The following is a 56,539-nucleotide window of genomic DNA, read 5'->3' on the forward strand; positions in this document are numbered from 1 at the left end:
GACCGGGCGGCAGTCGTTCGTGGGCTCGCCCGCGACTGTGGCCGCGCAGATCGAGGAGTTCGTGCGCACGGACGCCGCCGACGGGTTCATCCTCGTCCCGCACCTCACGCCGGGCGGGCTGGACGACTTCGTGGACAGGGTGGTGCCGCTGCTGCAGGAACGCGGCGTGTTCCGTACCGACTACGCGGGCGCCACGCTCCGCGACCACCTCGGGCTGGGAGGCGCGGCATGACGCGGGCACCCCTGCACCTGGCCGTCGCGCTCGACGGCGCCGGCTGGCATCCCGCCGCCTGGCGGGACCCGGCCGTCAACGCGCGGGAGCTGTTCACCGCCCGCCACTGGGCCGGGCTCGTCGCCGAGGCCGAGCGCGGGCTGCTCGACTTCGTCACCATCGAGGACGCCCTGGGCCTGCAGACCTCGCGCCTCGACGGGCCCGACGAGCGCACCGGCGAGGTGCGCGGCCGGTTCGACGCGGTGCTGCTCGCGGCGGCGCTCGCGCCGCTCACCACGCGCATCGGGCTGGTGCCCACGGCCACGACGACGCACACCGAGCCGTTCCACGTGGCCATCGGCATCGCCAGCCTGGACCACGTCAGCCTGGGGCGGGCGGGCTGGCGGGTCCAGGTCTCGGCCCGCGCCTGGGAGGCCGCCCACTTCGGCCGCAGGCAGATCCCGGCGCTCATCCCCAAACGGGACACGGCGGGTCAGTGGGTGCCCGACGAGCAGGCCCGCGAGCTCATCGCGGACCTCTTCGAGGAGGCGGCCGACGCCGTTGAGGTGGCCAGGCGGCTGTGGGACAGCTGGGAGGACGACGCCGAGATCCGCGACGTGGCCACCGGCCGGTTCGTCGACCGGGACAAGCTCCACTACATCGACTTCGCCGGATCTCGGTTCTCGGTCAAGGGGCCGTCGATCACGCCCCGGCCGCCGCAGGGGCAGCCGGTCGTGACCGTGCTCGACCACGGCGGGTCGCCGGTGCCGTACGAGCTGCCCGCCCGCGCCGCCGACGTCGTCCTCGTCACCCCGCACAGCCGTGACCACGCGCGGGACATCGTCGAGCAGGTCAGGAGCCGTCCCCGGGACGGGCACCCGCTCAAGGTCCTGGCCGACCTGCTCGTCCACGTCGGCGACGATGCGGCCGGGCGCAAGGCCCGGCTCGACGAGCTGGCCGCGCCGCCCGAATCGGACGCGTACACCTTCGCCGGCACCGCCGCCGAGCTGGCCGACCTGCTGCTGGACTGGCGGGAGGCCGGGATCGAGGGCTACCGGCTGCGGCCCGCCGCCGTGCCGTCCGACCTGGCGGCTATCACCCGCGAGCTGGCCCCCGAGCTGCGGCGGCGCGGCGCCTTCAGGAGCCGGTACGAGGCCGCCACCCTGCGCGGGCACCTCGGCCTGCCGCACGCGATCAACCGTTACGCCTCCCAGAAAGCGGATATTGCGTGAAATTTCTGGCCATCACCTTGATCGTTCATGACGGCCGCAAGTCCACCAACGAGCGATTCCGCGAGGTCGTCTCCAACGCGGTCCTGGCCGAGGAGCTCGGGTTCGACGGGTTCGGGGTGGGGGAGCGGCACGAGCGGCCGTTCATCTCCTCCTCGCCGCCCGTGGTGCTCAGCCACATCGCCGCCCGGACCTCCCACATCCGGCTGTTCACCGCCGTCACCACGCTCAGCCTGCTGGACCCGGTCCGGGCGTACGAGGACTACGCCACCCTCGACCACCTGTCCGGCGGGCGGCTCGAACTGATCATCGGCAAGGGGAACGGCGCCGCCCAGGCCCAGCTCTTCCACGTCACCGCCGAGGACCAGTGGGAGCGCAACCGCGAGTCGTACGAGCTGTTCCGCAGGCTGTGGCGGGAGGACAAGGTCACGTGGGAGGGGCGGTTCAGGCCGTCGCTGACCGAGGCCGAGACCTGGCCGCGCCCGCTCCAGCGGCCGGTGCGCGTCTGGCACGGCAGCGCCACCAGCAAGGAGTCGGTGGACCTGGCCGCGCGCTTCGGCGACCCCCTCTTCTCCGCGAACGTCACCAACCCCATCGAGCCCTACGCCGAGCTGATCGACCACTACCGGGAACGGTGGGCGCACTACGGGCACGACCCGGCCGAAGCCCTGGTCGGGGCGGGCACCGCGGGCTACTACGCCGCGAAGACCTCGCAGGAGGCCATCGAGACGTACCGGCCGATCTTCGAGGCCCGCCAGGAGACCTTCAGGCGGTACGGGGCGCCGCTCGTCTTCCACTCGCTGGAGGACGCCATCGAGCGCGGCTCCATCCTGGTCGGGAGCCCGCAGCAGATCATCGACAAGGTGCACCGCTACCACGACCGGTTCGGGCACGAGGTGATGCACCTGCACGCGGACGCCGACGGGCTGACGGACGCGCAGCACCGCTCGGCGCTGGAGCTGTTCCAGTCGGACATCGCTCCGGTGCTGCGCAAGGAGATACCCAGCAGGCCGTTCCCGTTCCCCGGAGGCTCCTCATGACGGTCCCCCTGTCCATCCTCGACCTCGCGCCGATCCCCTCCGGCGGGACCGCCCGGGACGCGATCCGCAACACCGTCGACCTGGCGCGGCAGGCCGAGTCCTTCGGCTACCACCGGTACTGGCTGGCCGAGCACCACTTCGCGGCGGGGGTGGCCAGCTCGGCGCCCGCCGTGCTCATCGGGCTGGTGGCCGCGGCGACCAGCCGGATCCGCGTCGGCTCGGGGGCGGTGCAGCTCGGCCACCAGACGCCGCTGGCGGTGGTGGAGCAGTTCGGCCTCCTGGACGCGGCCCATCCGGGGCGCATCGACCTGGGCCTCGGCCGCTCCGGCCAGCGCCGCGCCGAGCTCGCCCGCTCCTCGGAACGCCCGCCGGATCCTCCTCCTTCCGAGGGGCGGGTGGTGGACGGGCTGCTCATCCCGCCCCCGTTCGACTTCTCCGCGCTCATCAAGGCGGCGCCGCACCTCGCCTTCCAGGCCTCCCTGCTCCAGCAGCCCGGCGCCGAGACGCCGGACTTCGCCGACCAGCTCGACGACGTCCAGGCGTTCCTGGCCGGCACCTATGCCTCGCCCGACGGGCAGAGCGCCCATGCGGTCCCGGGCGAGGGCGCGGACGTCGAGGTGTGGATCCTGGGCAGCAGCGGCGGCCAGAGCGCGCAGGTGGCGGGGGAGCGGGGCCTGCCGTTCGCCGCCAACTACCACGTCAGCCCGGCCAGTGTCCTGGAGGCGGTGGAGGCGTACCGGGAGGCGTTCAAGCCGTCCGACGTCCTGGAGGAGCCGTACGTGATCGTGTCCGCCGACGTCGTGGTGGGGGAGGACGCGGCCACGGCGCGGGAGCTGGCCAAGCCCTACGGCCTGTGGGTGCGCAGCATCCGCACGGGGCAGGGCGCGATGCCGTACCCGACTCCGGAGGAGGCCGACGCCCACGTGTGGAGCGAGGAGGACAGGAAGCTCGTGGCCGACCGCCTCGACACCCAGTTCGTCGGGGACCCGGAGACGGTGGTGGACGGGCTGCGGGTGCTCCAGCGGGTCACGGGGGCCGACGAGCTGCTGATCACCACCATCACGCACGGCCACGCCGACCGCGTCCGCTCGTACGAGCTGCTCGCGGACGCCTGGCGGTAATTCATGTATGTCCAGTAGGAAAAGTTGACTTTAGGGGTCGGGGAACGTAGTTTCGTGGGCATGGGCCTTTACCTGACCCGGCGCCCGCACGTGGACTTCGGCCACGTCGCCAGCGCGCAGTGTCGCTGATCACGTACCGCTGAACCCCCTCTCTCCCTCCTCAGAGGACACATCGTGATCAAGACCAGACATGCCCTCCTGGCCGCCTTGATGCCCGCCGTCCTGGCGGCCTGCGGCACGGCCCAGGCGAACCCCCAACAAGAGGTGAAGGTGCTGCGCTACCAGGGCAGCGCCGGCAACGTCACCTACCCCGAGCTGGCCGAGGAGCTCGGCTATCTCGGCGACGTCAAGCTGAAGTGGATCGGCAACACCACCTCCGGCCCCCAGGACATCCAGTCGGCCGCGACCGGGCAGACCGACTTCGGCGGCGCCTTCAACGGCGCCATCGTCAAGCTCAAGGCCGCCAAGGCGCCGATCAAGGCCGTGATCGGTTACTACGGCTCCGACCAGGCCACCTACAGCGGCTACTACGTCAAGGACGACAGCCCGATCAGGTCCGCCCGGGACCTGATCGGCAAGAAGATCGGCGTCAACACCCTCGGCGCCCACCACGAGGCCGTCATCAAGGAGTACCTCAAGCGCGCAGGGCTGACGCCCGAGGAGATCAAGCAGGTCCAGCTCGTGGTGATCCCGCCGGTCAACACCGAGCAGGCCCTGCGCCAGGGGCAGCTCGACGCCGGCACCCTCGGCGGCGTGCTCAGGGACAAGGCGCTGGAGCGCGGCGGCCTGCGCCCCCTGTTCAAGGACGTGGACCTCTTCGGCCCGTTCACCGCCGGGTCCGTCGTGCTCCGCGAGGACTTCATCGCCGCCAACCCCGACACCGTCAAGACGTTCGTGACCGGCTTCGCGAAGGCCATCGAGTGGGCGCGCACCCACCCGCGCGAGGAGGTCGTCACCAAGTTCCAGCAGATCATCGCCAAGCGCGGCCGCAACGAGAGCGCCGACGCCGTGCGGTTCTGGAAGAGCACCGGCATCGCCGCCAAGGGCGGCGTCATCGCCGACCAGGAGTTCAAGACCTGGACCGACTGGCTGGAGCGCGAGGGCGAGATCAAGCCCGGCCAGGTCAAGCTCTCCGACCTCTACACCAACCAGTTCAACCCCTATGCCGGCGGGAGCGGGTCATGACCAAGATCAGCATCCGGAACGTGACCAAGACGTTCCAGGTCAGGGACGCCGGCCAGCCGTTCACCGCGCTGTCCGGGATCGACCTCGACGTGCGCGAGGGCGAGTTCCTCACGCTCGTCGGCCCCAGCGGTTGCGGCAAGTCCACCCTGCTCGACCTCATCGCCGGGCTGACCACGCCGACGTCCGGCGAGATCCTCATCGACGGCGCGCGGGTGACCGGGCCCGGGCTCGACCGGGGCATCGTCTTCCAGCAGTACGCGCTGTTCCCCTGGCGCACGGCCCAGTCCAACGTCGAGTTCGGGCTGGAGGCCAAGGGCGTGCCCAGGAAGGAGCGGGCGCGGCGGGCCCGCGAGCACCTCGCGCTCGTGGGGCTGGCCGGGTTCGAGGAGCGCTATCCGCACGAGCTGTCCGGCGGCATGCGCCAGCGGGTGGCCATCGCGCGCAGCCTCGCGTTCGACCCTGACGTGCTGCTGATGGACGAGCCGTTCGCCGCCCTGGACGCGCAGACGCGCGAGTCCCTCCAGGAGGAGCTCGTCCACGTGTGGGAGCAGACCGGCAAGACCGTCGTGTTCATCACGCACGGCATCGACGAGGCCGTCTACCTCGGGCAGCGGGTCGCCGTGATGACCTCCCGGCCGGGCCGGATCAAGGAGGTCATCGACGTGCGCTTCTCCTCGCGCGAGGGAGATCTGCGGGCGGATCCGGCGTTCGGGGAATACCGGCACCGGGTGTGGGGGCTGCTGCGGGAAGAGGTCGCGGCGGCGCAGGTGCAGGAGCGGAAGGTGGCGACGACCCGTGGCTGACCAGAAACTGCTCCCCGGCGACGTCCACCGGCACGATCCCCCGGACGCCGAGGCTGTCCCGGCACCGACCCCGGCCCCGACCCCGGCTTCGGTTTTGGCTCCCGCCGCCGAGGCACCCGCACCCGCACTGGCGTCCGCACCCGCACTGGCGTCCGCACCCGCACCGGCGTCCGCACCCGCACCGGGGCCCGCTTCGGCGGGGTCGCCGGCTCGCCGACGGCTTTTCGGCGGGCGGGTGCTCAGGCGGGCGGTCACGAACTCCACCGCCATCCTGCTCCTCCTCGCCGCCTGGGAGGTGCTGCCCAGGCTCGGCGTCGTCGACCCCGTCTTCGTCCCGCCGCTCTCGGAGAACCTCGTCGCCTGGTACGACCTCCTCGTCGGCGGCCAGCTCCCCGAGCACCTCGAGGCGTCCCTGGCCCGCTCGCTGTCCGGCTTCGGCCTGGCCATCGTGCTGGCGATCCCGCTCGGCCTGCTGATCGGCTGGTACAAGCCGGTCGCCGACTTCCTCACCCCGCTGCTGGAGCTGTTCCGCAACACCTCCGCGGTGGCGCTGCTGCCGGTGTTCACGCTGATCCTGGGCATCGGGGAGACGACGAAGGTCACCTTCGTGCTGTACGCCTGCGCGTGGCCGATCCTGCTCAACACGATCAGCGGCGTGAAGACCGTCGAGCCGCTGCTCATCAAGTCGGCCAGGTCGATGGGCCTCGGCCCGGTCCGCCTGTTCCAGAAGGTGATCCTGCCCGCCGCCGTGCCCACCATCTTCACCGGAGTGCGGCTGGCGGGCGCGTACTCGATCCTCGTCCTGCTCTTCGCCGAGATGGTGGGCGCCAAGGCCGGGCTCGGGTATCTCATCCTCGACACCCAGTCCAGCTTCCGCATCCCCGACATGTACGCGGGAATCATCACGATCTCCGTACTCGGCCTGCTGTTCAACCTGCTCCTGGTCGGCGTCGAGCGCCGCTTCTCCACCTGGAGGACCACTTGACGAGAAAGCTCCACCTGAACGCCTTCCTCATGGGCGTCGGCCACCACGAGGCGGCCTGGAGACATCCCCGAACCGAACCCGCCCGCCTCACCGACGTCCGCCACTACCAGGAGCTCGCCAGGATCGCCGAACGCGGCAAGCTCGACTCCGTCTTCCTCGCCGACGGCGTGGCCCTGCACGGCAACGTCCGGCACAACGCGCTCGGCGGCCTCGAACCCCTGACCCTGCTGTCGGCCCTGGCCGCCGTCACCGATCACATCGGCCTCATCGCCACCGTGTCGACGACGTACAACGAGCCCTTCCACGTGGCCCGCAAGTTCGCCTCGCTCGACCACATCAGCGGCGGCCGGGCCGGCTGGAACATCGTCACCTCCGCCGGCGAGGCCGAAGCCCGCAACTTCGGCATCGTGCGTCCCTCCCACGCCGACCGCTACGCCAGGGCTGGCGAGTTCCTGGAGGTCACGCGGAAGCTGTGGGACAGCTGGGAGGACGACGCGATCCTGGGCGACCGCGTCGCCGGCGACTACGCCGACACCGGCAAGATCCACCCGATCGAGCACGCGGGGGAGTACTTCTCGGTCAGCGGCCCCTTGAACACCTCCCGCCCGCCCCAGGGCCACCCGCTCCTGGTCCAGGCCGGGTCATCGGAGGACGGCAAGGACTTCGCCGCCCGCTACGCGGAGGCCGTCTTCACCGCCCAGCAGACCCTGCGGGAGGGGCAGGAGTTCTACGCCGACCTGAAGCGGCGGCTGGCCGCCTACGGGCGGCGGCACGACGACGTGCTCATCCTGCCGGGCATCTCGCCGATCATCGGCTCGACCGAGCGCGAGGCGCTGCGGCTGGAGAAGGAACTGGAGGACCTGATCATTCCCGCGTACGGGCTGGCGCAGCTCTCCCACATGACCGGCATCGACCTGACCGAGGACGCGCTGGACGGGCCCCTGCCCGACGTACCCGTGGAGACGGAGGGCGCGCAGAGCCGCCGCAAGCTCGTCGTGGACCTGGCCAGGCGCGAGAACCTCACGGTCAGGCAGCTCCTCAACCGCCTGGCGGGCGGCCGGGGCCACCGCGTGGTCGCGGGGACGCCGGATCAGATCGCCGACCAGCTCCAGGAATGGTTCCTGGCCGGCGCCGCCGACGGGTTCAACATCATGCCGCCGATCCTGCCCGTCGGCCTGAGCGACTTCGTCGACCACGTGGTGCCGGAGCTGCAGATCAGGGGCCTGTTCCGGTACGAGTACGAGGGGCGCACGCTCCGCGCGAACTACGGCCTGCCCAGACCCCCGTCCCGTTACGCCTCCTCCGCCTCCTCCTCCGCCGCCGCCGGGCGGCGCGAAGTGGCGGTGGCGCGATGAGCATCGTGACCCTGGTGGGCAACCCCCGGCCCGGCTCCCGCACGCTCTCGGTGGCCACCTCCGCCGCCCAGGCCGTCGGCGACCGCCTGGGCGCCGCCCCGGAGGCGTACGAGGTCGTGGACCTGTCGGACCTCGCCCCCCACCTGCTCTCGCCCGTCAAGCACCCCGAGGTGGGCGCGGCGCTGGAACTGGTGACCGGGGCGAGCATCCTCGTCGTGGCGAGCCCCACCTACAAGGGCACCTACACGGGGCTGCTGAAGTCGTTCCTCGACCGCCTGCCACCGGACGCGCTGGCGGGCACGGCGGCACTGCCGCTCCTGGTCATGGGGGACCCCAAGCATTCGCTGGCGGTGGAGGTGCACCTGCGCCCGCTGCTGGTGGAACTGGGCGCCTTCGTGCCGACACCGGGGCTGGCGGTGCTGGAGTCGCAGATTCCGGAGCTGGGAGAGGTGGTGGCGGGGTGGGCCGATCGTGTGGCGCCACAGGTGACCGCTGTACTCAAGGAAGGGGCACTTTCGTGACGGAGACGGTGGCCGCCCGGGAGGCCCGCCGAGCCAGAGAGGCCCGCCAGGCCCGGGACGCACGACGCACCTCAGACCCCCGCCCTGTTCCCGGCTCCCGCAATGGGCACGCGTCCGAGGCGCCGACGGTGCCTGTGGCGCGCCCGGCCCCGGAAGCGCCGTCGAGCGAGGAGGAGCCGGCGACGGGTGCGGTCGACGCCGACGGGTTCCGCCGGGCGCTCGCCGTACACGCCGCCGGGGTCGTCATCATCACCGCCCAGTCCGACGGCATCCCCGTCGGGCTGACGGCCACGTCCTTCTCCTCCGTCAGCCTCGACCCACCCCTGGTCTCGTTCTACGTCGACCAGTCCTCCACCACCTGGCCCTGGCTGCGCGACGCGGACCACTTCGCGGTCAACGTCCTGGCCAGCGACCAGGCCGACCTGGCCGCCAGGTTCGCGCGCAAGGACATCGACCGGTTCGCCGAGCCCACCCGCTGGCGTCCGGGCCCCCTGGGCGCGCCCCTGCTCCAGGACGTCTCCGCCCACCTCGTCTGCCTCCCGCACGAGACGGTGGACGTGGGCGACCACATCCTGGTCGTCGGCCTGGTCGCCGAGGCCAGGGTGCACAGCCCGGGCCGTCCCCTCATCTACCACCAGGGCCGCTTCGGCCGCTTCATCGCCCACCCATAGAGATTCCCGACCGGCAAGCATGTGGAGGTGGCGACCTGCGCCGAACCCGAGGAGCGGTGGGGCCGGCGCACCTGTTCCTGCGAGCCCTGGTCACAGCGTCGTTCGCGCCAGCTCCTCAAGCTGCTGGACCACCTCGTCGATCGGCGCGGAAGCGTCGATCTCGACAGTGGAGGTGGCCCTCAGCAACGGCTCCACGTTGGCCAGGTCGCGCAGGATGGCCTCACGCTCCTCGGGGCTCTTGCCGAAGGGGTTGTTGGTTCGCGTCGCGATGCGGGCAAGCATGATCTCAGCGGGAGCGCTGAGCAGGACAACGTGGTCGAATTGAGGGTAGAACCGACCCTGATTGGATTTGCAGCCGGCCACGAAGAGGGCGCCCTCACGGTGGTCGGCGAGCAGGTCGCTGATGGCCGGCTCCCGCCATGCCCAATCGGTGGATCCGTCCGGCAGGGTGACCCAGTGGCTCCATTGGTCGGTGTCGGTGTCGGTGTCGGTGTCGACGGCGCGATGGCCTCGGCTCGCCAGCCTCTCCATCGCCGTGGACTTGCCGGTGCCCGACATCCCCGTGACCAAGATCTTCGCCATCGGCCGAGACTACCGGACCATGCCGGTATCAGGTGCGTGGCCAGTGCCGGAGGGCCATGTCGGCCACCAGGTGGAGGTCGTCGCGGGTGGCGCCGCCGGCGGCCTGAACGGCGATGCCGTTGGCCACGGTCATGAGGTATCGGGCGAGCAGGCCGGGATCGGTCCCTGCGGGAAGGTCGCCCTCGTCGACGGCCCGCCGGAACCGCTCCCGCAGGAGCGAGATGCCGTTGTCGCGCCAGGCCGCCAACGTGTCCCGGGCGCTGAGGCCGGCCTCGCCCGCCGCCAGGGAACCCTGGACGCCGAGGCATCCGGCGGGACAGCCGGGAGTGGTGGTGGCCCGGACGGAACCGTTGAGGAACGCGGTGGCCACCTGCCATGCCGTCGGCTGCTCCAGGGCCCGCGGGACGTACGAGGCGGGGCCGTCGGTGTAACGCTGCAGCGCCTTGGACGAGATCTTCGGAGTCAACGTCCGGGGCACCCTGTTCACGGTGAAGAAGGCGCTGCCGCTGCTCAACGACGGCGCATCGGTGATCCTGAACAGCTCGGTGCGCGCCGGTGACGGTGTCGTGGCGTTCGGCGCGTACGCGGCCTCCAAGGCGGCGATCCGGTCCTTCGCCCGGACCTGGGCCAACGAGCTCAAGGGCCGGAACATCCGGGTCAACGCGATCTCCCCGGGCACCATCGACACCCCTGGACTCGACGGCGTGGTGGTGACGGGGGACGCGTCCGTCACCAAGTCGGATTTCGCCGCGGCGGTCCCGCTCGGCCGGATCGGACGCCCGGACGAGATCGCGAATGTGGTGGCTTTCCTCGCTTCCGACCAGGGCAGCTTCTTCCTCGGCGCGAACTTGGTCGTTGACGGGGGCGAAATGCACATCTGACGGGTGTCGTCGTACGACTCGGCCTTGGACGGGCCCGGACACGCGTACGGCCCTGGCCACGTCATCGGGGCCAGGGCCATACGCGAGGAGCAGGGGTCAGGCGGCGATCGGGGAGTAGGCGGCCGCGTCGCCCTTCAGCACGACGCTGGGACGGCCGTCCACGCCCACCGGCACGTCACCCGCGATCGTGACCCGGTGCAGCCGTCTCGGGCGGTCGCCGAAGTCGTGCACCACCCGGTGCTGAGTCGCCCGGTTGTCCCAGATGGCGACGTCGCCGGGTGCCCAGCGCCAGCGCACGGTGTTCTCGACCTCGGTGACGTGCTCCTGGATCAGCCGGATGAGCGAGGCGGACGTGTGCGCCGACAGCCCCACCAGCCGCTTGGCGAAGTCCCCGAGCAGGATCGAGCGCTCGCCGGTCTCCGGGTGCACCCGCACCACCGGGTGCTCGGTCTCGAACACCGTGGAGGCGAACACCTCGGCGCGCTCCCGCGCCAGCTCGGGATCGTCGGCGGTGGCGATGCGGACGTAGTCGTGCTGGTTGGTGTGTACGGCCCGCAGCCGATCGAGCAGGTCCCGCAGCTCGGCGGGCAGGTGCTCGTACGCGGCCACGGTGTTGGTCCACAGCGTGTCGCCGCCGGCATCCGGAACGGTGACGGCGCGCAGCACCGACGCCAGCGGCGGCCGGTCCACGAACGTCACGTCCGTGTGCCAGCGATCCACCTTCTGGCCGCCGCTGTAGTCGAGGTCGAGGACGTGGTCGTTCCCGTCGAGCGAGGGGACGGTCGGGTGGGCGGCGGTCGGTTCGCCGAGCAGCCGGGCGAAGGCCACCTGGCTGCGCTCGTCGAGATGGTCCTGTCCGCGGAAGAAGACCACCTTGTGGCTGAGCAGCGCCAGGCGGATCTCCGCGACGACGCCGGCGGGCAGGTCGCCGCCGAGCCGTACGCCGGAGATCTCGGCGCCTATCCGGCCGGCGACAGGGACGATGGAAAGGGATGACATGGGATTTGTCCTTCCGTTGGAGGATTGGCCTGCGGTCGGAAGGAAGGACAGAGCGCGCTGGCCACGCGGCAGAAGTCCACGTGACCCCGGATGGTCAGAGCCGTCGTCGTCACACCGTCAAACGTAGATCGCCCCGTCTCTAAAGTCAATTGAGTTGGTAGGGAATTAGGGTTTTATCTTGCCCGGCGCAGCCGATCGAGCATCGACTCGGCCGGCCTGCCCAGCACGTGAGCCAGGTCCGGACTCTGGAACTCCAGCGCCCCCGCCCGCACCTGCGCGTTGAGCCAGCTCATCGGCCCCGGCCCGGCGTCGGGCACCTCCCGGTAGGGCACCCCCAGCACCTCGGCCGCCTCCCGGTACGTCCACAACGGCCCGGTGAAGTCGTACGCCCGCCCCAGATGGCCGTCACCCGTCAGCACCCGTACGGCGGCCTCGGCCAGGTCGGACCTGAAGGCGGTGTTCAGCCCGCGCCCGCCGGTGCTGCTGGTGAGCTCGCCGCCGGAGACCCGCGGCACGAAGGCGTCGCCGTAGTAGGGGTGGCGCAGCAGCGTGTACGGCAGGCCGCTGTCGAGAACGGCCCGTTCGGTGGCGTGGTGGGCCTCGGTGGCGCCGGTGGCGACGGTGCCCGCTCCCAGCAGGCTCGTGTAGGCGATGGCGCCGACCCCGGCGTCGGCCGCCGCCGCGACCGCGTCCAGGTGCTGCTTGATCCTGCGCGCCGGGTCGAGTTCCGGAGACGAGACGAGCAGGAGCCGCGTGGCCCCCTCGAACGCCTCGCGCAGGCCGTCCGGCCCGTCGTAGTCGCCCCGCCGTACCCGGACGCCCTGCGGGGCCCGCGCGGGATCGCGCACGACGGCCACCACATCGGGCCGAGCGGACAACCGGTCGATGACCAGACGACCGAGCGCCCCTGACGCCCCGGTGACCACGATCATGGAACTCCCTCCGACGAAGATCGGCTCAGTCAACCGCCCGCGACCCGCCCCCTGCCACTCATTTCTCACCCACCCCGGTCACCGGCCCGCGGGCGGGCCTCTGGGATACTCCCGCGCATGAGAACGGACGGGGGGCGGCCGGGATTCGCGACGCACGGGATCGGGCCGGACCATCCGATGACGTGGACGCTGCGCCGCGCGGAGCCGGGGGACGTCGAGGCGATCGCGGACCTGCGCGCGTCGGTCATGCGCCCGGACCTGCAGCGGCTGGGCCGCTACGACGAGCACCGGGTCCGGCAGCGGTTCCGCGACTCCTTCTCCCCGGACCACACGTCGGTCATCGAGGCGGGCGACGGCTTCGCGGGCTGCGTGACATTCCGCCCGGGCGAGGACGCGTGGTGGTTCGAGCACTTCTACCTCGCCGAGCGACTCCAGGGGCAGGGCCTCGGCTCGGCCGTGCTGCGCGAGCTGCTGGAGCGGGCCGACGCCGAAGGGCTGACCGTCCGGCTGAACGTCCTGCAGGGGAGCGCCGCGCAACGGCTGTACGAACGCCACGGGTTCACGGTGGAGAGCGAGGACCCGGTCGACGTCTTCATGGTGCGGCAACCGGTGGCGAGCGCGTCAGGAAGCTGAAGGCCACCCGAAACAGGCCCGCCTGCCAGGGCTGGCGCCCGCCCGCGTTCAGCCGTCCTCAGGCGGTTTTCCGAACGTGTGACGCCTCGGCGGAGAGCGGTGCGCCGTCCTGGCTGAGCGGGTGGAGCTCGGCAAGCTCGCGCCCTTGGTCGTCGACGAGAACGGAGTGCGGCTCGTCCGGGGCGAAGGCGTGGCGCTCACCCCATTGGCGCAGGGCGACGACGGCCGTGAAGAGGTCCTGCCCGGCTGCCGTGAGCCGGTACGCGTGCCGTCTGCCGTCGTCGGCGGCGGCGCTCTTGTCCAGGATGCCGTGCTCGACGAGTTTGCGGAGCCGGTCGGTGAGGATGTTGCGGGCGATCCCCAGCCGCTGATGGAACTCGGTGAAGGTCGTCGCCCCGTCCATCGCGTCGCGGATGATCAGCAGGCTCCACCGGTCGCCTATCAGGTCGACGGTCCGTGCGACCGGGCAGGCCGGGTCGGTCCAAGCGCTTCCCGCCGCGAGTGTGACGTCCACCGGGCCCTCCGAGATGAGTTGCAATCTGAAACCAGTATGCCCTAGCTTCGGATGAGTTGCATTTTGCAACTAACTGGAGGGTGATATGTCGTCAGGATTGACCGGAAGGCAGCGGGCCGTGCTCGCGCTGGTGTGCGCGGTGGCGGTGTCGGCCATCTACGGCATCCAGCCGGTCCTCGAGACCGCGGGCCAGGACCTCGGGCTGGGGGAAGGAGCGTTGGGGTGGCTGGTCGCCGCCGGTCAGATCGGCTATCTCGCGGGGCTGGTGCTGCTGGTCCCGCTCGGTGACCTGTTCGACCGCCGCCGGCTCATCACGGCGCACCTGCTGCTCACCGCGGTGGGCGCGGGGGTGGCCGCCGCCGCACCCGGCGCCGGCGTCGCGATCGCGGGCCTGGCCCTGGCCGGACTGTTCGCCGTGGTCGTCCAGATCACGGTGGCCTACGTCGCCGCCGTCTCACCGGCCGCCGAGCGCGGCCGCAACATCGGCGCGGTCACCTCGGGCGTGGTCATCGGGATCCTCGGAGTGCGGGTGGTCGCGGGCGCACTGGGCGAGCTGGCCGACTGGCGCATGGTCTACCTCGTGATCGCCGGACTTTGCGGGCTGCTCGCGCTCGCCGCCCGATTCACCCTCGAGGCCGACCTCCGCCGCCCCCGGGCCCGGTACGGGCAACTGCTGTCATCGCTGGGTCGTCTGGTCGTCGGCGACCGGCTCTTCCTCGGCCGGGGACTGGTCGCGTTCTTCCTGTTCGCCTCCTTCGGCACGCTGTGGAGCGGACTGGCGCTCCCGCTCGGCGACGCGCCGTGGCACCTGGGCACCACCGAGATCGGATTGTTCGGACTCGCCGGCCTCACCGGGGCGCTGGGCGCGGCCCGGGCCGGCCGATGGGCCGACCGGGGCCTGGCGCCCTCGGTCACCGGCTGGTCGCTGGCCCTGCTCACGGCCTCGTGGCTGCTGATCGCTCAGGCGGGGTCGTCGCTGTGGCTGCTGATCGTCGGCGTCATCGTCCTGGACTTCGCCGTGCAGGCCGTTCACGTCAGCAGCCAGCACCTGCTCACCACCGCCCGCCCCGACCGGAGCAGCAGCGTCATCGGCGCCTACATGGCCTTCTACTCCCTCGGCTCCGCGCTCGGTGCGATCACCACCACCTGGGCCTACAGCGCCGCGGGATGGCCGGCCGCCAGCCTGCTCGGCGCGGCCTACGCCGCGCTCGGACTCCTCGTCGCCACCTCGACCCGACGCTTCGGGTCCTTCTCGGCGGCGGCGTGACGAGCGGTGTCAGCTGATGGGAGAGAAGTGTCACATGACAGTTATCACAGGGGGTTGGTGTTAGTTGTTTCTACCGGCGAAGGGCTCGGCGGGCGAGGCTTGACCTGCAACAAGAGGCAGCGAGCAGTCCAGATGCCCGCTGCCACTCCCATCGGATCTCGGCTGCGAGCCGAGGCGGAAGGAGAGTGGGCCCGATGGCCGAAAGCCTCTACATTCTCGGTGACGAGGACCGCAAGAAGTTCGCCAGGCTGATCGCCGCCGCCTGGTCGGAGGAGGACGTGAGGGGCCGTTACGGTCGCGAGCCTCGCCTGATGCTGGCCGAGTACGGCATCGCGTACCCGGAGGGCGTGGCCACGCCGCCGCTGCCCCCGAAGCCGGCCGGTGAGTTCAGCATCGAGGAGCTCGAGGTCGCGGCCGGCACCGAGGCCCCGGCCGATGGCTGCTTCGGCTCCGCCAGCTCTGTCAGCTGCTTCACCGGCTGCGTCGCCACCGCCTCCACCTACGGCTGCGCGGGAGTCGCGGAGGCCTGACAGTGCCGCTGGGGCGCCCGGCCCGCGGCTCGGCCCGGCCTGTTGCGCGCCCCACGCCCCTGGCGTGGCACCCGGCGGCCCGCCGCCGCCGGGTGCCACCTTCGTCCCGCGAAAAACCCGATATATGAGAAAAGTAACCAGTGATGCGTTGCCTCCGCCGAAATCGGTTGTCATGATCCGCTTGTGACCCAGACAGGGGCCCCCGGCTCGAGGGTGACGGCTCGCGCGCCACTGGAAGTGCGGCTCGGCCGTGCGGCGATCGTGGCGTTCGCCATCTACCTGATCTTCCCCACGTTCGCGTACTACATCGAGAATCCACATCCCTGGCGCATCCCGGGCATCCTCCTGGCGATCGCGGTCCTCGCCCTCTACATCGCGGCCGGCTGCACCGGCCCGCGCGGGCCGTGGCACCGGTGGGCGGTGGGGGTCATGGCGCTCCTGGTCTACCTGCCGCTTCCGTTCCTGGGCGAGTGGTGGGCCGCGTCGGGCGTCTTCCTCGCCGCGATGGCGCTGGGGATCCTGCCCAGGCCGTACCCCCTGCCGGCGTACCTGCTGGTGGTGGCCGCCGAGACGGTCAAGTCGATGGCGCTCGGGGACGATCTCGTGGGAGGGCTGTCCTGGACCCTGTCCGTCTCCGTGGCGGCCATCCCCCTGGCGGGTCTGACACATTTCGCGGAAACCGCGCGGGTCCTCTACGCCACCAGGGCCGAGCTGGCCATGGTCGAGGTGGCGGCGCAGCGCGCGCGGGCGATGGGCGAGCTGGAGGGCATCCTCGGCAGCCGGATCGACGCCATCGCCGAGCAGGGCCGCAGGGTCGTCGCCGGCGTGGAGGGCGACGCTGAGAACGTCAAGAAAGAGCTGGGCCGCATGCTCGACATGGCCCGCGAAGCCCAGAGAGAGATGCGCGGTTTCGCGCATCGGGAGCAGCGGCTTCCATCAGGAAATCCTGACTACCAGAAATGATGAACATCACGATATGTCGGTGTTAGTTGTTTCTGGCGGCTTTTGCTGCTGATGACGAATCTGGACCTCGTAGGCGGCCGCCCCTGACCGACCCGGAACCCCCGGGGCCTCACCAACGAGGTGACCTCATGCCAGAAGACCCCATTCTGTCCCCGGAACTGCGCAGGCAGCTCGCCAGATTCGTCGCCCGCGTCTGGGCCGACGAGTCGCTCAGGCGGGAGTTCGACCGAGACCCGCGCGCCGCCCTCACCGAGGCGGGCGTCGACTGGCCGAGTGAGCTGGCCCCGCCCGACCTGCCTGACCAGCCCGGCCAGGCCATCGACCTGGAGAGTCTCGAATCGTCCGCGGGCGGCGCCCTCGGCACGATCGGCACGGTGAGCTGCCCGACCGGATGCTTCTCCGGCGGACAGAGCGCCTGACGACCTCGTAAGGCGTGGTGGTGGGCAGTCCAGATGCCCACCACCTCGCCAGACCAGCATCTCACACACCGCGGCGGGAGGATCTGTGATGACTGTGGACACGATCGGCTGGGACACGACTCAGCGCAGGGCGTTCGGCGAGCTGACCGCGAGGTCGTGGCTCGACGCCGACTTCAGACTCCGGTACGAGCGCGAGCCCCTCTCGGTCCTGGCCGAGTACGACCTCCGGCTGGCCGACGGGGCAAGCGCCCCGACGCTGCCGCCGGAGCCCGGGGCCGAGCTCGTCATCGAGATCCTCGACGGCTCCGAGGCGGCGCCGCCGCCCCCGCCGTGCCTGCTCAGCCTCTGCTTCTGCCTGTACACGCCGACCCCGGGAGAGTGACGTGCGATGACCATGACCGCGACGGAGGCGCCAGGAGGCGAGCGGATCGACGAGCTCGTCTCCACGGTGCGGGCCAAGGCCTGGCTCGCCGCGGCCGCGCTCATCCTGGTCGCGGGCTGCGCGGCGAGCTGGGCCTGGCTGGGGCAGGTCCGTGACGTGGTGGCCGGCACCGGCGTGCTGGTGGCGGGCGCCGGCCCCGTGCCGGTGGCCGCCCCCGTGCCCGGCAGCGTGGCCGAGGTCCTGGTCCGCGTGGGCCAGGAAGTGACCCCGGCGACGCCGCTGGCCGTGCTGGCCGACGAGCGGGGACGCCGGCACGTCGTGACGGGCACCGCGAAGGGACGGGTGCTGCGTACGGCGCCCCCAGGCGCGGTCCTGGCCGCGGGCGGCACCGTCGCGGCGGTCGACCCGGCCGCCGGCCCCCTGCGGGCGCTGCTCATGGTCGGCCGGGACAGGGTCGGCGCGCTCGTCCCAGGCCAGACCGTCACGTTCGGCGGCACGGGCGCGCGGGGCCGGGTGAGCGCGGTCGAACCGTACCCCGCCTCGGGCGAGTTGCTGCGCCCGCTGTTCGGCGAGGCCCTGCGGGCGGACGGGCGGCACCTGGTGACCGTCGAACTCGACCGGCCGGCCTGGCCGGGCGCCACGCTCACCCCGGTGTCGGGGGAGATCACCGTCGCCGTCGTCCGCCCCGTGGACGCCCTGTTCGCCGGGGGGCGTCGTGGCTGAGCACGCGACCAGGCCGCGGCCGGTCCGCACCGAGCGCCGGCCGCAGATGGAGGACGCCGACTGCGGGCCCGCCTGCCTGAGCACGATCTTCGCCCACCACGGCCTGCGCGTCCCCGTACGCGACATCAGAGAACGGTGCGGAGTGGGCCGGGACGGCCTCACGGGAGCCGGGCTCAAGGCGGCGGCCGAGGAGTACGGCTTCACCATCGGTGGCTGGCGGGTGGAGGCCGACGCGCTGGAGAGCTTCCCCGTCCCCTCGATGATCTTCGTCGACCAGCGGCACTACGTGGTGCTGGAGGGCATGCGCAGGCGGTGGGCCTACCTCAACGACCCCGCCGTGGGCAGGATCCGGCTGAGCAGAGAGGAGTTCCGGCGGCGATTCAGCGGGATCGTGCTGGTGCCGACCCCGGGCGAGGGCTTCACGCCGGGAGGGCCGCGGTTCCCCATGGCCCGCTCGGTGCTGACGAAGGTGCGGCCGTACCTGTCCACGTTGCTCGCCATCGCCGTCATGGCCTTCATGCTGGCCCTGCCCGCGGCGGTCACCGCGCTGCTGACCCGGCTCCTGCTGGGCAAGGTACTGGTCGCCGGCGGCGCGGCCTGGTCCGCGCCCGTGCTCCTCGGGCTGCTCGGCTGCGTCGGCTTCACCCTGGCCGGGATGTGGGCGCAGCAGCGGCTGCTCGGCGCGGTGCAGCTGGCGATGGCGGCCGACCTGTCCGGCCGGTACGTGTGGCGGCTGCTCAGGCTACCGGGCGACCACTTCCACCGGCGGCAGACCGGTGGCCTGGTGACCAGGACGTCCTTCGGCGCGGGGCTGGCCCTGCTGCTGTCGGACCGGGTCGCCGCCGTCATCGCGGCCCTGCTCACCATGGTGGTGCACTCGTCGATCCTGTTCGCCTTCCACCCGGCCTTCGCCGCCGTCGCCGCGCTGCTGGCGGCGGTCAACCTGGTGGCGATGCGCGCGGTCAGCCGCCGCACCGCCCCGCACCAGCAGCGGCTCATCTTCGACGAGCACCGCAGGGACAGCATGGCGTTCAACGGCGTCTCGATGGCCGAGTCGCTGAAGGCCGACGGCGCCGAGGGATGGTTCTTCGCCAAGTGGGCGGGGCTGTCGGCGCGGACCATGTCGGCGGCCCAGGAACTGATGCGGGTCACGCAGGCGCTGATGGTGGTGCCCGCCGCGCTCGGCTCGCTGGCCGGGGCCACCATGGTGATCACCGGGGCGGTGCTGACGGCCCGCGGTGAGGTCACGATGGAGACCGTCATCGCGGCCCAGCTCCTCGTCGGCGCCTTCCTCGTACCCGTGTCCTCGCTGGTCGGGGTCGGCGCCGAGGCGCAGGTCGCGGTCGCGCAGACCAGCATGCTCGACGACGCGCTGGAGGCCGAGCCCGACCCCCGCCACGCCGAGCCCCCCGGCGCCCCCGAGAGGGCGGGGGGCCTGCGCGGCACGGTGGAGTTCGACGGGGTCACCTTCGGTTACGACCGCCAGCACGGGCCGGTGATCGAGGGGCTGTCGTGGCGCGCGGAGCCCGGCCAGCGCATCGCCATCGTCGGCCGCACCGGCAGCGGCAAGTCCACGGTCGCCCGCCTGCTCACCGGAGCGGTCATGCCGTGGTCCGGGCAGATCAGGTTCGACGGCGTGCCGAGGGACGAGCTGCCCAGGGAGACGCTGTCCACCTCGATCGGCTACGTGGAGCAGAACCTTCAGGTGTTCGAGGGCACGGTGGCCGACAACCTCACGCTGTGGGATCCGACGGTTCCCGGGTACCGGCTGCACCGGGCGGTCGGCGACGCCTGCATCGCCGAGGTGGTCCACCGCAGGGGCGGGCTGTCGGGCGGCTGGGTCGAGGAGCGGGGCCGCAACCTGTCGGGCGGCGAGCGGCAGCGCCTGGAGATCGCCAGGGCGCTCGCGCTGTCCCCCTCGGTGCTGGTGCTGGACGAGGCCACCAGCGCGCTGGACGCGGAGACCGAGGCCCTGGTGGACGCCAACCTCAAGGCCAGGGGCTGCACGTGCGTGGTCATCGCGCACCGGCTCAGCACCGTACGCGACAGCGATCTGATCCTCGTGATGGACCGCGGCAAGGTCGTCCAGCGGGGAACCCACGCCGAGCTCATCGCCGAGTCCGGCCCCTACCGCACACTCGTCGAGGAAGCGGCATGAACGGCTACCCCGTCAGCGAGATCGAGCTGATCGACCCCTATGCCTGCTGGCACGTGGTCAGCGGCTCCGTCGACGTCCTGCTGGCGCCCGTGGACGGCCAGGGCCCCCGCCGCCGCGTCGTCCGCGTGGAGAGCGGGCAGCTGATGCACGGCTTCGCCGCCACCGACCTGCCGCAGGGCTACACCGTTCTGGCCTCCCCGGCCGACGGGACGTCGGTGCGCCGCGTCCGCAGGGACGCGGGCGCGCTGTCGGCCTGGGCGCGCCGCCTCCACCGCCCCGGCGCGCAGGACGGCGCGGGCGGCGGCCGGCCGGCGGCGCTCCGCCCGGGCCGACAGGGGGCCGGCGCGGCGCAGGACCCGCCGAGCGAGCGCGAACTGCGCGCGCTGCACCGCGGGGCGCTGGAGCAGGTGCTGCTGCTGGCCGAGGCGGAGGAGGCCGACCGGGACAACTGGCGCGCGGCCAGGGTGGCGGCCACGAGCGAGACGCTCCGGCGGTCGTTCGCCGATGTCGGGGTGGCCGCCGGCGCGCCGCCCTCCCCTGACCGGCCCCGGACGACCGCCGAACACGCCGCGAAGGTGGTCAAGATCCTCGGCGACCACTGCGGGTTCACCGTGCGGGACAGTGCCGCGGGCTCCGGCGACCCGCTCGGCGCGGCGCTGGACGCCGCCAGGGTCAGGCACCGGCGGGTGAGCCTTTCCGGACGATGGTGGCGCAAGGCCACCGTCCCCATGATCGGCTTCTCCCAGGAGGACGGGCGGCCGGTGGCGCTCCTGCCGCACCGGGGCGGCTACCGCGCCGTGGACCCGGCGGCGGACCCGTGCCGGGTGACCGAGTCCGTGGCCGCCGGCCTCGCTCCGGACGCCTGGCAGATCTACCCGCCGCTGGGCGAGGGCGTCGCCACCCCCCTCGCGCTGCTCAGGTTCGGCCTGCGCGGCGCGGGCAGGGAGCTGGCCTGGCTCCTCGCGGCCGGCGGCGGCGCCGGGCTGCTCGCGCTCGGCGTCCCCCTGCTCACCTTCAGCCTGCTGACCTCCGCGTCCAACCCCGCCGACCGGCCCGCGACGATCTGGACCGCGGCGATCATCGCCGCCATGGTGTGCGCGAGCGCCCTGCTCCTCGCCGTGCGCAACTCGGTGCTCGTACGCGTCCACGGACGTCTCCAGGAACGGCTCGAACCCGCCGTCTGGAGCCACCTCATCTCCCTCGACCTGCCGTTCTTCAACCGGTACAGCACCGGCGAGCTGGTCCAGCGCGCCAACGCCATCTCCGACATGCGCAAGGCGCTCGGCGAGGCCGCGGTCAACTCCCTGCTCGGCGGCATGTTCTCCCTGTTCGGCCTGCTGGCGCTGCTCGCCGTGGACTGGCGGCTGGCCCTGGTCGCGCTGGGCGGGGTGGCGGCGCTGCTCGCCGTGCTCGCCGGGCGCGCGGTCCGCCAGCAGCGGCACGAGCTGGTCATGCACGAGCAGTACGGGAAGGTCTACTCCCTGCTGTACGCGTGCCTCGGCGCAATCGACAAGATCCACGTCGCGGGCCGGGAGGCCCAGGTGTTCGGGCTGTGGTCCCGGCTGTTCGCGACGCAGCAGCGCGCGGCTGAGGCGATCCAGCGCGAGCGGGCGGTGTCGGCGGCGATCGGCGCCTCGGCGCAGCCGGCGCTGCTGCTGCTCCTCGCCTGCACCGGCCTGGCCTGGGGCGTCCCGACGGCGTCCTTCGTGATCGCCGCCGTGGCGCTCGGCCAGTTCGTGCTCGCGCTCGGCCAGATGAACAGGGCGGTCGAAGCGGCCTTCGCCCTCCTGCCCCGGTTCGAGCGGCTGCGCCCGGTGCTGGAGCGGGTGCCCGAGACGTCGCCGGGCGCGAAGGACCCGGGCGAGCTGAGCGGGCTGGTACGGCTCAGCGGCGTCTCCTTCGCCTACCCCGGCACCGCGATGCGGATCCTCGACGACGTGTCGATGGTGTTCAAGCCGGGCGAGTTCGTCGCGGTCGCGGGCCCGTCCGGCGCGGGCAAGTCCACGCTGGTGCGGCTGCTGCTGGGCTTCGAGCCGCCCCGCACCGGCCAGGTGCTCTACGACGGCGGCGACCTGCGCGACCTCGACCTGCGCCGGGTGCGCGCCCAGGTGGGCGTGGTGATGCAGCAGGCCAGGGTGCTCAGAGGCTCGATCCTGGAGAACATCATCGGCGACGTGCCCGGCGCGACCGAGGAGGACGCCTGGTGGGCGGCCCGCCTGGCCGACCTGGACGGCGACATCGCCGCGATGCCCATGGGCCTGCACACCGTCGTCGGGGAGGACAACGCGTCCTTCTCGGGCGGTCAGCTCCAGCGGCTGCTCATCGCCAGGGCGCTGGTGAAACGCCCGCGCATCCTCATCCTCGACGAGGCGACGAGCGCCCTGGACAACCACACCCAGGCGCTGGTCAGCCGGAGGATCGCCGAGCTGGACATCACCCGGATCGTGATCGCGCACCGGCTGAGCACCATCAAGTCGGCGGATCGGATCTACGTACTCGACCAGGGGAGGGTCGTCGCCGACGGCCCCTTCGAGGAGCTGATGGACGACAGCCGGCTCTTCGCCCGCATGGTCCGCCGACAGGAGGTCTGAGATGACGGTCTCGGTTCACGCCGGATACGCCGAAGCGCAGGGCGAGGGCCTGCTCGCAGTTCCAGGTGGGGACGAACGGCTGATCGCCGTGCTCGCCGCGGCGGCGCCCTTCCCCGAGCGCGTGTCGGGAGAGTTCTTCGTCCCCGTGGCGGGGCGCAGCCCGCGCCAGGCGTCCGAGCGCACCAAACGCTGGCTGAAGGCCGCCGTCGGCGACGACGAGGACGCCAAGCGGGCGCTGCTGCACCACCGCAGGCGCTCCGGCCGCGACCTCGGCGCCGGGCTCGTCGACGTCCGGCTCGCCGACCCGCGCAGGCTGCCCGACTGGGGTTACGCCCTGGTGGACTTCCTGCTCGCCCAGCCGCCCACGGCCGCGGCCGACCCCGCGTCCGGGCGGCCCGGCTCCCCGTTCGTGGCGTTCAGACGCGCCGTCAACCGGCTGGTGGACATGAAGGACGGGACGCTACGCGGAGTCCCCGTCACCCCCGAGGCGTGCGAGGACATCGCGGGCCAGCTGATCGAGCGCCTGACGCAGGTCTGCTTCTCCGGCTTCGCGTTCGAGGCGCAGCTCGCCGGCACCGCCAACGACGTGTCCGCCTGGCTGCAGAGCCCCGGCCTGGACGTCAGCCAGTCCGGCTGGCTCGACCGGCTGGAGACGCTCCCGGGGCTGGCCTACGTCATGGGCATGGCCTGCCTGCAGTGGCGGCGCATCGTCCACGAGCTGTTCGACCGGTTGAACGCCGACCTGCCGGAGCTGCGCAGGACGCTGTGGGGCTGGACCGCCCCCGGACCGGTCACGGGATACTCCGGCGACTCGGGCGACCCGCACAACCACGGCCGGGTGGTCACGTTGCTCACCTTCGCCTCGGGCGAGCGGGTCGTCTACAAGCCGAAGGACCTGCGCTCCGTGGTCGGGCTGATGGACGTGTGCACGCTGCTGAACAACCACGGGCTGCCGCTCACCCTGCACACCCGCGCGGTCGTCCTGCGCGACGGCTACGGCTGGGAGGAGTACGTCACCGCCGAGCCCGCCACCGACGAGGACAGCGTACGGCGCTACTACACGCGCCTGGGCATGCTGGCCAGGCTCGCCCAGTTCCTGGAGTGCCGCGACCTGTGGGCCGACAACCTGGTCGCCAAGGGCGACACGCCGGTCTTCATCGACCTGGAGAACGTCCTCCAGGCGCGCATCAGCAAGCCCGCCCTCATCGGCGACCGCATCCAGTCCCTGTGGGGGCAGGTCGAGGAGACGGTGGTCAAGACCGCCGTCATCAGCTTTCCCCGGGTGATCGCGGGCGGCGTCCAGGCGCACGACATCGGCTGCATGGCCGGACTGCAGGAGCAGGTCGCGCAGAGCCCCCAGTTGTATCCGCTCGGCTGGGAGGCGCCGCCGTACCGGCCCACGTGGGGCGCGGGGGAGCTGGCCGACCCGAGCCGCTACGCCGACGAGGTGGCCGAGGGCTACCGGCAGATGCAGGACTGCCTGACGCGCAACCGGGAGCTGCTGGCCGACGCCCGCGGCCCGCTCGCGCTGCTGGAGGACGCGCCGGTCCGCTACATCTGGCGCAGCACCTGGGACTGCGTCGAGCTGCTCGGCATGAGCCTGAGCCCGGGGGCGCTGATCGACGGGATGGCCAGGGAGGTCACCCTCGCCCACCTGTTCCGCAGCGCCCGCGAGACGCTGCGGCGGGACCCGGGGCGCGAGGACATCCTGGAGATCGTCGAGCAGGAGATCGACGCGTTCCGCCGGATGGACGTCCCCCTGTTCGTCTCCAGGCCCGGCTCGGACTCGGTGTTCACCCCCGACGGCGTCGAGATTCCCGGGCACTTCTCGGGCACGGCGTGGCAGCGGCTCCAGGACCGCCTCGCCGACCTGGCGGGGTTCCCGGTGGACGAGCAGCTCGCCGTGCTGGAGACCTGCCTCGACTTCACGGGCGCGCGGCAACTGCCCACCTCGTTCCCCGGCCCCGGGCCCCGGCCCCGCACGGTGCGTGAGATCGGCCAGTACGTCTACGACCTGTCGGGCCGGCGGGCGGAGCCCGAGGCCGAGGTGCTGCTCGCCCGCGCCGGCGAGCTGGCCGACCAGGTGCTCGCCAGCGCCGTCCCGCTCGGCACGCCCGCGGGCGGCCCCGTCGGCGAGCGCTCCGGCTGGATCGGCGTGGTCACCTATCCCGCGCACGGCCTGGACCAGGTCGAACCCCTTCAGGGCGACCTGCTCACCGGCACCGCCGGCCTCGCCGTCTTCCTCGCCGAGCTGTACGCCAACACGGGCGCCCCCGGCCACTGGACGGCCGCGCAGGACGCGCTGGACGCCTCGGCCGAGTTCGCGACGCTGTCCACGCAGTCGGGCGTCTACCGCAGGATGTGCGGGACGCTCGCGCCCGTCGGGGCGTTCGTGGGACTCGGCTCGACCATCTACGCGCTGAGCCGCTGCGGCGCCGCCCTGGCCGACACCAGGCTCGTGGAGCGGGCGGCGGCGCTGGTGCCGCTCGCCGAGGCCCAGCTGTCCCTGCCGACCTGCGCCGAGCCCGTGCTGGGCCGGGCCGGGCTGCTGCTCGCCCTGCACAAGCTGCGCGAGGCCGCCCCGATGGGGGTCCCCGAGGCCGAGGCGCTGGCCGCGCGGCTGCACGAGGAGCTGATGGCCGAGCTGGCCGGCGACGGCGCGGCCCGGTCGCCGTACCCGCCGGGCGTGCCCGCGCTCGACGGGGTGCCCACCGGGGTGGACGGGCTGGTGTGGGCGCTGGCCGCCAGCGCGGCCGCGCTGGGGGAGACCGGTTCCGCCGCCGCGCCGCTGCTGGCGCACCGGTTCGCCCTCGACACGCCCGGCTCGCTGCTCGCCGCCGTCGCCACCGCCCACCTCCTCACCGGCGAGGTGCCCGGCGACCTGCGGGAGCGCTTGGCCAGGTACTGCGCGCCCGACGCCGGACGGTCCTGCGCGCGGCTCGTCGTGGACGCCGAGGTGGCGCTGCACACCGCCCGCCTGACCGGCGACGAGGCGCTGGAGCGGTCGGCCCGCGAACTGGCCGCCGAGCTGCTGCGCCGCCGCGACCACACGGGCCGCTGGTTCGCCGACCGGCGGCGCGCCGACCGCCTGTCCCTGTCCGCCATCGACGGGCTCGCCGCGGCGGGGCTCACCCTCCTCCGGCTCGCCGACGACCAGGTCGCCTCGCTGCGCCTCGTGCACTGACCCGGACGCACTGACCGGGTGCACTGACCGAAAGGAACGCCATGGACGCCCGACCATCTTTCCGCCGCCACTTCAGGGTCGAGGTCATCGAGGGAGACGGGGTCTTCCTGATCAACGAGCGCGACACGCACGTGCTCACCGGCCGGTCGATCGAGGCGGTGGCCGGACTGCTCGACGGCAAGCACACCGTCAACGACATCCTGGTCGCGGTGGAGCCGGACATCCCGCCGGAGAACGTCTACTACGTGCTCCAGACGCTCCGGCAGCGGGATCTGCTGGTCGACGTCACCGAGGACGTGGAGCGGAGCACGGCCGCGTACTGGGAGATGGCGGGACTCCAGGCGCAGGAGGCGGTCGCCGCGGTGCGCGGCGGGCGGGCCGAGCTGCTCACCGTCGGTGAGGTGCCCGCCGAGGAGCTGCGGAGCCTGCTGGTCGCCGAGGGCGTCGAGGTGACCGGCCCCGGGGAGGACGCGGCGCTGACCGTCGTGCTGACCGACGACTACCTGCGCGGCGAGCTGGCCGACATCAACCGGCGGCACCTGGCGGAGCGACGGCCATGGCTGCTGGCCCGCGCGACCGGCCCCGTCCTCTGGCTGGGCCCCGTCTTCCAGCAGGGGGAGGGCGACGGCGGTTGCTGGCGATGCCTGTCCCAGCGGATGGAAGGGCACCGGCAGTCGCTGACGTACGTGGAGGACCGGTTGCGGGCCGGCCGCCCGCTGGCCCTGCCCGCCGCCGACCTGGCGCTGACCCGCGGCGCGGGCGTGCGGCTCGTCGCGGCCGAGGCGGCGAAGTGGCTGGCCGGGGTGAGGAGCCCGCAGCAGCGCGATCTGATCACCTTCGACACCATGCACCTCGGCGCCACCCGCCACGAGCTGCGGCGCAGGCCGCAGTGCCCCGAGTGCGGCGACGCCGGCCTGATGGCCGCGGCCGCGCAGTCCCCGGTCGAGCTGCGCTCACGGCCCAAGACCTTCACCGCCGACGGCGGCCACCGCTCCCGGCACCCGGAGGACACCGCCGAGCGGTACGCCCACCTGGTCAGCCCGGTCACCGGCGTCATCCGCGAACTCACCCGGATGGACACCAGAACGCCGTTCGTCAAGGCGTACGTGGCCGGGCACAACTTCGCCCGGGAGACCCGCGACCTCGCCACGCTGCGCAAGGGCCTGCGGACCCAGAGCGCCGGCAAGGGCATGACCGACCTGCAGGCCAAGGTCAGCGCCATGTGCGAGGCGATGGAGCGCTACTCGGGCATCTTCCAGGGCGACGAGGCCAGGCGCACGGCGAGCCTGCGGGAGCTCGGCGCGGACGCCATACACCCGAACACCTGCTCGCTCTACAGCGACGCCCAATATCGCACCCGCCGGGAGCTCCGCACCGGCAGCAGCTACTCCTACGTCAACGACCCCTTCGACGAGGACGCCTCGATCGAATGGACGCCCGTGTGGTCGCTGACCGAGCGGCGGCACAAGTACCTGCCCACCGGCTACCTGTACTACTACTACAACAACGGCTCCCGCCCCACCGGCCCGCTCTACGCCTGGGCCGACTCCAACGGCAACGCCGCCGGCTCCTCCCTGGAGGACGCCGTCCTGCAGGGCTTCATGGAGCTCGTCGAGCGGGACGCGGTGGCCGTGTGGTGGTACAACCGCCTGCGCCGGCCCGCCTTCGACCTCGGCACCTTCGCCGACCCGTGGATCTCCGAGTTCCAGGAGGTCTACGCCGGTCTCGGCCGCGACCTGCACGTGCTCGACCTCACCAACGACCTCGGCGTCCCGGTGGCCGCCGCGATCAGCCGCCGGGTCGACGGGCCGACCGAGGACATCCTCATGGCCTTCGGCGCGCACTTCGACGTGCGCATCGCCGTCCAGCGCGCCTTGGCCGAGCTGAACCAGTTCATCCCCGCGGTCATCGACGTCGGCGCGGACGGCGTCACCCGTTACCGGTTCCCCGAGCCCGACCAGATCGACTGGTGGACGAACGCGCGCGTCGCCGACCACCCCTACCTCTCGCCCACCACGACCTCCGTGCCCGCCTCCGCCTACGACCGGCCGGCCACCACCGACCTGCTCGACGACGTCGAAGCGGCCCGCGCGCTGGTCGAGGAGCGCGGGATGGAGATGCTCGTGCTCGACCAGACCAGGCCCGACATCGGCCTGCCGGTCGTCAAGGTCATCGTGCCCGGCCTGCGCCACTTCTGGCGGCGGCTGGCCCCCGGCCGCCTCTACGACGTGCCCGTACGGCTCGGCTGGCTCGCCGAGCCCACCCCGGAGGAGCAGATGAACCCCATCACGATGTTCCTGTGACCGGCTCCGTGGTCCCCACGCCCCTGCCGATGGTGGGCCTGCGCGAGGACGCCGTCGTCGAGTCCGCGCACGGCGTGCTGACCATCGCGCAACCCTTCGGCACGGTCACCCTGCGCGGCCTGCCGCAGGCCGTCGAGTCGCTGCTGCGCGAGCTGCCCGGCACGCTGGCCGACCAGGACGAGCTGGCCGATCGGCTCCTCGCGGCGGGCGGCAGCAGCCACGACGCTGCCCTGCTGTACCTGACGCTGTCGCGGCTGAGCCCGGTCCTCGTCCACGCGGTCGAGCCGCTGCTGCGGGTGGTGCCCGTCGCCCGCGACGCCCGCTTCCGGCCGCCCGTCCTCGCCCCCGGCGACACCGTGCGCCTGTCGAGGTTCGCGCTCGTCCGCAGGGCGGACGAGGGACTCGTCCTGGAGTCCCCGCTGTCCCGGCACCGCGTCACGCTCACCGAGGACGCCATGCCGCTGCTCGCGGCGCTCGGCCGCCCGGTCATGGTGAAGGAGGCGCCGGAGGCGATCGGCCATCTGGTCGCCGCCGGCATGGCCATCGCCGGAGACGCCGAGGAGCGCGACCCCGCGCTGCGCTCGTGGGACTTCCACGACCTGCTCTTTCACGCCAGGAGCAGGGCGGGGCGGCACGACCAGCCGTTCGGCGCGACCTTCCGCTTCCTGGACGAGACGCCGCCACTGGTGATCAAGCAGCCTCCCGAGGGCGCCGCCGTCGAGCTGTACACGCCCTCCCTGGAGGAGGCCGCCGCGGCCGACCCGCCGTTCACCACCGTGCTGGAGTCGCGCAGATCGGTGCGCCAGTACGCCGGCCCGCCGACGGTCCGGCAGCTCGGCGAGCTGCTCTACCGGGCGGCCAGGGTCAGGCGCGTCTTCGGGCCGGGGCCGGGCATGCCGTACGAGGCCAGCAGCAGGCCCTACCCCGGCGGCGGCGCCGTCTACGAGCTGGAGCTGTACCTGACCGTGGCCCGATGCGAGGGCCTGGACAGCGGCGTCTACTACTACGACCCGCTCGGGCACCGGCTCGTCACGCTCCCCGCCAGGGACGAGGACGCGCGGGCGATGCTGGCCGCGGCGAGCCAGGCCACGGGCGGGACGGCCAGCCCGGACGTGCTGATCACCATCACCTCGCGCTTCCAGCGCATGTCGTGGAAATACTCCTCGATCGCCTACGCCGCCACGTTGAAGACCGTCGGCGCGCTCTACCAGACCTTCTACCTGGTGGCCACCGCGATGGGCCTGGCGCCCTGCGGCCTCGGCAGCGGCGACGCCGACCTGGCCGCCCGCACCCTCGGCCTCGACTGGGCCACCGAGTCGTCGGTCGGGGACTTCCTCATCGGCGGCGCCCCCGCAGAGTCCGATCCGCACAGACAAGGAGACCGCTGATGGCCGAAAGCATCTACATCCTCGGGGACGAGGACCGCAGGAAGTTCGCCCGGCTGGTGGCGGCGGCGTGGCAGGACGCCGAGCTGCGGGGTCGTTACGAGAGCGACCCCAGGGCCCTGCTGAGCCAGTACGGCATCGCCTACCCCGAGGGCGTGCCCACACCGCCGCTGCCGCCCAAGCCGGAGGGCGAGTTCGACATCACCGACCTGGAGACGGCCGCCGGCACGTCCGCGCCCAGCTCGGTCAGCACCATACTCACGCTCACCACCATGACCGGGCCGAGCGTCCCCGACACGGCAGGCGACACGTTCTGACCCGATCGCGCTCGTATCCACACATAAAAGGAGACCTCTGATGGCTGAGAGCATGTACGTCTTCGGGGACGAGGACCGCAGGAAGTTCGCCCGGCTGGTGGCGGCGACGTGGCAGGACGGCGGGCTGCGGGGTCGTTACGAGAGCGACCCGGGGGCCCTGCTGAGCCAGTACGGCATCGCCTACCCGGAGGGTGTGCCCACGCCGCCGCTGCCGCCCAAGCCGGAGGGCGAGTTCGACGTCGCCGAGCTGGAGTCGGCCGCCGGCTCCGTGGCGTACACGACGGACGGCACGGCCAGCTCGATCGGCACCGCCCTGTGCAACTCGGTCTGCTTCGGCGACCCGCAGTGAGCGAGACGGTGATCGAGGTCCTGGGACTTCGCAAGCGCTACGGGGATTTCACCGCCGTGGACGACGTCTCCTTCGACGTCCGCACGGGGGAGGTGTTCGCCCTCCTCGGCACGAACGGCGCGGGCAAGACCACCACGATCGAGATCCTGGAGGGCTACCTCAGGCCCTCCGGGGGCACCGTGCGGGTGTTCGGCGAGGACCCGGCGGGACACCGCGCCCCGCGCGCCAGGATCGGCCTGGTGCTGCAGGAGTCCGGCCTGTTCGGCGACCTGTCGGCGGCCGAGACGGTGGCCGCCTGGAGCAGGTTCACCACCGGCGCCAGGCCCGTGGCCGAGGCGCTGGAGCTGGTGGGGCTGTCCGGCCAGGCCCGGACGCGGGTCAAGCGGATGTCCGGCGGCGAGCGGCGCAAGCTCGACATCGCGCTGGCCACGCTCGGAAGCCCCGACCTGCTGTTCCTCGACGAACCGACCACGGGGCTCGACCCCGAGGCCCGCCACCGGGTCCGCGACCTGGTCAGGGATCTCGCGGCCGGCGGGATGACGGTGCTGCTCACCACGCACTACCTGGAGGAGGCCCAGGAGCTCGCCGGCCGGGTGGCCATCATGGACAAGGGCAGGATCGTCACCCAGGGGACGATGGCGGAGGTGCTGGGCCGGGGCTCGGGCCGGGTCGCCTTCGACGTGCCCGAGGACACCGCCCTCGAAGGGCTGCCGGTGGGCGAGCAGGACGCGCTCACCGTGACCGGGCGCCGGTGCGTCATCGTCACCGCCGAGCCCGAGTCGGTGGCGCACTCCGTGCTCGGGTGGGCGCACGCGCGTGGCGTGCGGCTCACCGGTCTGGACGTCCGCCAGGCGACGCTCGAAGAGGTCTTCCTCGACATCGCCGGCGCGCACGGGGAGGAGGTCAGGACGTGACCGCCTACACGCTCGCGCACTTCCGGCTGACCCAGATGCTGTTCTGGCGCACGCCGGTGTCGGTCGGCGTCGCCCTGTTCTTCCCCGTCGTGTTCGGGGGGCTGATGCCGCTGATGCTGCCGGGCGGGACCAGGGACGGGGCGCCGGTCGACGTCGCCATCATGACCGGCGTCATCGTGATGGGCATCGCCAACCTGGGCTTCATGACCCTGGTGGAGTCCTTCGTCGTGCGGCGGCAGCTGCTGATACTCAAGCGGCTGCGCGGGACGGAGCTGCCCGACCTCGCCATCTTCGGCGGGGAGATCCTCACCGTGCTGTCGATCGGCCTGCTGCAGCTCGTGCTGATCGTCGGCCTGGCCAGGGTGATGCACGGTGTCGAGCTGCCGGCCAACCCCGCCCTGCTGGTGGTCACGGTGCTCCTCGGGCTCGCGGTGTTCGCCGCGATGGCCGTCGCGGTGAGCGGCAGGATTCCCGCGCAGGGCTCCACGGTCGTGGTGAGCCTGCCGTTCCTGCTGCTCGCCATCGGCCTGTCCGGGTTCGCCTACCCCGTCTCGGCGTTCCCCGGCTGGTTGCGGATCGTGTCCTCCTTCCTCCCGTTCGGGCGGGTGGCCGAGGGGGTCAGCACCGCCTATCTCGGGCGGGACTACGTGGGACACGCGGGGGCCGGCGTGCCCCAAAAGGTCGGGGTCCTGGAGGGCTTCCTGGTCATGTGGCCGGGTTGGCTCGTCCTGGCCGCCTGGCTCGTCCTGTCATTGCTCGCCGCGAAAAGGTGGTTCAAGTGGGAGCCTCGCAGAGGCTGAGGGGCGTCGGGCCGGGCACCGTACGGCTGGCCCGCGCCACGGCCGGGGTCTTCCTCGTCGGTATGGCGGCCTTCGTCGCCGTACCGCTCGCGGAGGCGCTCGGCGCCTACTCCTCCGTCAGGGTCGTGACCGCGGTCGTCCTCGTCATCGGCCTCACCGGCTGCTACCTGTGGCTGGCGGTGCGGGCCGTGCTCGACCGGGGTTCGCGGTGGGATCTCGCGGTGCTGGCCGTGATGTGCGTGCTGGCCCTCGCCGTGCCCTTCGCCGCCGGGCCCACCTGGCTGAGCGTCGGGTTCATGCTTCCGCTCGCGTTCGCGGTCACGCTGCGGGGCCGGTGGGCCGCGCTGGGGTTCTTCGCCTCGCTGGCCGCCGGCCTGGTCCTGCCCGCCTCGCAGGACCTGAGCTGGGTGCTCTTCGGCTCGCTGCAGAACCTGCTCACGGCCGGCGCGCTCGCGGGCCTGACCATCTTCGCGACCTTGCTCGCCGAGTTGCAGCGCACCCGCGAGGAGGCCGCCAAGCTCGCCATCACCGAGGAGCGGCTCAGGTTCGCCCGTGAGCTGCACGACGTGCTGGGGCACAACCTCTCGGTCATCGCCATGCGGACCGAGCTGGGCATCCGGGTCCCGCCGGAGGAGATCGGGCGGCTGCGCCGCGAGCTGACGGAGATCCACGACATCGCCAGCCGCTCGCTGCACGACGTGCGGGCGGTGGTCAAGGGCTACCGCGAGATGTCGCTGGAGAGGGAGCTGAGCGGGGTGCGCCGGGTGCTGGAGACCGCCGGCGTCCGATGCGACTTCGCCGAACTGCCGCCCTCGTTGCCGCCGGAGGTCCGCGTGGCGCTGGCCTGGGCGGTGCGCGAGGCGGCCACCAACCTGCTGCGCCACAGCGACGCCACGGTCTGCCTTCTCGGGGTCGAGACCGAGGGCGACCGCATCACAGTGACCGTCGCCAACGACGGCGTACGCCCGGACAGCGACTCGATCACCGCCGGCGCGGCGGCCGGGGCCGGGGCGGACGCTGAGGTGACCGTGGGCGGAAGCGGCCTGGCCGGGCTCGACGAGCGGCTCGCGCAGGTGGGCGGGAGCTGCGGACGGCACACCGAAGACGGCTGGTTCACGCTGTCGCTGGACGTTCCCGGCCGCCCCCTGGCGGCCACACTCACCTCTGCTACAGGAGACCGGAGATGATCAAAGTTCTGATCGCGGAGGACCACGACCTCATCAGAGGTGCCCTGATCGCCCTGCTGTCGGAGGAGCGGGACATCCGCGTGGTCGAGGAGGTGTCCAGGGGCGACGAGATCGTGCCCGCCGTCGTCGGCTCCAAGCCGGACGTGGCGCTGCTGGACATCGGGCTGCCGGGCATCGACGGCCTCGAGGCGGCGGGCCTGATCAAGGAGCTGGAACAGCCGCCCCCGGTGCTCATTCTCACCAGTGTCGGCACGCCCGGTAACTTCGAGCGGGCCATGGCCGCGGGGGTGCGCGGCTTCCTGGTCAAGGACGCGCCCGCCCACCGGCTCACCGACGCCATCCGGGTGGTGGCCAGGGGCGAGCGTTACATCGACTTCGACGTGGCCGCCGACGGCGGCGAGCAGGAGATCGACACCAATCCGCTGACCGCGCGGGAGATCGCCGTGCTGTCGGCCGTCGCGGCCGGCGGGCGGGGCAGCGACCTGCGCAGCACCTTGGGCCTGTCGATCCACACGATCAGGAACTACCTCGCCGCCGCCCGCCTGAAGACGGGCGCCCGCAGCGACGAGGAAGCCGTGCGCATCGCGCGGGCGAACGGGTGGCTGAACGAGGGACCGGTGGCCGCCGGTAGTTGATTCCCGGGCCAGGAAGGCGTCACGATCGGTACGAAATCATGATGCATCCTGACATATGGGAGTGCGCCGGTGGCCCATGACAGCGAAGCGCAGGTCAGGTGGTTGACGACGGCCGTCGTCGCGGTCACCGGGGCGCTGTGGGGCCTCACCCCGCTCGCCTTCCTGCTCGACGGCGATCCGGGCCGGGCCCTGATCGCGCTCGCGCTGCTCGGAGGGCTGCTCGTGGTGTACGCCAGGATCGTCGCCCGGCACATCGCGGGCACGAGCCAGGGGCCTCACCGGGCGCGGATCTTCCTGCTGTTCGCCGTCGTCGTCTACGGGGCGATCCCGTTCCAGGGATCGGTGTGGATCTACACGCCGCTCGTCGTCGCCACCGCCGGGCTGCTCCTGCTGCCCTTCCGGTACGGCGTCATCGTGCTCCTGGCGGTGGCCGCCGCCGAGTACCCGCTGACGCTCGTCGAGTGGGGTCCCGTGGCGTCCTCCGCGGCGCAGCGGGCCGCCGGAGTGCTCGTCGCCTCGGTGGTCGCCGCGGGCATCGTGCATTATGCGAGGTTCGTCCGCGAGCTGCGCGAGCTGCGGGTCGCGCTGGCCGAGATGGCCGTGGACCAGGACCGGCTGCGGCTGGCGGGGCAGCTGCACGACCTGCTCGGCCAGACGCTGGCGTCGATCACCCTGAAGACGGAGCTGGCCCTGGCCCTGGTCGACGTGAACCGCAAGCAGGCCGCCGCCGAGGTGGAGGGGACGATCGCCATCGCCGGCGAGGCCCGCGCGGAGATCGGCGACGTCGTGGAGGCCAAACGCTCGCTCGACCTGGGCGCGGAGCTGACGGCGGCCGCCGCGCTGATCGAGCTCACCGGCGCGACCTGCGACCTGCGCCTGGGCTTCAAGGAGATCGACAAGGAGACCGGCGGCGTGCTCGGCTGGATGGTACGCGAGGCGGCCACGAACATCGTCAGGCACAGCGACGCCCGGCACTGCCTGATCGAGCTGGACGAGGTCGACGGACGCGTTCAACTGCTGGTGCGCAACGACGGCACCCGCCGCGAAACGGGCCATCAACCCGGTTCGGGGCTCGCCGGGCTGCGCCGGCGGGTGGAGAAACTGGGTGGATCCCTGGAGGCGGGCGCCACCGGGGAAGGCGTGTTCCAGTTGCGGGTCTGCCTGCCCGCCGTACACGATCGGGAGAGTGGTCACCGGTGATTCGCGTCCTGCTCGCAGAGGACCACGGCGTCGTCAGGGGCGCCCTGACAGCTCTGCTGAACCTTACAGGCGACATCGAGGTCGTGGCCGAGGCCGACCGAGGTGACAAGGTCGTCCCGCGCGCTCTCGCCTGCGGCCCGGACGTCGCCGTCATCGACATCGAGATGCCGGGCGTCGACGGCGTCGAGGCCACCCGCCGTCTCAGACCGGCGGTGCCGGACTGCCGCGTACTCATCCTCACCGGCCTGGCCAGCGCCGCGCTGCTGAAGCGGGCGATGGAAGCGGGAGCGAGCGGATTCCTGCTCAAGGACGCCCCCACGGAGCGGCTGGCCGAGAGCATCCGCCGGGTCTCCCAGGGCGAGCGGGTGATCGACGCCTCCCTGGCCCTGGCCGCGATGAGCGCCACGGTGACCCCGCTGACCGAGCGGGAGGTGGCCGTGCTGGGGCTGGTCGGCTCGGGCGCCAGCACCGGCGAGATCGCCGCCGAACTGCACCTGTCGGCGGCGACGGTTCGCAACTACATCTCCAGCGCCATCACCAAGACCGGCGCCCGCAACAGGACCGACGCCGTTCGGATCGCCGCCGAATCAGGCTGGATCGAAGGCCTCCGCCACCCCTGACCGCCCCTCGCCCATCCGGCCCTCGATCCCGGGGGCGGCGGCCGGGCGCGGCGAAAGCCCGACGACAGCGCCACGCCAGGACCACGACAGGTCCGTTTCCTAGCGTGTGTCCGTGTAAGGGGGCCCGGTTCGACACGGAGGGGAAAACACATGCGTGGAAGGCAACTCGGCCTGGTCATGGCTTTGGCGGCCGTCGTCACGGGGGCGCTCCTGACCGCCCCGACCGCGGCGACGAACGCGGCGACGAACGCGGGGACGAGCACGGGGGCGACGGGGGCGACGACGGGGGCGCGGGCGGGGGCGCGGGCGGCGGCAGGGCCGATCGACTGCGGCGGCTGGTGGCACTACACCGGAAACAACCCGCAGTCCGTACGGATGGTGCGGTGGGGCGGCGCCAATGGGCGTCCCAGTTCAACGTCATGTCCGGCTACGTGCAGGGCATCCAGCACGGCTGGGCCCAGCTCTCCGGAGCCAAGAAGGGCGACTGGGTCACGCTGGACGTGACCACCGACGGCGGCAGGACGCGGGGGTACTGCGGGCCGTTCGAGGCGCGCTGGGACGGCGAGATCGTCATAACGCCGGCCGCGCGCACGTCAAGCGACCCGACCTGAAGTTCCGCGCCTGCGGCGCCCCGGCGGGAGTCCCCGGCAGCCGGGCGGTCTGCACGACGCCCTGGTGATCCGACCCGGGGGACGCGTCAGGGATACGTTGAGTGCCCTCGCGGGCCGACGCCAGGGCCGGCGTGCCCGTCAGTTTCTCGATGATCTCATAGTCGTCGTCGGGGCAGAGGCACAACCCGATCAGCGGGTAGACGAGCACGTGCGCGGGGAGCTTGCGAACGCGACGCTCCCCGCATCCGCGCATGGCGATGGCCGGGTCCAGGACCTGGCAAGGGATCAGCGAAGTCAGCGCGCAAACCGCGCTCGGATCCGTCAACCGCCCGGAACCGCCCGTGTCCCTGGAAAGATCATCAAGCGTCGCTACCTGCAAGATCGCTGTCTGGGCGGCATAGGACCGCTCGCCTGACTCTTAAGCGGGCCGCGGACATCCAGGCTGGCTGGGAGGCGAAGGCCCAGACCTACCCGGCGGCGGGTCAGGCGTTGGTCTTCACATTGCTTGAGTCGCGGGCACTCCGGCGCTGGCGTGCCCTCCTTACTACGTAGACCGGGGAGATCAGCAGGGCCAGGGAGCCAAGCGTGAGTACGACTGATCCCACGACATCGAAGCGCCCCGGCCTATAGACCGCTGCGGGACCGCCGACATCGATCGCCGATACCCGGTCACCGGATGCAAGCTCGTACCGGTTGAACCCTCGGATGCTGATGTAGTCCTCGCGTCGGTCGGCGGAGACATAGGAGCCGGACCAGGAGCAGCTGGTACGGGGACCGCAGACGCCCAGCTCTTGAGCGGTGAAGGTCCCCATGACACCGTCGCCCCGCACGGCCCTCACCTCGAATGCGATGGTGCGGACGGCGAGGAGCGTCATCAAGATGCCCGCCACCAGCAGCACCGGCACGAGGAGCAAGATAAGAGTAAACGCGCGCCGGGTCTGGTGGTTCATCACCGCTCCGTAGGCCTTTAGACAGCGTTACCAACATCATCCATTCCGCAGCACGGTGTTTCCAGGGCCCTGCGGTGTGCCCTGCAGCTAACGGGTGGTCGAGTGATGGGCGATCGATGTCGCCCTGGTTGGCAAATTAAACAACGCCATCGGCCGACCTGGCCCGGAGGGCACCCGGTCCGGGGTGGGTATCAGGCGGCCCACCGCTTCGGAGGTCAACGGGTGGGTTCGATGGCGCCGTTCAGGCGCGGGTGCGCCGTCAGGCGCGCCCCTGGAAGGGCAGTCCGAGCGGAGCGAGGGCCTTTGGGGTTGGGGTGGGTGTCAGCAGGGTCACCACCCAGTCGGGTAACGGGTGGGTGGTTTTGGCCCACCTACCCCGGTCGACTTCGCTGACGTATTAGCCTGATAATTGCGTCCCGCTTTTTTCTGGATGGGAGGGCGGATGAAGGCCGATCCCGTTGTTCTGCTTACGGCGGTGTTCAGTCTCCTTCTTGGGCTCGGGGCCTTCGGCTGGCAGTGGCGTTCGCCGGACGGTGGGAACGAGCGGGTGCACATGATCTCCTGGACCCTGCTCGCGCTCTTTCCCGTCACGCTCCTGTTCTCATTCTTCCCGCAGAGCCAATTCTCCGCCGAGATCAAGGGTGCCACCATGACGGGCGCCGTCGGGTTATGGGCGTTCATCTGGTGGTACGGGCTGCGGTCCCTGCGCACCGCGAACCGGGCCGATGAATATCGGAAGGAGATCCGTGCGCTGCGGGAGCAGATCGACACGCATGCCAAGATGCGGCGGCCGCAGCCCATCGAGGAGACGCGCACGTACGAGTACGCCGTCCACGGCCGGCCCTCCCGGCGGCTCGTGCTCATCACCGGCGACCTGCGCAACGTCAAGGACGTGGACGTCTGGGTGAACTCCGAGAACACCGACATGCAGATGTCCAGGTTCCACGAGCGGTCGATCTCCGCCGTCATCCGGTACGAGGGCGCCCTGCGCGACCCCCTGACCGGGCGGGTGGTCGAGGACTGCGTGGCCGACGAGCTCGGCCGGCGGGTGGGTGCCAACGTGCCCGTGGAGCCGGGAATCGCCATCGTGACCGGGGCGCACCAGCTCGCCGGGCGCAACGGCGTCATGGGCATCGTGCACGCCGCCGCCGTCCACGGGGCCGCCGGCGTCGGGTACCGCCGGGTGGACGATCTCGGAACGTGCGTGCGCAACGTGTTCCTGCGGGCCGAGGAGATCGCCGACGGCGGGCGGCGGGCGGGTTCTATCGTGTTTCCCATCTTCGGGACCGGGGAGGCGGCGGCCGATGTCGAGTCCACGGTCCAGAGCATGCTGACGGCCATTGTCGCCCACCTGACCGACGGCCGTCCCCGGCACGTCGAAACCGTCTATTTGCTGGCCTACACCGACGCGGAATTGGCGGTCTGCGAAAAAGCGCTTGACGCGTGCGCGCATATCTCTTCGGCCGGGAAGGCCGGGAAGAAACGTACCCGGCAAAAATAGGTGTCGCCCGGCGGGCCGGATTCCTTAATCTCGGTCCCGTGGACATCCCGACTCTTCTCCAGCATTTCAGGACGCACGACGCCCCTTTGGTTCTGTCCAGGGGCGGCGATCTGGCCTGGGACGACGCGGAGCTCCACCGCACTGCCCGGCTGAGCGACCCCGAGGGATACGCGCTGCTGGCGCTGGTGCTCGGTGCGCTCCCCTGGCAGCGGGCCCGCGTGCTGCTGTGCACGCTGGCCGCCTCGCAGGACGGCCTGGACGAGCGCACTCGCGCGATTCTGGCCAAGGTCACGAGGGCGCTCATGTTCGGCCTGCCGCCGGCGTACGCCGTCACCGCGCTCCTGGCGCTGCGGCGGCTGCGCGTCAACCACAAGCACGCCACGCGGGCCGTCGTCGCGTTCGTCCTGGAGCACCCGGAGGCCGACGCGCTCATCGAGGCCCGCCGGCCGGCGCTGGTCGACTGTTTCGAGCATGCGCTCGGCAAGGCGACCGCGCGCGGGTGCGCCCGCCTGATCGCGGAGGGTGACACCGGCTCCGGCCGGCTGCGCAGGAGCCTGCTGCGCTTCACCTCCGACCCGGCCGCGGCGATCGGGCGGGTTCGGGCGCTCTACGCGCCCGGCACGTACGGCGCGGTGGCCCCGCAGGAGCCGCCGGCGCCGCTCGACCAGGTCGGGGAGCGCCCGCCCATCGTCACGCCGACCAACCGGGGCGACATCGCCGCGACGCTGGTGCATCTCTACCGGGGCGGACCGGCCGCCGAGCTGCGTCCCGCGCTGGCGGGGTACGTGGCGGAGGCGACGCGCGGGCTGCCGCGCCTGGCCGGCCACGTGGCCGTGGTGCTCGACACGTCGGGGTCGATGCGGGGGTACGGCGACCGGGAGTGGGCGGTCATGTCGCAGGCGGCGGCGCTGAGGCTGGTCCTGGCCGAGGTTTGCGAGCGTCTCACTGTGATCGAGACGGGTGGGGTTTGCGAGCGTCTCACGGTGGCCGAGGCAGGCGGGGTTTGTGAGCGCCTCGCGGTGTTCGAGGTCGCCGCAACAGCGGTCGAGGTCGCCGATGCAGCGGTTGAGGCGGCCGAAGAGGTGGTCGAGACTGCCGAAGGTGCGACCGATCTGGCGACCCGGCTGCTTGACGCCCTGGACGCCCGGCCCGACCTGGTGGTGATCGTGACCGACGGCTACGAGAACGTCCTGCCGGGCGACCTGGCCAGGGTCGTGGCCACGCTGCCCCGCGCGGGCGTCACCACTCCGGTGGTGCTCTGCCAGGCCACGTTCACCGCGGGCGACGACCTGACCCTGCGCGACCCGGCGCCGCGGCTGCCGCGCCGGCCGTTCTGGCATCAGGACGACTTCGCCGGGCTCCTGCCGTGGCTGTTCGGCCACTGCGCGCCCGGCCGTGACTGGATCCGTACGGCCATGCTGAGCCGGCTCGAAGGCCGGCTCGAAGGCCGGCTCGAAGGCCGACTCGAAGGCCAACTCGAAGGCCAACTCGAAGGCGGGCTCGAAGGCGGGCTCGAAGGCGGGCTCGAAGGCGGGCTCGAAGGCCGACTGGAAGGACGACTGGAAGGAGGACGCATATGACCGCCCTCGAGACGCTCCTGCCCGCGCCGCTCGACCTGCGCGGCTACCGCGCGGGCGCGCCACAGCGGGCCGGGGCGCTGACCATGGTGCCGATCTGGGGTCCGGAGCGGCCGGGCATCGTGCCGCCCCGCTCCGGGCTGAAGCTCGAGCGGGTCGTCGGGTACGGCCAGGTCGAGCTGCTCAACGGCGCCCGCGAGGGCGTGGCGATCGTGCCGCTGCACATCGGCTACATCCAGGACGCCGCCCAGAACCACGCCCTGTGCTCCGCGGCGCTGATGGGCGCCGGGCAGACGAGGCGGTTCGACGACGCCTGCTGCGTCCAGGCCGGCCAGGGCGGCTACCTGGAGGGCCGCGACCAGTGGTTCTTCGTGCTGCCGGTCGAGCTGCGGGCCAAGGCGCTGGAGCTGCGCGGGCACCACGACTACGCCAAGCTGTGGCCGGACATCTCCAAGCTCAACGCCGCCTGCGGGCTGCCGTCTCGCGGGCACCTGGAGCAGATCCTGTCGCGCAAGCGGGCGACGCTGACCCAGTTCCAGAGCCGGCTGGAACTGCTGCCGGGCCAGCTCGGCGCGCTGTTCTTCGTGGGCGACAGGTTCGCGGGGCTGGAGCTGGCGCCCGATCCGGTGTATTTCGCCGAGGTGTGGATGGCGCTGGTCTGCTTCGCGTACGGGGTCGCCGCCTGGCGGGCCGAGCCCGAGCGGCCCCCGGCGGCGCCGTACGACGCCGGCAGCCTGGCCGAGCTGCGCGCGGAGCTGGCGCGCGACCGGGCCGCGCGCCAGGCCGAGGTGGCCTCCTGGCTGCCCGCGCCCGCCGGTGACGTGCGCCTGGTCGAGGAGGAGCGCTACCTCGACCTGCGGCTGTCCACCGTGACCGGCGACGGGCTGGCCGGGCAGGTGGTCGTCGAGCACGGGCGGCCGGTGTACGCGTCGCTGTTCGCGAGCCGGTAAAAGCCGGTTGCGGCGGGTCCACGGCGACAGCCGGTAAATCCGGTTGCGGCGGGTCCACGGCGACAGCCGGTAAATCCGGTTGCGGCGGGTCCACGGCGACAGCCGGTAAATCCGGTTGCGGCGGGTCCAGGACGACAGGTTGAATGATCAGTGCGGGAACTGCGCCGGGCGCGGCGGGCTCAACCCCTCATGCCATGTAAGGGCGTCGTTTCGAGAACGGCTCTATGGTCCGTCGAGGCGCCGGCCACCGGTCCCGCACTGAGATCTTGCCAGCCCTCTGACTGGGTGTTACCTCTTGCGGGATGCGTGCAATCAGCGCATCCCTGAGACGCAGGAGGGAAATACGTGTCCTGGTTACGCAGCGCACTCGTCGCCGTCGCGCTCGCCGCGTCGGCCCTACCCCTCGCAGGGCCCGCCCGGGGCGAACCCGGCGGGCAGGCCCCCATCCATGACTTCCAGGCCGAACAGCACAGCAAGCCGGACGTGGACAACCGGCAGGGCCGGGTCGCCCCGCCCGCCGGACTGAACGCCCGCAGCGCCGGGGCGGCGGCCGACATCCGCTGGAACGCTCTCGGCACCCCCGCGGCCGTCACCAGCGCCGAACCGCTGGCCGAAGGACTCGGGTCCGATCCCGAGCAGGCCGCCCGCACGTACCTCAAGGACAACCCCGCCGTCTTCGGCCTGTCCGCGCAGGCGGTGGACGCGCTGGAGCGGGTCGCGGTCAACCCGATCGGCGCGGGTCACGCCGTACTGCTGCGCCAGCGCTTCGGTAACCTGCCGGCCGGCGTGGACGGCCTCGTCGCGGTCGGCGTGGTGAACGGCCAGATCAGGCACGTCACCTCCTCGCTGTCCCGCGAGATGGAGGCGCCGCCGGCCGCGACGATCACCGCGCAGCAGGCGCTGGAGATCGCGGCCAGGGACGGCGGCATCGACCTGGCCACGGCGACCACCAAGCAGGCCACCCCGGTGGCGGTGCCCGCTCCCGACGGGGTGCACAGCGCGTACCAGGTGGTCCTGATCGGCGGCTCGCAGGGCGAGGCCGCCGGATACACGACGCACGTGGACGCGGTCAGCGGCGCCATCCTCGTACGCGAGAACCTGGTCGACCACTTCGACCCCGAGAACCCCCGCTGGAAGGCCTTCCCGGCGAACCCGCGCGACGACTACTCCTCCCGCGACACCCGCCAGACCTGGTGCTTCGCGGCCGGCCCCGGCTGCGACTACGTGACCGGCGGCGACCCGGCGACCGGCAAGGCGTGGGACGTCGACCACACCACGGACGCCTCGACGAACACCAGCGCCGGCAACTCGACCAAGACGACCGAGAACCGGGCGAACGGCGACGCGTTCAGCGTCGGGACCCGCACCAACGCGCTCACCCCGAGCAGGAACTACCTCTTCCCGTGGAAGAACACCTGGCACGAGTCCAAGTGCGACCCGGCGGTGTTCGACCAGGACGGTGAGGCCGACCTGGAAGCCGCCATCGCCAACCTGAACGCGATGCACAACAGGATGCACGACTGGTCGTATCGGCTCGGCTTCACCGAGACGGCCTGGAACATGCAGGTGGACAACGGCGCTCGCGGCGGCCTCGGCGGCGACCCCGAGCAGGGGAACGCGCAGGCGGGCGCGCGGGTGCTGTCCGTGCGCGACAACGCCAACCAGATCACCGGCCCTGACGGGATCGCGCCGATCACGAACATGTACCTGTGGCAGCCGATCGCCGGCTCGTTCTACTCGCCCTGCGTGGACGGCGACTACGACATGTCGGTCATCGGCCATGAATACACGCACGCGATCTCCGGCCGCATGATCGGCGGCCCGAACGCCGGCTGGAGCGGAGCCCAGGCCGGGGCCATGAACGAGAGCACCTCCGACCTGTTCGCGATGGAGCACCTCTTCGAGTACGGTTTCCGCCCGTCGGGCCTGACCCCGTACGTGACCGGCGGCTACGTGACCGGGGACAAGGAACGCGGCATCAGGAACTACGACATGTCCAAGTCGCCGCTGAACTACAGCGACGTCGCGTACGACATCGTCGGCCAGCAGGTGCACGCGGACGGCGAGATCTGGTCGGCCACCCAGTTCGACGTGCGCGCGGCGTTCGTCAAGCGGTACGGCGACGGCACGGCCAGGCAGCAACGGGCCTGCGCGGACGGGCAGACGCCGGTCGAGCGGTGCCCGGGCAACCGGCGCTGGGCGCAGCTGTCGTTCGACGCCCTGCTGCTGATGGCCTCGGGCGCGGTCAGCTACGTCGACCACCGCGACGCGCTGCTGGCGGCCGACGCGATGCGGTTCGGAGGCAAGAACCAGGACATCATGTGGCGCGCGTTCGCCGAGCACGGCCTGGGCAAGGGCGCGGCCAGCAACGGCCCGAACGACGCCGACCCGACGCCCAGCTTCGTCAACCCCGCGGGCAAGAACGGCTCGCTGCAGCTCAAGCCGCTGGGTGAGGCGAAGGGCGCGGCGCTGCGGCTGTACGTGGGCGACTACGAGGGCCGCGCGGTCCCGGTGGCCGACACCGACCCGGCGACGCCGCTGGGCGACACGGTGGAGATGACGCCCGGCGTGTACTCGTTCATCGTGGCGGGCGACGGGTTCGGGCACACGCGGCTGAAGTTCGTGGTGGTGGGCGGCGTGCAGTTGCCGCTCCCGCTGCCGCTGACCCGCAACCTCGCCTCGGCGGCGGGCGGCGCGACGGCCACGGGCGACGGCGTCAACCAGGCCAAGCTGATCGACGAGACCGAGGCCACGAACTGGGCCTCGCTCACCGGCGCGCCCGCCGGCAAGTCGGTCGTCGTGGACCTGGCGGGCGACGCGCCGGTCAAGGTCCGCCGCGTGCAGGTGAGCGCGATGCTGCGGCCCAACGTCAACGACGCGGCCGACCCGGGCGGGCAGAACCGCTTCTCCAGCGTGCGCTCGTTCGAGGTGCTGGCCTGCAGTTCGGGCTGCACCGACCCGGCGAACTTCACGAAGATCTACACCAGCCCCTCGGACGCCTTCAAGTCGGGGCTGCCGCGTCCCCGGGGCGCCGACATGATCTTCAAGTCGTTCGACGTGCGGGCCACCAGCGCCACGCATCTGATGTTCCGGGTGCTCAGCACGCAGTGCACCGGCAATCCGCTGTACGCCGGTGAGCAGGACCAGGACCCGAACTCCGCGACGGACTGCGCCACGGCCAGCCCGCAGCGGGAGCAGGTGCGGGCGGCCGAGTTCCAGGCGTTCTCGCACTGAGGTCGTGATTCCGTACGGCCCGCGTCCTCGGGGCGCGGGCCGTTTCGCGTGCTTGCTCTCCACTAGTTCGAGGTCGTACTATTCGCTGCAGAGTTAGTTAGGTGTCGAATTATCTGAGGGAGAAGTATGCGTACCCTGATCCGTGGCGTCCGGGTCTTCGACGGCGAGCGGACCGTCCCGGCGGCCGATGTGGTGATCGACGGCGACCGCATCGGCGCGGTCGCCGGCCCGGCGGACGTCGCGAGCGGCGGCGACCGTACCGGCGCGGTCGGCGGCCCGGCGGACCTCGCAAGCGGCGGCGGCGTGGATGCCGTGATCGATGGCGCGGGGAAGACCCTGCTGCCGGGCCTGATCGACGCGCACACGCACGCCTTCGACGGCGACCTGGCCGAGGCGCTGACGTTCGGCGTCACCACCGAGCTCGACATGAACAACCTGCCGCCGCTCCTCGCCGCCCAGCGCCGGCAGGCCGCCGAACGCGACGACGTGGCCGACATCCGCAGCTCCAGCATGATCGCCACCGCCCCGAACGGGCACCCGACCCAGATCATGACCCCGGACGTGCTCAAGGCCCTCGGCACGGACCGCACCCTCGACACGGTGGCCGACTCGGGCGAGGCCAAGGCGTTCGTGGAGGCGCGGCTGGCCGAGGGCGTCGACTACCTCAAGATCGCCATCGACGACGGCGGTTCGTCCGGGATGCGGCTGCCCGCCCTCGGCCCCGAGCTCGCCGCCGTCCTGGTCGAGGCCGGGCACGCCGCCGGCCTGCGCGTCATCGCGCACACGGTCACCGCCAGGGAGGCGCTCATCGCCATGGACGCGGGCGCCGACGGGCTGGCGCACCTGTACTCCGACGTGAACGAGGAGCGGGCCGAGGAGATGGCGGCCAGGATCGCCGCGTACGACGCGTTCGTGATCAGCACGATCACCTACATCGAGGCCGTCACCGGCGACCCGAACGGCCAGGAGCTGCTGCGGGACCCGCGGATCGCCGCGCGCATGTCGGACCGCTCGAAGGCCACGTTCGGCCGGGAATGGGCGGACATCCCCATGCACTCCCAGGGCGTCATGAACGCCTCGCACGCGGCCGCGGCTCTGCGACGCGCGGGCGTGCCGGTGCTGGCGGGCACGGACTGCACCCCGTTCGGGCCGGTGCACGGGGCGGGCCTGCACCACGAGCTGCTCCTGCTGACGGAGGCGGGCTGGACGGCGGAGCAGGCGCTCGCGGCGGCCACCGGCACCACGGCCCGCCTCTTCGGCCTGACGGACCGGGGCCGCATCGCCCCTGGCCTGCGAGCCGACCTGCTGCTCGTGAACGGCGACCCGACCACGGACATCACGGCGACCCGGGCCGTCGAGGAGGTGTGGCGAGGCGGCGTACGACGTAGGTGGGCCGGCTGACCGAGGTGTCACAGATCCGGCTGCCGCCCTGTCCTACGGACGGACCGGACGCTGCGCAGCGACAGGAGCGAGACCTTGCCACCAACCGGCACCACCATCCGCATTCGGGTCCGGATGAGCGCCCGCCCCATCGACGAGCCGCACCGAGCTTCGAGCCAGCTCGAGCTGCTGTTCGACCTCACCTTCGTGGTCGCGGTCGCCGCCGTCACCGCCCGGCTCGCGCACGACCTCGCCGACGGTCACGGTCTCGCCGCGCTGGTCCCGTTCCTGCAGGTGTTCTTCGCGATCTGGTGGGCGTGGATGAACTTCACCTGGTTCGCCTCCTCCTACGACACCGACGATGTCGCCTACCGGCTGCTGACGATGGTGCAGATGGCCGGCGTGCTGACCCTCGCTGCCGGCGTGCCGGCCGCGTTCGGTCACTCGGACTACGGGATCATCACCCTCGGCTACGTCATCATGAGGATCGGGCTCGTCGCCCAATGGCTGCGAGCCGGTCTCGAAGACCCGGCCGGCCGGCGCACCGCACTGCGCTACGCCGCCGGCATCGGTCTCGTGACGGCGGGCTGGGTGCTGCGCTACCTGCTCGCGGAGCTGGGTCTGCTGCCCTCCCTCGTCGGACTGCTGGTCCTCCTCTGCCTGGACGTACTGGAACTCGCGGTGCCGCGGTGGGCGGAACGGGCCAGGCCCACCACCTGGCACCCGCACCACATCGCCGAGCGCTACGGCCTGTTCACGATCATTCTGCTCGGCGAGAGCGTGCTGGCCGCGAGCAGGGGAGTGGAGGGAGCGCTCGAAGCAGGCGAGATCAGGGCAACCTTCGTCGTCATCGCCGGTTGCGGGCTCGTCCTGCTGTTCGCTCTCTGGTGGCTGTACTTCCTCGTCGAGGCGGGGGAGGGGCTCAGCGGTCGCCGGCACCGCTCGTACCTGTGGGGGTACGGCCACTACGGCATCTTCGCGGCGCTGGCGGCCCTCGGCGCCGGGCTGGAGGTGGCGGTGGAGCAGAGCGGGCACGCGGTCGCGGCGTCGCCGCAGGCACTCGGCTACGCGGTCGCCATCCCGGTCGGCGTGTATCTCGCTCTGCTGTGGGCGGCGCACGCGCTGGTCGCCGCCGAGCCCGTCATCCATCCCGCCGCGGTGCTGGGCTGTGTCGCCGCCGCCGCCTCGCTGCTGCCGCTCGCGGCGCCCTGGATCGGCGTGGCCGCCGTGGTCGCGGCGATCACGGTCACCTGCGTGCTGCTGGTCGCCGTCACGATCACGACCGCGGCCGCCGGGACGCGGCCTCAGAGCTCGCGGCTGTCCGCCTCCGGCGAGTCGTGACCTTCCGCGGTGACGGGCGCCGCGGTGAGCTCGGCGGGGTTCGCGAACGCCCTCACGTACGTCGCCACCCGCCCCGCGCCCGCCATGGGGAAGAGGGAGGCCCGCCGCCCGCTCGGCGCGACTGATGCCCTCCAGCGGCACAGGGCCCGCCCTTCGAGAACCGGCGACGGTGGATCGTCGTCTTCGAGACCTCGTCCGCCTCACTCTATTGCGCTACCCTTGGTATCGATACTTGAGGTAGCGAAACTAGTGAGCTGAGGAGGACGCATGAGCGAGGTCACCGCAACGGAGCGGCCGCCGCTGGGCATCCGGTTGATGCACGCCCTGGGAAAGGAGCCTGACTGGTTGGCGATGACGGCCGAGGAGCTGGCCGTCATACGCGAAACGGTGAACCGCAAGCGGTCGTCCCGGTTGGCGCGGCTGATCACCGGGTTTCCGGACCGCGGCGCCACGATCCGGTGGCAGGAGGTGGCGCTGCCCGATCGCCGACTCCAGGTCCGGGTGTACCGGCCCTTGGTCGGGCAGGCCGGCTTGCCTCTGGTGCTCCACGTGCACGGAGGCGGGTTCGTGGGCACGGCGGTGCAGAGCGACTGGGCCAACAGCCACCTCGCCGCGCGGCTGCCCGCGGTCGTCGTCTCGGTCGAGCACCGCCTTCTCGACCAGGAGACCCCGTTGTCGGCGGCCGTGGACGACGGCTGGGACGTGCTCCGGCACGTGGTGCGGCACGCCGTGGAGTGGGGAGTCGACCCGGCACGGGTCGCCGTCTTCGGCGAGAGCACCGGCTCGCTGGTCACGGCCCTGGCCGCGATCCGGGCCAGGGAGTCCGGCCTGCCCCTGCGGGCGCAGGTGCTGGTCAACGCCGCTGTCGACCTGACCTCGACGGGGTTCGACCACGCCTCGATGAACCGGCATGCCGACAGCCCCACCCTCACGCTGACGCAGATGCGGCTGTTCCAGCGGCTCGCCGTTCCGCCGGGAACGGATCCCCGTACGGTGTCGCCGCTGCACGCCGACGACCTGGGCGGGCTGGCCCCGGCACTGGTCGTGGTGCCGACCATCGACCCGGTGGCCGACCATGGCCGCTGTTACGCCGAACGACTGCGGGCGGCCGGGACGCCCGCGCGGCTCACCGAATATCCCGGGGCGACGCACGCGTTCCTCAGCATGCCGGGCGTGGTGCCGCAGGCGAAGGCCGCGCGGGCGGAGATCGTCGAATATCTCCAGGAAGCCCTCGCCGGGTGAAGGCCCGGCGTGCGGGGCGCCGGGCCTGGGATCGCCGTACGGAGGTGGGTCAGGAGGGGAAGCGGATCAGTAGATGCGGTACTTGCGGCCGCAGTTGTCGAACTTGCCGGCCCAGCAGGTGAACGTGTAGACCTTCTTGATCCCCCTGCCGCTCCAGTTCCCGACCACCTTGCCGTCGAACGAGTGGTTGAACTTGTGCCAGCCGCCGTTCTTGTAGTACTCGAACCACACCCAGCCCTTCTTCCCGCCGACCTTGTCCACCCCGTACCACTTGGTGTGGACCACGCCGCCGCTCTTCCACGTCTTGCCGAACGTGTAGGCCTTGCGGTCACTGGAGAAGAACTTCCCCCAGCTCGTCCCGGTCCAAGTGGTGGTGCTGGTGGCGGTGGCGGCCTGGGCGGCGGCCGGGCTCAGGGCCAGGCCGGTGACGGCCATCGAACCGGCCAGAGCCGCGATCGCGAGAGTCTTACGCATTGGGTTCCTCCCCGTTTGTCGTGCGCCGGTTGACCCGGCAGCAGGGACATTACGGAGATCCCGGGCGATCAACTGTGGACAAATCCGCACTACGAGAGTGATCGGCAGCACATTGTTCAGGCGATCACTTGATGGCGGCGGGAGGCACGTCCAGCGGGAGCGGGACGAACGGCGGCCGGGAGGTCTTGGCCTGCGCGGTCGTGTTCCCGCACAGGGCCAGGAGCACGTGCCCGCCGATCGCGTAGTCGATCGGGCTCAGCACGATCTGGCCGTTCTCGTCGACCTGCTGGTACTTCGCGCGGTTCACCCCGTACGACAGCTGGCGGTTGCCGTCCGGGCTGGAGTACGACTCCGTGCTCATCCCGAACACGCCCCCGCTGTGCCCCCAGAAGCGGCCGCACGGCGCGTCGACCGAGTAGATGCCGAGGCCGTAGTCGATCGGGGTTCCGCCGGCCAGCACCGGCACCGTCTTCTGCATCTCGGCGACCTGCGCGGCGCCGACCAGCTCGCCGCGCAGCAGCGCGCGGTAGAAACGGTTGAGGTCGTCCATCGTGGACACGAGCGCGCCTGCCGTCCCGCCCCACGACATGTTGTAGACGCTGTAGTCGCGCGGCGGGTCGATCAGGCCGTACATCGACTCGTACGCCTTGGAGTGCGGCCCCGGGATGACCGGGGTGCGCGGGAACGACGTGTGCCGCAGGCCCGCCTTGCGGATGACGTTGCGGGTGACGTACCGCTCGGCGTCCGTGCCCGTCACCTTCTCCAGGAGCAGGCCGGCCAGGATGTAGTTGGTGTTCGAGTACGACCCGGGGGTCGCCCCGGGCTCGCCGGTCGGGGTGGCGGCCAGGCCCAGCCCGACCAGTTCCTTCGGGGTGAACGTGCGGAAGCGGTTGTCGTCCAGGCTCTTGGCCGAGCCCTCCAGCAGCGACGGGAACGCCGGGGCGACGTAGTCGCCGATGTGGCTGGTGTGGTTGAGCAGCATCCGTACGGTGATCCGCTGACCGCGGTCGCCGGGGACGAGGTCGGGGAGGTAGCGGCCGATCGGGGCGTCCAGGTCGACGGCGCCGCGCGCCACCTGCTGGAGGATGGCCACCGAGACGAACGTCTTGGTGATGCTGCCCACCCGGTGCACCATGTCGGGCCGTACGGGGCGGCGCGTGTCGACATCGGCCACGCCGGACGCGCCCTGCCAGGTCTGACCCTGGTCGCGAACCTGCGAGTAGATGCCGTACATGCCCGCCTCGTGGACGGCGTCCAGGGACTTCCGGAGCGCCTGCCGGTCCAGCCCGCCGTCCTGGCTCGTCCCGGTGGAGCTCGCCGTCTGCGCGGCGGCCGGTGCGGTGAGGGTCGCCGCGGCGAGCACGGCCCCCATCCCGGTCGCGAGGGCCAGCCGTCTGGCACGGCCCACGGTCGATAGCAGTGTCCTGAATCGGAGGGATGTCATGGTCGTCAGCATGATCGAGCGGGGCTCGCGAGGTTAGTCCGCTGTGTCACCAGGTCCCCATGACACGGGTCATCCCGAACGCATGACACGCTCGGCCTCACGGACGATGTGCCTGGCGGGTGAGCGGGCCCGCCGATCCGGTACGGGTACTCTTCTGAACCGGTCTGTTCACCGTCGGAAAGGACACCGCGGATGCCCTATGCGGCGAGGCCCACGGTCACGCTGCACGACGTGGCCGCGGCGGCGGCCCTGCGGTACACGGTGGACGCCTCGGCCAGGGCGCTGCGCCGGGCGAGCGACTCCATCGCGCTCGTCGCCGACGACCTCACGACGCCGTCCATGGCCGTGGTCGTGGCCGCGATGGAACGCGAAGCCCGCCCGGCCGGCGCGCGCAGGGCAAGTCGCCCGGCGCGTACTTCAAGTCCTCAAGAAGATCCGCGCGGCCATCACCCCCAAGCTCACCGAAACGGATAAAGCCGCTGCTGAGTACCTGGACGCTGCCAAAGTCGGGCAAGCCCCTAGAGTGACCCCGAACGGCGCCGGCGATCTCGAAGCCATCATCAAACGGCACCCGGAAGAGGTGCTGTTCGACCGGGAGACGCCGGAGCAAGCGGCCAAGTCGTTCATCACGGAACCGCAGGCCGAGATCGACGGCGCCTGACCTACCCCCATATAGGAGCGACATCTTGAGTCAACGGAACTACCGGGCCGCGATCGTCGGGACCGGCGCGATCGCCCACGCGCACGCGCAGGCCCTGCTCGGTTCGGGGCGGGCCGAGCTCGTGGCGGTGGCGGACGTGGACGCCGGGCGGGCGGGGGAGTTCGCCGGGAAGTACGGCGGGCCGAGCACCCACGCGAGCCTGGACGACCTGCTGCGGGAGGAGCAGGTGGACCTCGTCCACCTGTGCACGCCGCCCCAGCTGCACGCCCCGCTGGCCATCGTGTGCCTGGAGGCCGGGGTCACGGCGCTGGTGGAGAAGCCGCCGACGCTCTCGCTCGCGGAGTTCGACGCGGTGATCGAGGCGGAGCGGCGCTCGTCGGCGCACGTCGCGACCGTCCTGCAGCACCGCTTCGGGGCGGGCGCGCTGCGGCTGCGCCGCCTGCAGGAGGCCGGCGAGCTGGGCCGACCGCTGCTGGCCACCTGCAACACCCAGTGGTACCGCGACGAGGCGTACTACGCGGTGCCCTGGCGCGGCACGTGGGAGTCGGAGGGCGGCGGCCCGACGATGGGGCACGGCATCCACCAGTTCGACCTGCTGTTCTCGGTGCTCGGCCCGTGGCGCGAGGTCACGGCCATGGCCGCCCGCCAGGCGCGCCCGGTGGACACCGAGGACGTGTCGCTGGCGCTGGTGACGTTCGAGAACGGCGCCGTGGCCACCATCGTCAACTCCGTCGTGTCCCCGAGACAGACCTCGCAGCTCCGCTTCGACTACGAGCGCGCCACCGTCGAGGTGGAGCACCTGTACGGCTACACCGACGACGACTGGACCGTGACCCCGGCGCCCGGCCAGGAGGGCGTGTCGGAGCTGTGGGCGCAAGGCCGCACGACCGCGCCGAGCGGCCACGACGGCTGGCTCGCCGCCGTCTTCGACGCGCTCGACAGGGGCGAGGCGCCTCCGGTCACCGCCGAGGACACCCGCCGGACGATGGAGTTCATCGCCGCGCTGTACGCCTCCGCCTTCACCGGCGAACGCGTACAGGCCGGACAGATCACTGCTGACAGCCCGTTCGCCCGGCGCATGGACGGCACGGGCGCCCCCTGGGAAAAGGTGAGGAACTCGTGACCCTGCAGCCACCCACGCGCTCGGCCGGTCGGTGACCGTCGCGGGCCGGTGGCGTCGAGCTGCGCACGTCCCGCGACCGCCACGAGGGCTTCCGCGCGGGGCCGGGCCCCGGCGTGCCCGAGCCGCTCGGCGCTGGACGTCGTGCCCGCCCTCACCTCCGTGGCGGTGCCGCTGCGGGAGGCGGGCCTGAGCGCGATGTGGCTCGCGCTGTCGGACGACGAGGGTGGGGACGACGTGCGGCTCCCGGCCCGCGTCGTCCTGCGCGAGAGTACGCCCGGGACCACTTTCCTACGAGGAAAGTAGATGGTACTTTCCTTTTAGGAAAGTCGTCGACCACGGGGGTGGCACATGAATCCGCAGGATGCCCAGGCTTCGCTTGACCAGATCCGCGCCTTCCAGGACAGGACCCGGGAGGAGATGGTCCGCAAGATCTTCCCCTGGCCTTTTGTGATCATCTCGGCGCTCGGGCTCTTCGCCGTGTTCGCGTCGATCGATCTCGGGCAGCCTTGGGACTCCGTCGCTCGGGGGCTCGGGCTCGCGGTGTTCATGGGCTCGGGGTTGCTGTACTCGTTCCGGATCTCCGTCCACCCGAAGCCCACGGCTCCGATGATCGGGGTCTTCATCGGAATGACGCCCATTCTCCTGGTGGCCTTCGTCATCGGCCGGATCGCCGGCTTCCTCTTGTTCGGTGTGCCGGCGGAGGGACTGCTGTCGCAGGCCACGGTCGGCGCCGCTCTGTCGGCCGCGGTCTACATCGCCATCATGCCCGTGGTCCGCAGGATCATCACGTCGATTGCGCTGCAGGCTCATGGACCCGCAGTTCGATGAGTTCCTGCACGTGCCCGCGCGGCTGTCGGTGGTCGCGGTGCTGGCGCCGGCCGACTGGGTCGACTTCGGGTTCGTCAGGGACACGATCGGCACCAGCGACTCGGCGCTGTCCAAGCAGGTCTCCGCACTGGCCGGCGCCGGATACGTGGAGGTGCAGAAGGGGCAGGACAAGCGGGCGCGGCGCACGTACGTGCGGCTGACCCCGGCGGGGCGGCAGGCGTTCCAGCGGCACGCGGCGGCGCTGGAGCGGATCGTCGCGCTCTCCCGGATGCCCGCGCCGGACGGGGCGCCCCCGCCCGGGTGACCGCGCGAAAAGGGAGTGCGGTACGGCCGCTCCCCGGGGCACGATCATGCTCATGGGCTACGAGGAGCTGATCCGCGACGCGCTGGCCACGCCGTTCGAGGGGTGGGACTGGGCGGTCTTCCGCGGCCGGATGACCACGACCGGCGACCTGCCGTGGGACTACGAGCGGCTGGTGCGCGACCGGCTCCCGCACACGGCGTCCCTGCTCGACCTCGGCACCGGAGGGGGTGAGCTGCTGGCGTCCCTGGCGCCGCTCCCGCCGCGCACCGCCGCCACCGAGGGCCACCCGCCGAACCTCCCGGTCGCCCGCGACCGCCTGGAGCCGCTGGGCGTCGAGGTGGCCGAGTCGACCGGGCACTTCCCCGACGGCTCGTTCGAGCTGATCGTCGCCCGGCACGAGTCGTACGACCCGCACGAGGTCCGCCGCCTCCTGGCCGGGGGCGGCACGTTCGTCACCCAGCAGGTGGCCGGGCGCGACCTGGAAGAGCTCAACGCGGCGCTGGGCGGCCCGCCGCACGCGGACCGCGCCTGGGACCTCGCAACCGCGGCCGCCGCGCTCGACGCCGCCGGGCTCGAGGTCACCTGGAGCGCGCAAGCCGGACACCCCGTCGTGTTCCAGGACGTCGGGGCGCTCGTGCTCTACCTGCGGGTCGTCTCCTGGCAGGTCCCGGGCTTCGACGCCGGCGCGTACGAGGACCGCCTGCGCGCCCTGCACGACGACATGCCGCTCAAAGCGACCGCCCGCCGTTTCGCCCTGACGGCCCGGCACCGTTAACGGTCGAGCTGGGGCGGCGGCGACGAGGGGGCGAAGGGCACCGCGAGCCGGAGCCCCACGCTGGGCGCGAAGCCCAGCAGCGAGCTCTGCGCCATCGGCGGCAGGTTCTTGAACCACGCGGGCGACGGCACGCCCCACTGGCCCCGCGCCGGGTTGAACAGCCGCCCGACCGCCCCGTTGAACCCGCCCGCGATGCCGCTGAACAGCGCCACGTCCCCGAACGTGGCCCCCCACGACTTGCCCTCCACCCTGGCGTTCCAGAAGGCCGGCACACCGCCGGCGAGGGCGCCCATGGCCACGTTGTTGACCAGCGGGCGGCTGGCGGCGAGTCCGGTGAAGTACTTCGTCTGGCCGAGGGGCCCGGTGAGGCCCGCGACCGTGGAGGCGTTGGCGGTCTGGGCGAGGGAGAGGATGGAGATGTCGAGGGGGTTCTGGCCGAAGACGCCCCTGGCCACGCCGCCCGCCAGCAGGTTGCCGCCGAACGACCAGCCGTAGATCTGGCCGTACTTCCCCAGGGCGGCCAGGGCCGTCTGGCGGAAGCCGCCGCCGGCGTACATGCTGAGGCCGCGCACCAGGCCCGACCTGCCCATCATCGTCACGAACCCGCGCATGGCCGCCGCCGCGGCGGCGCGCACCGCGGCGAAGCGGCTCAGGATGCCGGTGGCCGTCGCCGCCCCCCGGGCGGCGGTCGCGGCGCTGGACGCCCACACCGCCAACGAGCTCACGCCCGCCGCCGCCAGCGACGCGACGACGCCCGCGGACACCGACGCGATCAGCGAGGTGATCAGCTGGTTGAGCGCCTCCCTGGTCTTCCTGGACGCCTCCACCGCCTGGTCGAGCACGTCGGCGGCGTCGCCGAGCCGCGCGGCGGCCGTGGCCCGGAACTCGGGGGCCAGGTAGTCGCGCCACTTCTGCCGGAACACGTCCGCGTCGCCGCCGATCCACCCCTGGAGCGAGCCGGGGATGGGGGAGAGCGCCGGCTCCAGACCCTCGACGCCGCCCTTGAGCCGGCGGCAGGCCGCGGCCATGGCCAGCAGGCGCTGCTCCTGCTCGTCGTCGCCGATCGAGGCGACGGCGTTCTTGAGCGTGTTGACGAGATCGACGACGGGGGCGAAGGGGCCGGACATCAGCCGCCCCCCAGCCGCTCCGCGCTCTCCCGCAGCCCGGTGGCGGTGTCGTCGAGCTTGGCCACCAGGTCCTTGGCGAAGCCGAGCAGCTCCTGGTGGAACTCCCGGTACGACTCCTCCAGCTCCTTGCCGCCGCGCTCCAGAAGGCCGAAGCAGCCGTCGGCCGGCGCGGCGTTCCGCTCGAAGTCGGGCAGCAACGGCTTCAGCGCGTCCCGGGCGTCCTCGCACCGCTTTCCCGCGGCCAGGAGCGCGCCCGGATCGATCCGGATCCCACCGCTCATGAAATGGCACCTTTCCCACGGATTAGCCGCTGAGAAATCTGCCATTAATCCATTAGTAAGAGCAATGAAACTCGGCACGCTTCAACTTTTTCCGAAATGGCGGGCCTCCCCCGTACTCTCCCGTCGCAGAGACCCGGGAGGTACGGTGAACGACTTCGACCCCGAAGAGCTGGAACGGATCACCGCGCGGGCGGAGGACATGCTGGCCCGCGTCGAGGAGCTCAGGAGCGAGATCGACGTGGTCGTCGGCCGCGGCGAGGCGGCGGACGGGCAGGTACGCGTGACCGCCGGCGCCTCGGGCCGGCTCATGGACGTCGTCCTCGCGCCCAGGGCCATGCGCCTGGACAGCCAGAAGCTGGCCGAGGCCGTGCTGCGGGCCGCGCAGGAGGCCCAGGACGACGTCGCCGCCAAGGTCGACGCCGTCATGACGGACGCGCTGGGCGGCGCGCTGCCCGGCGGGGAGCTGCTCGACGAGCAGTTCGGCAGCGTGCTGGAGGCGTTCGAGTCGTCCATGGACGAGCAGTTGCGGGCCATCGACGACCGGACGCGCGACGGCCGGTGATCGGACACTTCCAGGTTATTTGAAGGAACCTCGCGACCCGCGGACGCCCACCTAGGGTGTCCGCGGGCACGTACACGTACGGGATGTGAGTCGGTGGCCATTCGGTGGCGGAACGCGGTGGGGCGGCGGGCGGCGGGAATCGTCGCGGGCGCGCTCGTCGCCGTGCTGGTCGGCGTCGGCCTGTTCCTGGGCCAGGGCGTCTCCAGCGCCCGCCCCAAGCTCTCCGACGTCGGGGCGTGGCTCGGCAGCGCGCTCAACGGTGAGGTGGTGCACGCCAACGGCCTGTCCGGGCAGCTAGACGGCCGCGTGGACCTGGCCTCCGCCGAGGGCGAGCCGCTCAAGGTGGTGCAGGACGGCAACAACGTGCTCGTCATGGACTCCACGGGCAAGGTCGGCCGCATCGACCCCACCCAGCTTGAGGTCGCCCAGACCAACACGCTCGGCGCGGGCGGCATGCAGATCGTGATGGGCGGCGGGAAGGCGTACGGGATCGACCCCCGGGCCGGCACCGTGCAGCAGCTCGACCCGCTGACGGTGAGCACGATCGGCTCCCCGCTCACCCTCAAGGCGCCGCTCGGCCAGGCC

The 56,539-nt window shown here is 71.9% G+C and carries 59 protein-coding genes (2 of these 59 only partly in view); 47 read left to right on the top strand and 12 right to left on the bottom strand.

What is annotated here, in order from left to right:
- From H4W80_RS49055 to H4W80_RS49100, 10 genes are all read left to right on the top strand, one after another.
- Positions 1–232 carry the final stretch of an NtaA/DmoA family FMN-dependent monooxygenase gene (locus H4W80_RS49055; protein WP_192791341.1) on the top strand. The gene continues 1,091 nt to the left of window position 1, outside the view, so the window shows 232 of its 1,323 coding nt (coding positions 1,092–1,323); its start codon lies off the left edge, out of view; the stop codon is at positions 230–232.
- Positions 229–1,443, top strand: coding sequence for an LLM class flavin-dependent oxidoreductase (locus H4W80_RS49060; RefSeq protein ID WP_192791342.1), 1,215 nt, complete (start codon positions 229–231; stop codon positions 1,441–1,443). Before H4W80_RS49055 ends, H4W80_RS49060 begins: the two co-directional genes overlap by 4 nt.
- Complete coding sequence (locus H4W80_RS49065) at positions 1,440–2,480, top strand: LLM class flavin-dependent oxidoreductase (RefSeq protein WP_192791343.1); 1,041 nt, start codon at positions 1,440–1,442, stop codon at positions 2,478–2,480. The genes H4W80_RS49060 and H4W80_RS49065 overlap by 4 nt, the downstream gene beginning before the upstream one ends.
- A complete protein-coding gene (locus tag H4W80_RS49070) occupies positions 2,477–3,601 on the top strand; it encodes an LLM class flavin-dependent oxidoreductase (protein ID WP_192791344.1) in 1,125 nt (374 codons plus the stop codon). Before H4W80_RS49065 ends, H4W80_RS49070 begins: the two co-directional genes overlap by 4 nt.
- 174 nt (positions 3,602–3,775) lie before the next feature.
- Positions 3,776–4,786 carry an ABC transporter substrate-binding protein gene (locus tag H4W80_RS49075; protein WP_318787410.1) on the top strand — a complete coding sequence of 337 codons (1,011 nt, stop codon included), beginning with the start codon at positions 3,776–3,778 and terminating at the stop codon, positions 4,784–4,786.
- A complete protein-coding gene (locus H4W80_RS49080; RefSeq protein WP_192791345.1) occupies positions 4,783–5,589 on the top strand; it encodes an ABC transporter ATP-binding protein in 807 nt (268 codons plus the stop codon). Before H4W80_RS49075 ends, H4W80_RS49080 begins: the two co-directional genes overlap by 4 nt.
- A 235-nt stretch (positions 5,590–5,824) precedes the next feature.
- The gene (locus tag H4W80_RS49085) at positions 5,825–6,574 is read left to right on the top strand and encodes an ABC transporter permease (RefSeq protein ID WP_318787411.1); all 750 of its coding nucleotides are present in this window, start codon (positions 5,825–5,827) and stop codon (positions 6,572–6,574) included.
- Positions 6,571–7,929, top strand: a complete 1,359-nt coding sequence (locus H4W80_RS49090) for an LLM class flavin-dependent oxidoreductase (RefSeq protein ID WP_225964087.1) — start codon at positions 6,571–6,573, stop codon at positions 7,927–7,929. The genes H4W80_RS49085 and H4W80_RS49090 overlap by 4 nt, the downstream gene beginning before the upstream one ends.
- Complete coding sequence (locus H4W80_RS49095) at positions 7,926–8,450, top strand: NADPH-dependent FMN reductase (RefSeq protein ID WP_192791346.1); 525 nt, start codon at positions 7,926–7,928, stop codon at positions 8,448–8,450. The genes H4W80_RS49090 and H4W80_RS49095 overlap by 4 nt, the downstream gene beginning before the upstream one ends.
- 134 nt (positions 8,451–8,584) lie before the next feature.
- Complete coding sequence (locus tag H4W80_RS49100; RefSeq protein ID WP_192794191.1) at positions 8,585–9,121, top strand: flavin reductase family protein; 537 nt, start codon at positions 8,585–8,587, stop codon at positions 9,119–9,121.
- Positions 9,122–9,211: 90 nt separating this feature from the next.
- Here the strand turns inward: H4W80_RS49100 and H4W80_RS49105 are convergent, their stop codons facing one another.
- Together H4W80_RS49105 and H4W80_RS49110 are read right to left on the bottom strand one after the other, a co-directional pair.
- Complete coding sequence (locus tag H4W80_RS49105; RefSeq protein WP_192791347.1) at positions 9,212–9,703, bottom strand: AAA family ATPase; 492 nt, start codon at positions 9,701–9,703, stop codon at positions 9,212–9,214.
- A 28-nt stretch (positions 9,704–9,731) separates the two neighbouring features.
- Positions 9,732–10,169 (bottom strand): TetR family transcriptional regulator C-terminal domain-containing protein, encoded by a 438-nt coding sequence (locus tag H4W80_RS49110; RefSeq protein ID WP_225964088.1) that lies wholly within the window; start codon positions 10,167–10,169, stop codon positions 9,732–9,734.
- Between the two features lie 22 nt (positions 10,170–10,191).
- Here H4W80_RS49110 and H4W80_RS49115 point away from each other — a divergent pair, with 22 nt between their 5' ends.
- A complete protein-coding gene (locus H4W80_RS49115) occupies positions 10,192–10,584 on the top strand; it encodes an SDR family oxidoreductase (protein ID WP_318787412.1) in 393 nt (130 codons plus the stop codon).
- Between the two features lie 96 nt (positions 10,585–10,680).
- Here the strand turns inward: H4W80_RS49115 and H4W80_RS49120 are convergent, their stop codons facing one another.
- Positions 10,681–11,583 (bottom strand): TauD/TfdA dioxygenase family protein, encoded by a 903-nt coding sequence (locus tag H4W80_RS49120; RefSeq protein ID WP_192791348.1) that lies wholly within the window; start codon positions 11,581–11,583, stop codon positions 10,681–10,683.
- Positions 11,584–11,756: 173 nt separating this feature from the next.
- The gene (locus H4W80_RS49125) at positions 11,757–12,515 is read right to left on the bottom strand and encodes an NAD(P)H-binding protein (RefSeq protein ID WP_192791349.1); all 759 of its coding nucleotides are present in this window, start codon (positions 12,513–12,515) and stop codon (positions 11,757–11,759) included.
- Between the two features lie 117 nt (positions 12,516–12,632).
- Between H4W80_RS49125 and H4W80_RS49130 the strand changes: the two genes are divergently transcribed.
- Positions 12,633–13,148 carry a GNAT family N-acetyltransferase gene (locus tag H4W80_RS49130; protein ID WP_225964090.1) on the top strand — a complete coding sequence of 172 codons (516 nt, stop codon included), beginning with the start codon at positions 12,633–12,635 and terminating at the stop codon, positions 13,146–13,148.
- A 58-nt stretch (positions 13,149–13,206) separates the two neighbouring features.
- Here H4W80_RS49130 and H4W80_RS49135 read toward each other — a convergent pair whose 3' ends face one another.
- On the bottom strand, positions 13,207–13,662 hold the full coding sequence (locus tag H4W80_RS49135) for a winged helix-turn-helix transcriptional regulator (RefSeq protein WP_192791350.1): 456 nt from the start codon (positions 13,660–13,662) through the stop codon (positions 13,207–13,209).
- Between the two features lie 85 nt (positions 13,663–13,747).
- Between H4W80_RS49135 and H4W80_RS49140 the strand changes: the two genes are divergently transcribed.
- The 20 genes from H4W80_RS49140 (at position 13,748) to H4W80_RS49235 (ending at position 36,200) form a co-directional block, all read left to right on the top strand.
- A complete protein-coding gene (locus tag H4W80_RS49140; protein ID WP_192791351.1) occupies positions 13,748–14,929 on the top strand; it encodes an MFS transporter in 1,182 nt (393 codons plus the stop codon).
- 194 nt (positions 14,930–15,123) lie between these two features.
- Positions 15,124–15,459 (top strand): thiocillin family RiPP, encoded by a 336-nt coding sequence (locus H4W80_RS49145; protein ID WP_192791352.1) that lies wholly within the window; start codon positions 15,124–15,126, stop codon positions 15,457–15,459.
- A gap of 183 nt (positions 15,460–15,642) precedes the next feature.
- Entirely contained in the window at positions 15,643–16,422 is a 780-nt protein-coding gene (locus H4W80_RS49150) for a sensor histidine kinase (RefSeq protein WP_192791353.1), read from the top strand.
- Between the two features lie 128 nt (positions 16,423–16,550).
- The gene (locus H4W80_RS49155; protein ID WP_192791354.1) at positions 16,551–16,841 is read left to right on the top strand and encodes a hypothetical protein; all 291 of its coding nucleotides are present in this window, start codon (positions 16,551–16,553) and stop codon (positions 16,839–16,841) included.
- A gap of 88 nt (positions 16,842–16,929) precedes the next feature.
- Positions 16,930–17,223 (top strand): hypothetical protein, encoded by a 294-nt coding sequence (locus tag H4W80_RS49160; RefSeq protein ID WP_192791355.1) that lies wholly within the window; start codon positions 16,930–16,932, stop codon positions 17,221–17,223.
- A 6-nt stretch (positions 17,224–17,229) separates the two neighbouring features.
- On the top strand, positions 17,230–17,946 hold the full coding sequence (locus H4W80_RS49165) for a hypothetical protein (protein ID WP_192791356.1): 717 nt from the start codon (positions 17,230–17,232) through the stop codon (positions 17,944–17,946).
- Positions 17,939–20,104, top strand: a complete 2,166-nt coding sequence (locus H4W80_RS49170; RefSeq protein ID WP_192791357.1) for a cysteine peptidase family C39 domain-containing protein — start codon at positions 17,939–17,941, stop codon at positions 20,102–20,104. Before H4W80_RS49165 ends, H4W80_RS49170 begins: the two co-directional genes overlap by 8 nt.
- A complete protein-coding gene (locus H4W80_RS49175) occupies positions 20,101–22,695 on the top strand; it encodes an ATP-binding cassette domain-containing protein (RefSeq protein WP_192791358.1) in 2,595 nt (864 codons plus the stop codon). Before H4W80_RS49170 ends, H4W80_RS49175 begins: the two co-directional genes overlap by 4 nt.
- A gap of 1 nt (position 22,696) precedes the next feature.
- A complete protein-coding gene (gene lanM, locus H4W80_RS49180) occupies positions 22,697–25,879 on the top strand; it encodes a type 2 lanthipeptide synthetase LanM (protein ID WP_192791359.1) in 3,183 nt (1,060 codons plus the stop codon).
- A gap of 41 nt (positions 25,880–25,920) precedes the next feature.
- A complete protein-coding gene (locus H4W80_RS49185; protein WP_192791360.1) occupies positions 25,921–28,182 on the top strand; it encodes a TOMM precursor leader peptide-binding protein in 2,262 nt (753 codons plus the stop codon).
- Positions 28,179–29,570 (top strand): SagB/ThcOx family dehydrogenase, encoded by a 1,392-nt coding sequence (locus H4W80_RS64070; protein ID WP_192791361.1) that lies wholly within the window; start codon positions 28,179–28,181, stop codon positions 29,568–29,570. Before H4W80_RS49185 ends, H4W80_RS64070 begins: the two co-directional genes overlap by 4 nt.
- On the top strand, positions 29,570–29,884 hold the full coding sequence (locus H4W80_RS49195; protein WP_192791362.1) for a hypothetical protein: 315 nt from the start codon (positions 29,570–29,572) through the stop codon (positions 29,882–29,884). Before H4W80_RS64070 ends, H4W80_RS49195 begins: the two co-directional genes overlap by 1 nt.
- Positions 29,885–29,924: 40 nt before the next feature.
- Positions 29,925–30,233 carry a hypothetical protein gene (locus H4W80_RS49200; protein WP_192791363.1) on the top strand — a complete coding sequence of 103 codons (309 nt, stop codon included), beginning with the start codon at positions 29,925–29,927 and terminating at the stop codon, positions 30,231–30,233.
- 8 nt (positions 30,234–30,241) lie between these two features.
- On the top strand, positions 30,242–31,147 hold the full coding sequence (locus H4W80_RS49205; protein ID WP_318787413.1) for an ABC transporter ATP-binding protein: 906 nt from the start codon (positions 30,242–30,244) through the stop codon (positions 31,145–31,147).
- The gene (locus H4W80_RS49210; protein WP_192791364.1) at positions 31,144–31,947 is read left to right on the top strand and encodes an ABC transporter permease; all 804 of its coding nucleotides are present in this window, start codon (positions 31,144–31,146) and stop codon (positions 31,945–31,947) included. The genes H4W80_RS49205 and H4W80_RS49210 overlap by 4 nt, the downstream gene beginning before the upstream one ends.
- Positions 31,926–33,134, top strand: coding sequence for a sensor histidine kinase (locus H4W80_RS49215; protein WP_192791365.1), 1,209 nt, complete (start codon positions 31,926–31,928; stop codon positions 33,132–33,134). Before H4W80_RS49210 ends, H4W80_RS49215 begins: the two co-directional genes overlap by 22 nt.
- Positions 33,131–33,769, top strand: a complete 639-nt coding sequence (locus H4W80_RS49220; RefSeq protein WP_192791366.1) for a response regulator transcription factor — start codon at positions 33,131–33,133, stop codon at positions 33,767–33,769. The genes H4W80_RS49215 and H4W80_RS49220 overlap by 4 nt, the downstream gene beginning before the upstream one ends.
- 69 nt (positions 33,770–33,838) lie before the next feature.
- Positions 33,839–34,969, top strand: a complete 1,131-nt coding sequence (locus tag H4W80_RS64075; RefSeq protein ID WP_192791367.1) for a sensor histidine kinase — start codon at positions 33,839–33,841, stop codon at positions 34,967–34,969.
- Positions 34,966–35,589 (top strand): response regulator transcription factor, encoded by a 624-nt coding sequence (locus H4W80_RS49230; RefSeq protein WP_192791368.1) that lies wholly within the window; start codon positions 34,966–34,968, stop codon positions 35,587–35,589. The genes H4W80_RS64075 and H4W80_RS49230 overlap by 4 nt, the downstream gene beginning before the upstream one ends.
- Positions 35,590–35,972: 383 nt before the next feature.
- Complete coding sequence (locus H4W80_RS49235; RefSeq protein ID WP_192791369.1) at positions 35,973–36,200, top strand: hypothetical protein; 228 nt, start codon at positions 35,973–35,975, stop codon at positions 36,198–36,200.
- On the opposite strand, the gene H4W80_RS64815 is transcribed toward H4W80_RS49235, so the two are convergent.
- Positions 36,160–36,579 (bottom strand): transposase domain-containing protein, encoded by a 420-nt coding sequence (locus H4W80_RS64815; protein ID WP_192791370.1) that lies wholly within the window; start codon positions 36,577–36,579, stop codon positions 36,160–36,162. The two genes, H4W80_RS49235 and H4W80_RS64815, sit on opposite strands and share 41 nt — an antisense overlap.
- Before the next feature lie 103 nt (positions 36,580–36,682).
- Positions 36,683–37,150 (bottom strand): hypothetical protein, encoded by a 468-nt coding sequence (locus H4W80_RS49245; protein ID WP_192791371.1) that lies wholly within the window; start codon positions 37,148–37,150, stop codon positions 36,683–36,685.
- A gap of 475 nt (positions 37,151–37,625) precedes the next feature.
- On the opposite strand from H4W80_RS49245, the gene H4W80_RS49250 reads away from it, so the two are divergent.
- The 7 genes from H4W80_RS49250 (at position 37,626) to H4W80_RS49280 (ending at position 48,375) form a co-directional block, all read left to right on the top strand.
- Positions 37,626–38,651 (top strand): macro domain-containing protein, encoded by a 1,026-nt coding sequence (locus H4W80_RS49250; protein WP_192791372.1) that lies wholly within the window; start codon positions 37,626–37,628, stop codon positions 38,649–38,651.
- Between the two features lie 38 nt (positions 38,652–38,689).
- Complete coding sequence (locus H4W80_RS49255) at positions 38,690–40,231, top strand: vWA domain-containing protein (RefSeq protein ID WP_192791373.1); 1,542 nt, start codon at positions 38,690–38,692, stop codon at positions 40,229–40,231.
- Positions 40,228–41,178, top strand: coding sequence for an ARPP-1 family domain-containing protein (locus H4W80_RS49260; protein WP_192791374.1), 951 nt, complete (start codon positions 40,228–40,230; stop codon positions 41,176–41,178). Before H4W80_RS49255 ends, H4W80_RS49260 begins: the two co-directional genes overlap by 4 nt.
- Before the next feature lie 345 nt (positions 41,179–41,523).
- Entirely contained in the window at positions 41,524–44,412 is a 2,889-nt protein-coding gene (locus tag H4W80_RS49265; RefSeq protein WP_192791375.1) for a M36 family metallopeptidase, read from the top strand.
- A 126-nt stretch (positions 44,413–44,538) separates the two neighbouring features.
- Entirely contained in the window at positions 44,539–45,813 is a 1,275-nt protein-coding gene (locus H4W80_RS49270; protein ID WP_192791376.1) for an amidohydrolase family protein, read from the top strand.
- A gap of 114 nt (positions 45,814–45,927) precedes the next feature.
- Entirely contained in the window at positions 45,928–47,133 is a 1,206-nt protein-coding gene (locus H4W80_RS49275; protein WP_192791377.1) for a low temperature requirement protein A, read from the top strand.
- Positions 47,134–47,400: 267 nt separating this feature from the next.
- Positions 47,401–48,375 (top strand): alpha/beta hydrolase, encoded by a 975-nt coding sequence (locus H4W80_RS49280; RefSeq protein WP_192791378.1) that lies wholly within the window; start codon positions 47,401–47,403, stop codon positions 48,373–48,375.
- A 66-nt stretch (positions 48,376–48,441) separates the two neighbouring features.
- Here the strand turns inward: H4W80_RS49280 and H4W80_RS49285 are convergent, their stop codons facing one another.
- The 3 genes from H4W80_RS49285 to H4W80_RS49295 all read right to left on the bottom strand — a co-directional run bounded on the left by H4W80_RS49285 (position 48,442) and on the right by H4W80_RS49295 (position 50,634).
- Positions 48,442–48,849, bottom strand: a complete 408-nt coding sequence (locus H4W80_RS49285; protein ID WP_192791379.1) for a hypothetical protein — start codon at positions 48,847–48,849, stop codon at positions 48,442–48,444.
- Between the two features lie 124 nt (positions 48,850–48,973).
- Entirely contained in the window at positions 48,974–50,293 is a 1,320-nt protein-coding gene (locus H4W80_RS49290; RefSeq protein ID WP_225964092.1) for a serine hydrolase domain-containing protein, read from the bottom strand.
- Between the two features lie 197 nt (positions 50,294–50,490).
- Positions 50,491–50,634, bottom strand: coding sequence for a hypothetical protein (locus H4W80_RS49295; protein WP_192791380.1), 144 nt, complete (start codon positions 50,632–50,634; stop codon positions 50,491–50,493).
- 182 nt (positions 50,635–50,816) lie between these two features.
- Here H4W80_RS49295 and H4W80_RS49300 point away from each other — a divergent pair, with 182 nt between their 5' ends.
- The 6 genes from H4W80_RS49300 to H4W80_RS49325 all read left to right on the top strand — a co-directional run bounded on the left by H4W80_RS49300 (position 50,817) and on the right by H4W80_RS49325 (position 53,984).
- The gene (locus tag H4W80_RS49300) at positions 50,817–50,954 is read left to right on the top strand and encodes a hypothetical protein (RefSeq protein WP_192791381.1); all 138 of its coding nucleotides are present in this window, start codon (positions 50,817–50,819) and stop codon (positions 50,952–50,954) included.
- A 25-nt stretch (positions 50,955–50,979) separates the two neighbouring features.
- Positions 50,980–52,077 (top strand): Gfo/Idh/MocA family protein, encoded by a 1,098-nt coding sequence (locus tag H4W80_RS49305; RefSeq protein WP_225964093.1) that lies wholly within the window; start codon positions 50,980–50,982, stop codon positions 52,075–52,077.
- Positions 52,078–52,218: 141 nt separating this feature from the next.
- Positions 52,219–52,380 (top strand): hypothetical protein, encoded by a 162-nt coding sequence (locus H4W80_RS49310; protein WP_192791382.1) that lies wholly within the window; start codon positions 52,219–52,221, stop codon positions 52,378–52,380.
- 114 nt (positions 52,381–52,494) lie between these two features.
- Positions 52,495–52,905 (top strand): hypothetical protein, encoded by a 411-nt coding sequence (locus tag H4W80_RS49315; protein ID WP_192791383.1) that lies wholly within the window; start codon positions 52,495–52,497, stop codon positions 52,903–52,905.
- Positions 52,886–53,209, top strand: a complete 324-nt coding sequence (locus H4W80_RS49320; protein ID WP_192791384.1) for a winged helix-turn-helix domain-containing protein — start codon at positions 52,886–52,888, stop codon at positions 53,207–53,209. The genes H4W80_RS49315 and H4W80_RS49320 overlap by 20 nt, the downstream gene beginning before the upstream one ends.
- A gap of 52 nt (positions 53,210–53,261) precedes the next feature.
- On the top strand, positions 53,262–53,984 hold the full coding sequence (locus H4W80_RS49325; protein WP_192791385.1) for a class I SAM-dependent methyltransferase: 723 nt from the start codon (positions 53,262–53,264) through the stop codon (positions 53,982–53,984).
- Here H4W80_RS49325 and H4W80_RS49330 read toward each other — a convergent pair.
- Complete coding sequence (locus H4W80_RS49330; RefSeq protein ID WP_192791386.1) at positions 53,981–55,111, bottom strand: hypothetical protein; 1,131 nt, start codon at positions 55,109–55,111, stop codon at positions 53,981–53,983. The two genes, H4W80_RS49325 and H4W80_RS49330, sit on opposite strands and share 4 nt — an antisense overlap.
- Positions 55,111–55,392: a hypothetical protein gene (locus H4W80_RS49335; RefSeq protein WP_192791387.1), complete on the bottom strand. Its 282-nt coding sequence runs from the start codon at positions 55,390–55,392 to the stop codon at positions 55,111–55,113. The genes H4W80_RS49330 and H4W80_RS49335 overlap by 1 nt, the downstream gene beginning before the upstream one ends.
- Positions 55,393–55,537: 145 nt before the next feature.
- On the opposite strand from H4W80_RS49335, the gene H4W80_RS49340 reads away from it, so the two are divergent.
- Complete coding sequence (locus tag H4W80_RS49340; RefSeq protein ID WP_318787414.1) at positions 55,538–55,954, top strand: YbaB/EbfC family nucleoid-associated protein; 417 nt, start codon at positions 55,538–55,540, stop codon at positions 55,952–55,954.
- Positions 55,955–56,047: 93 nt separating this feature from the next.
- Positions 56,048–56,539: the 5' portion of a hypothetical protein gene (locus H4W80_RS49345; protein ID WP_192791388.1), read on the top strand. The gene runs 1,680 nt beyond the window's last position; 492 of the gene's 2,172 nt are visible here — the first part of the coding sequence; the start codon lies at positions 56,048–56,050; the stop codon falls past the right edge of the window.

Origin of the sequence: Nonomuraea angiospora (genome assembly GCF_014873145.1) — a bacterium.
Classification (GTDB): Bacteria; Actinomycetota; Actinomycetes; order Streptosporangiales; family Streptosporangiaceae; genus Nonomuraea; species Nonomuraea angiospora.

Excerpts from the sequence above, each read along its gene's own strand:
- H4W80_RS49290 (WP_225964092.1), bottom strand. The coding sequence starts at position 50,293 with ATGACATCCCTCCGATTCAGGACACTGCTATCGACCGTGGGCCGTGCC.
- H4W80_RS49295 (WP_192791380.1), bottom strand. The coding sequence starts at position 50,634 with ATGGACGGCGTCGTGAGGTCGTCGGCGACGAGCGCGATGGAGTCGCTC.
- H4W80_RS49335 (WP_192791387.1), bottom strand. The coding sequence starts at position 55,392 with ATGAGCGGTGGGATCCGGATCGATCCGGGCGCGCTCCTGGCCGCGGGA.
- H4W80_RS49070 (WP_192791344.1), top strand. The coding sequence starts at position 2,477 with ATGACGGTCCCCCTGTCCATCCTCGACCTCGCGCCGATCCCCTCCGGC.
- H4W80_RS49245 (WP_192791371.1), bottom strand. The coding sequence starts at position 37,150 with ATGAACCACCAGACCCGGCGCGCGTTTACTCTTATCTTGCTCCTCGTG.
- lanM (WP_192791359.1), top strand. The coding sequence starts at position 22,697 with ATGACGGTCTCGGTTCACGCCGGATACGCCGAAGCGCAGGGCGAGGGC.
- H4W80_RS49125 (WP_192791349.1), bottom strand. The coding sequence starts at position 12,515 with ATGATCGTGGTCACCGGGGCGTCAGGGGCGCTCGGTCGTCTGGTCATC.
- H4W80_RS49280 (WP_192791378.1), top strand. The coding sequence starts at position 47,401 with ATGAGCGAGGTCACCGCAACGGAGCGGCCGCCGCTGGGCATCCGGTTG.
- H4W80_RS49165 (WP_192791356.1), top strand. The coding sequence starts at position 17,230 with ATGACCATGACCGCGACGGAGGCGCCAGGAGGCGAGCGGATCGACGAG.
- H4W80_RS49130 (WP_225964090.1), top strand. The coding sequence starts at position 12,633 with ATGAGAACGGACGGGGGGCGGCCGGGATTCGCGACGCACGGGATCGGG.
- H4W80_RS49105 (WP_192791347.1), bottom strand. The coding sequence starts at position 9,703 with ATGGCGAAGATCTTGGTCACGGGGATGTCGGGCACCGGCAAGTCCACG.
- H4W80_RS49260 (WP_192791374.1), top strand. The coding sequence starts at position 40,228 with ATGACCGCCCTCGAGACGCTCCTGCCCGCGCCGCTCGACCTGCGCGGC.
- H4W80_RS49220 (WP_192791366.1), top strand. The coding sequence starts at position 33,131 with ATGATCAAAGTTCTGATCGCGGAGGACCACGACCTCATCAGAGGTGCC.
- H4W80_RS49160 (WP_192791355.1), top strand. The coding sequence starts at position 16,930 with ATGACTGTGGACACGATCGGCTGGGACACGACTCAGCGCAGGGCGTTC.
- H4W80_RS49095 (WP_192791346.1), top strand. The coding sequence starts at position 7,926 with ATGAGCATCGTGACCCTGGTGGGCAACCCCCGGCCCGGCTCCCGCACG.
- H4W80_RS49060 (WP_192791342.1), top strand. The coding sequence starts at position 229 with ATGACGCGGGCACCCCTGCACCTGGCCGTCGCGCTCGACGGCGCCGGC.
- H4W80_RS49080 (WP_192791345.1), top strand. The coding sequence starts at position 4,783 with ATGACCAAGATCAGCATCCGGAACGTGACCAAGACGTTCCAGGTCAGG.
- H4W80_RS49120 (WP_192791348.1), bottom strand. The coding sequence starts at position 11,583 with ATGTCATCCCTTTCCATCGTCCCTGTCGCCGGCCGGATAGGCGCCGAG.
- H4W80_RS49275 (WP_192791377.1), top strand. The coding sequence starts at position 45,928 with ATGAGCGCCCGCCCCATCGACGAGCCGCACCGAGCTTCGAGCCAGCTC.
- H4W80_RS49315 (WP_192791383.1), top strand. The coding sequence starts at position 52,495 with ATGGTCCGCAAGATCTTCCCCTGGCCTTTTGTGATCATCTCGGCGCTC.
- H4W80_RS49320 (WP_192791384.1), top strand. The coding sequence starts at position 52,886 with ATGGACCCGCAGTTCGATGAGTTCCTGCACGTGCCCGCGCGGCTGTCG.
- H4W80_RS49185 (WP_192791360.1), top strand. The coding sequence starts at position 25,921 with ATGGACGCCCGACCATCTTTCCGCCGCCACTTCAGGGTCGAGGTCATC.
- H4W80_RS49270 (WP_192791376.1), top strand. The coding sequence starts at position 44,539 with ATGCGTACCCTGATCCGTGGCGTCCGGGTCTTCGACGGCGAGCGGACC.
- H4W80_RS49325 (WP_192791385.1), top strand. The coding sequence starts at position 53,262 with ATGGGCTACGAGGAGCTGATCCGCGACGCGCTGGCCACGCCGTTCGAG.
- H4W80_RS49145 (WP_192791352.1), top strand. The coding sequence starts at position 15,124 with ATGGCCGAAAGCCTCTACATTCTCGGTGACGAGGACCGCAAGAAGTTC.
- H4W80_RS49195 (WP_192791362.1), top strand. The coding sequence starts at position 29,570 with ATGGCCGAAAGCATCTACATCCTCGGGGACGAGGACCGCAGGAAGTTC.
- H4W80_RS49330 (WP_192791386.1), bottom strand. The coding sequence starts at position 55,111 with ATGTCCGGCCCCTTCGCCCCCGTCGTCGATCTCGTCAACACGCTCAAG.
- H4W80_RS49175 (WP_192791358.1), top strand. The coding sequence starts at position 20,101 with ATGAACGGCTACCCCGTCAGCGAGATCGAGCTGATCGACCCCTATGCC.
- H4W80_RS49285 (WP_192791379.1), bottom strand. The coding sequence starts at position 48,849 with ATGCGTAAGACTCTCGCGATCGCGGCTCTGGCCGGTTCGATGGCCGTC.
- H4W80_RS49200 (WP_192791363.1), top strand. The coding sequence starts at position 29,925 with ATGGCTGAGAGCATGTACGTCTTCGGGGACGAGGACCGCAGGAAGTTC.
- H4W80_RS49140 (WP_192791351.1), top strand. The coding sequence starts at position 13,748 with ATGTCGTCAGGATTGACCGGAAGGCAGCGGGCCGTGCTCGCGCTGGTG.
- H4W80_RS49155 (WP_192791354.1), top strand. The coding sequence starts at position 16,551 with ATGCCAGAAGACCCCATTCTGTCCCCGGAACTGCGCAGGCAGCTCGCC.